Raw genomic sequence first — 57,671 nt, 5'->3', positions numbered from 1 at the left:
CTCAAGCTTCATCAAAAATCCCGCGGTTCCGTAATCCTCAAGAAATTTCCTGCAAAGGATATTCTCAGCCTCTCCTCTGCTTAAGCGTTGGTCAGAATCGATTAGAGCGGAAATGGCGACGCTGCCGATCCTATAATTTAGATCAAAGGCATCTAACTTGTTAATAATGACAGCGCATGGTTTATTGATGATTTCATCAGGCTTTATACCATAATATTTTTCAAGGTTGAGAATTAGGATATCAAAGGCATCAGACAAATCCGTGATGCTGGTGCGAACTTTTTTGTAGTCTTTTTGTTTACGATACTCGGCGGCAACTGCCTTAATGGAGAACGGGTCGATTAAAAAAACAAACCCGTGGCTATACCCGTAGTAGTTATACTGTGCAAGCTTGTCACTGCTCCCGAAGTTTTCACCCGCAATATCATAGATGTTAAGCATTCGATCCACCTTGAATTTCCCATTAGAGATTACCAAATTCATATCGAACAGTTTGGTCCTCTGGGTCTTTGGGGGCAGGATGCCTTTTTTCATGTCATCGCTTAATGTTTTAAATTGTTTTGCAGCTGATGATGAAGCAAATTTGACCTGCAGACTGTTTGGCAATGCCATTTGTTCAATGTAGCTATTCAACGTAGAAGTAACAAAGCAAGTTTTGCCTACCGATGGTCCACCTATCACGGGGATGCAAAGAGGCTTGTTCTCGGCAGCCTCAATGGGTGTCCTGCAACTTGTACAAATACATTTGTTAACAGTCGATCTATGGCTAAGAATACTCACGGGCAGCTTATGGCTACAGTTGCACTTTTTATACAAAATATGCGTGAAAAAGGGGCGTGCATCGTCATGTACCTTATGACAGAAACCACACATATAGGATGGGAAGCTCATCTTAATGTAGCATGACGGACATATGGCAAAAGTCGAAAAAAACAGTTTGTATAAACGTTCATAACTCCAAACGAGTATGAAAGCAGTAAGCGCAAACGGAAAAACGATTATAAACAGGACACTATGAATATAAACAAAGAGGACCATCATCGGGTAGCCTAACGCTTTAAGCCCCGCCTGTTCCCATATATTATGATGCGGAACGACTGTTCTAGCTTCACTCCGGAGTGCGCCGCGTGCACGTGAGAATGAAGTAAATACTCTTCTCACTACGAAAAATTTCCAATAGAAGTAGGGTGTATAGGCAATTGAATATACACACCCAACACAAAAGCACAGGCTTATATAAATGACAAAATATATGGAATAGATAACAGAGTAAATCAACATACCAAACAGATGAATAATATTGCCGAAAGAACCGAAAGAAATATAGCGTCCAAAAAAATTTCCGCCCTCGAAAGCATCTGAAATGATTGCGTCAAAATTTTCATCCGACTTTTCTGATCTTCTAGCACCTGAATAACCCAATTCGTAAATTTCATTTCTCTGTTCGTTAGCATAACGGATCGCGGTATGGAAATGTCTAAAATAAGCAGTAAACCATACATTAAACAGTAGCAAAGAGTGGATCAAACCGTAAACAATACCGCAAACGATGCCAATGGCGCCCAATAAAAGAACTGCGACAATGAGAAAAGCAATCTTAATTGCGTAAATAAGTGCGTAAAAAATAAACCCTATAATTCCGAGCAATATTAGAATACCAATAACTATCAAGATGGCTTCCATTTCCTAAAGCTTCCCCCGTCTTGTAATGCTATGAAAAATATTTTCTAGGATCCCGATAATCCCGTATCGCCGTTTTGTTCTTTTATTAATAAATCTAAAACCATTAGTATTATAACTGAACTGCGGCGATGGTACATATTTGGCCATGATCTTCTTCACCTGTTTATTTTCATTCGGTGGTAAGGAATCCAGAAGTGTGAGAAGAACAGGCTCAGTCGGATACATGCATATTGTTTTGCCAAGCAAAATATAGCTTCTTTTTGAATCCAATTTGTACATAGAACCCCATTCCTGAGCCCATACTGACCACCAATCATCATTCTCCTGCGATGTCATTAAAGAACCGACGGTTGAAGAGACCACAGTAGGGCTCTTGGCGTGTTCAGCATGGATGAAGGCGCTGTAGATTGTTACCAGTTGGTGGACTTCTAGATTAATATATTCAGGGAAGCTTCGATCCTCTAGCTCATGTCTTTGCTCCAACTTAAGCCAATAAGTAGGAACCCCAGAAACCGGCAAGAACAAACTTTTTCTCATTTGCTCCAGAAATTTCATCATGCTGACATATGGTTCAGAAGTTAGCAGCATGAATCGTTCGGCAGAGTTCCCTTGGATGAAGGCTTGCGTATACTCTTTTTCCAATAAGTAAAATAATTCCTTACAAATTTCTGATCCACATAGCTTCTCATCTCGGGTAACGGACATAAGCAATGTATGGAGTTGATCCGGGAACGTAAATAATTTATCTTGAGGCATTCGATAGACATATTCCTTAATGATGTTAAGGTAAAACGTCGTCGAATCGTCCATATTTTGGTTAGAGATCTCCGTGTCATAGAGATTAAACAGTGTTGATAGCTGCTTCATAGACGCGGCTCTATGTTTGAAAAGCTGAATCAAATAATTGCGACCCTGTGCGCTCTTCCATAGGGCTTGCAGCAGAATAGATTGATTAATTCGACTCATAGAAGAGGTCAATTTATTCAAACCGAGTTCCAAAAGCATCGATCTCTCTTCTAGATTACTCTGATCCCAAGTACTAACAATCAATCTCGCCAAGAATGAAGGATGCTCTCCCCAAGGCATTTGAATCAGATTTGAAACAAGAGGAGCTTTAATGTTTATACACTCATAGAATAAGGAGATGAGGTCCAACTGCTCCATAGTTTCAGGCTGGAACGAGATTATAAATTCCAGAAACTTGCGAGTTTGCTTTGCATCAGGGAGAAGGTTCATAAGGATTCGGATGTATTCCGCCTCGTTCACCACTCCTTTGATATCTGGACTCAGCAGACTAAGATCTATGTAGATGTAGTCCGGATGATTCTCCAGTTGGAAGGGAGAAAAGCGCGCACCCTCCAGCGAAACGGCGGAGATCGAATATTGGCTGGAAACTGGTTGCTGAGTATAGGTAGTCCAAGATAGTTTTTTGCTGATAAAAGGAGGCAATACGGTAAGAAGAGCACCCATAAAGAGGGGATTTTCCTCCGAGGTGCTTGTAAAAACACACTTCTTCCCATTCATATATCCTTTTAAGAAGGAGCGTAACAAAGCACAGAAAGGCTTCTCACGACGCGATGCAAAAGAGAGGACGGTGTCCAATGTGAGCTGCTCGCCAGTTTGCAGTTTCTCAATATAGGGAAGGTATGAGGGTAACTCCTCTCTTCCAGCCTCAGTTTCAGTGAGTCTATCCCGAAAAATAGGTGACTCGTAGTAACAAATAGCAGGAGTATTGACTTCAGCACGATCGTATATTAAAGCATGACAAAAGTAGTTTCCGTACCTTCCGGAATAGTCTTGCCCGATATACTTGCTACGGAGGATGACGCTTTTTCCGGTAGATAAGTTAAAGGCTGTAAAGGCAATGGGAAAGTCCCGCTCGATATCTTTCGAAGTCGGTTGTGACGGCAAGTGAGATGGAGGCAGATAAACACAATGCGCCTCAATTTCGCTCAGTTCGAGTGTCGTAAGTCCTTGTGTATATGAAAAAACTTGAAAGCCGTTACCTCCCCCGATACTTTTGCGGCAGGAAGTATAGATTAACTGTTGGATGCTCAGAACAGGTCACCTCATACCTTGTTAATTAATTATTTAAGGATTTTATTTTTACTTAAAAGCCAAAGAAACGGGTCTTCGACCCGGTGAGGGTTAACCACGTCTATTTTATTGGTTCCTTGGGGGCTCTTCCCTAATGCACTTATACCGAAGAAACTATGCTTCTGGAATTTAGATTCCGCCAGGCTTACAAAGTTGCTTCCTCCGAAATTGGTAAGAAACGTTCTTATCTCTTGATAAATTAACGGAAATTCCTTCTCCTGCAGACTCCCTTTTGCGATATGAGGAGAAGGATGCTTCACCACGGAGGACTCGTCGAACATAATGTCTGCGTTGTTTAAGGCATCCAGCTTTGATAGAGTAACGGCAAGCGGGATGTCTATTAGTTTTTGTGCCGGAATATCCTGGCCTTTGTGAATGATATTAATAGTTCTGGTCAAGATCTCGTAAGGGTCTGTGTTCTGCTGGGGAATAGAAGAGCCTCGCTTCAGATATTCCCTCACATCTGTGAACTGGAGCGGATCAAGCAGCAAAATGATCCCGGAAGAATTATAAATGTATTTATTGACGGTGCTCATCGTGTCCTCGTTATTCAGGTCCTCCCCGGCGGTATCGAAAAAAGCCAACGTGATGACGGAACTGATCTTTTTCCTGCCCCAAAAGTCCTTCCCATAGAAGGAGAGATTATACAAAAGCGGCTTCTTCACCATGTCATTGGTACGTCCGGATAGAGTTACATTAAGAGTTTCTTTCCTTTTATAAATCGGGTTGTAAAAATCCTCTCTATATCGATGAATAGTTTCATCATTTAAGGCCTGGAGGGAGCATTTGAAATTGAGACTCATCTGCTTCATGATTTTATCTAGAAGTACCGCAATGTAATGGCTCTTCCCCGACTCTTTCGCCCCGATAATGGAGATTACGTGCTCCTTCTGCTGCCCCCAGGTGTACGGTAGTTCAGCTGAGCATTCAGGACAAATCCTACGTGAAGTTTCTTTATGGCAGGTTGGACAACTCACCCGCAACCTCCCCGTTTTTTTCGTTTTGAACGTATTGCAACACTTAAATCGGACATCATGAACCATTACTTTGGTAAAGCAATAGGGACAAATGGATCGTTTATCGGCCAAGGTGGCACCTCCGTAGTTACCAGAGTTTCAACTGCTTGTGGTCTTCGGGAATAAGCCGCAACGACGGATGTTGCGTACTTTCAGCGTAAAAAAGCTTCGCGTAGGAATGCTCCTCCAATACGTCTCCTGGGAGCTCCAAGTCCAACCGACCCATAAGTCCAAACTGAATATCTTTAATCCGCATAATTGCAATTCCGTCATTGCGGTTAAATGGGACGTTTCCGTTTTTCTTCACAAGGATGAGCTCCGGCATTTCTTTGATCGTGTCTGGTCCGGTCAGAGTTAAGAAGGCTTGCTTTTTCCCCTTCCAAAAACCAATTTTTAAGCGAATGAAGTAATGAATATCCGTTACGGAAAATTCCTTCTCAGTAAGCTGTAGTTGTAGGCCCGAAGAGAACAATAGCTTGTCGTCGTAATGCCCAACAGAGTAAAAAGTCACATAATATATATGCTCTGCTGAAGAAGAGTGGATTTGATGATGTCCCGACACAGAATCATTGTTTCTATTGACGGTATAGCAACGGGCTTGAAGATCCTGCGGTGAATCGACAAACCTGTCATGTCTTACGCAAATACAAACTTCATGCACATCGTTTGGCCACCCCCAGCTCAGAATTAGCATCTTATTACCAAAGTCGGCTGTTGGTTTGATGACTTCCGGCAACTCGATGCTGCTATGAATTTTTCCGATTAGGAAGCAAGACCCAAGCTTGGTAACCGGGACGATTGTGATTGTATTGGAACGGAGGGCACCATCCTCCAGCAAGGCATGGCCATAGCCTATAGACTCCGCTTTCATTAGTCCGAATCTCTCAAACTCTTGGGAATCAATGACTTGACCAAGGGCGAAGTTAATATTCGAAAAAGTATAATAAATATGAGCTTCTCCTATGTTGGGTGAAACAAAGCAGACCGAGGTTCCATCCCTTCCCATAGGAATCTTTAAATTATCAATCAAGAGTTCTTTAACGGGATAAAGAGATAAACCATCCTTGCTTAGAATATTGATATCCCTACGTTTCCCTGCATGAGCCAATATAAAACCATCTCCCAAGTAACACGCTGCCTCATAATTAGGAAAGGCATCCTCAGACACTGTTTCCATCCTGATCGAGGGCTCAAGCAACACATTGGCCTGCTGGTCCATAAGCCCCCATTTGTTGCTCCTGCGGATAAGAAACAATTGGGGAGAAAAACGTCTTATTTCTTGAATATGCATTTCGGGACGATGGCGAAGGCGACTGGTCAAAAAGCCGTATTCCCCGTCCGGGAATTCGGTCGCTTGAGCTTTAATATGCTTGGGTACAATCGTATACTTGCTTCTCTGAAACTTAACATAAAGTAGATCTACGACAGCACAGAGTTCTCCGCCACTTGTCTTGGCGATTTCAAAATGAGCATAACAGGTTTGTTCTAATCCTTGTGTGTATAAGGCATAGGCTTTTTCCTTTGAGATATTGACTAAATGATAGGGTGGGTCCGGTAGGAAGCTCTTAAGCCAAGTTGGCGCACTCAACTCTAGTGGAAACAACCCCTTCTCGATATCGTACTGTTCCTTAAACAAGAAAACTGTACCGACCGGTAGCTTCCCGATTTTCCGGATCCTATCTAGATAGCTCTCATCATTTTCATAAGGTAGTCTACTGAGATCTAGTGAGCTTACTAAACGTTTCTTTTCCCCAATAGTCACCTGAATCCGATCTGAATCAATGAAGATTGCCCCATCAATAACCTTGAAGCCGCATTCGAGCTGGAGCTGTCCTTCCTTGGCTTTCTCAACGAATGCCGTCCAATCGGGGACTCTGGTTCTCACGATCACTGTTTCTGTTAATGGTGAGTAAATCGGAATCCGACTATCCCACTGTGTCCGAAAAAAAAGAAGTCCGTCTTCTTGCGGGTAGGATTCGTCTAGGGATACGGTACCGGCCTCTACCATTAAGTTCTCAATTCTTATTTGATAGTCAGCAGGCGTTTCGAATGCGTCACGCAACCAAAAAGGGTCTGACTCCTTTGGTTTTTGTTCCTTCAATATGTGGGCTGCCAACTCCAATTCAGGATCCTCCGTTGTGATCGAATCGTTTGTCCTCACTAACCGGGGAGACTCATCCTTGAGATCGTAAAGTTCGAATTTGTCTGATACAACCTTAATCTCGAAGCTTTCCGACAGAGCTTTAAGCCGCTGTATGCCATCTGCACTGAAGAGAATTGCGTTCTTGCCTTGCTTTCTTATATAAAGGGCATGAGCAATAATTTTATCGTCGTTTTTGCCCATGTTAAGATATGGCGTTTTTTCATATTCATTAAGGATTAAAACGGAGCTTGAGTTGGCGGTGTCCCTCTTATAAGCTTCAATTTTTCGTCTGACATCACGGGCCGCCACCCCTTCTACCGTTATTCTTTTTTTGAGGCCGTCGAGTTCTTCTAACACAACCCCCGTTACAACCAGGCTAAACCCCTTAGTTACTAATTCATCGACTAAATTGGGATCTTGGATCAGAACACTGGTGTCTGGTATGACATACTGAATAGCAATCCCTCCCCAAAGAATACCATCCTTTTAAATTGCTATAGACAATAATACATCAGTTTTTGAGGATGTGATGTTTTATTATGAGAAATTTATACAAAATGTGCGGAATTACGACTTGTTTGCTTATTATTTAATTTGTCACAAACTCTTTCACGTCGATCAAGTATCATTATGTTGGAATCCTCCCGAAGCTATACTGGATGATGAGTCGTGCTTTATCCCGCTTTTACACTTATTAAAGAGAACGATTTATTTCCGGTCAATAAGCCACATAAACAAATAAGGCGTCCATTAAATGGCCGCCTTATTTGTATCAGGTTGTAGCTTGCCTGGTCGCGCCACCGTGTGTGAAACGCGTGGCCTACACTGAATCTTGCCTTGATCCGACGAACAGGCCAAGTGCCTGATCCCGTGTTATGTATTCGTCCTTTAGATCAACGATAATCAACCGACCCGGCTTCAGGTAATCACCCAAATTTGATTCATCAAAAATGAACTCTTCAGCAAGAAGCAGCCTGTCTAGTGCCAGCTCCTTTTGAGATTTACTCAAGCTAGATTGTGCTTTGTTCAAGCTGGCTTCCCGAACTAAATCCTGTACTCCTAATTCTATAAATGCTTCACAATTTGTCTATTTTTCATCGGCATCTTTTTCCTAGGTTTAAACTTTGATCGAAGTTTTTCCCTTAATGTTGCATATAAAAATACTCGAAAAATGAAATCCTCGATATCTTGACTTGTAATGCTCCTAATTGAAGGAAGATAGCCAAGATCAATACCATCCTCACAGACCCAATCATTTATTGATTCATTCATAAAATCTAGAACAACTTTTTTCTTTATTGCTCCTTTATTGATTGTCATTCTACCATCATGGATAATACGATAGTATCCGCTGTCTGAAGTCTGTTTTATTGAACGATCCAAATTTAATTGTAAGATACTGTGAGCACCATGAAGATGATGATCTACAGTAACAAAGAGTATAGTTGATCCTTTTCTATTACCAAAAACAGGATCATCCTTTGTGGATCCCGTTCCAAATGTAGCAATCCTGTATATTTGTTCGTTCCCGATAGTAACCTGTATTGAGGAAAATATTTCAAGTGGACTATAGACCTACAATATGGTAATTTTCCAATGGAATATTAAATACAATTTGGGAAGAGATGAACAATTTATGAAGAAAATTTTTGTAGGTATTATCATAGGAAGTATACTAACAATCTCCACTACAGCATTTGCTGACACTGGATTGAAAGAAATCTCTGCCTTTCTTAATCCTTCCTTGCCTATTAAGCTTGATGGTAAGCAAATTTCTTTGCAAAATCCACCTATCACCTATGACGGTACAACTTATGTAGCTCTAAGAGAAGTTGGAAGTTTGGTTGGTAAACCAGTAAAATGGAATGACACGGAGAAGTCAGTTGAAATTGGAAATTCAATTAATCGTATAGACGACCATATTGTAAATGTTGATGGGTCTGATTATATCGATCTTCACTTTATTTCTCAAATATACGGTTCTAAGAGAATTTCTTACCTTTGGGATGATGTTAAGAAAGAGTACACAATGGTTAAACAGGATTCCACAGGTGACTCTTCAAAGGATGTTACGTTATTCGAGCACATCCCTGCTAAGGTATTTGATGGGGCATCTTACATTTCATATCAACTGTATATGGAAAAGTTGTTACCCATTTTGACCAATGTGAAACAATAAACTCGTAATACTACACCACTCTCAAATTTCTTAAATGAGATACGAAAAATCAAAGACGCGTCTTCAAGAAGAGAACCCTCTCAATTGTCAAGAGTGGGTTCTCTTGATTATTTGTCACTGTTTCACTAACGTTAGGTGAATAATTTAACCTTTATCATAATGTCTCCATCACTGCCTTCCTTTTTTCCAGCGCTGCTTGTGATAAGAAGCTCTGATGACACAATAAAACACCATCGAATGATGATGATCTTTTGTTTAACTTCAAAACGCACACCTGTAACCTAATTAAGCAAACCAAACCCCAGCCGAAACATAACTAAACCTTTAACAACCAACCAGGGTAAAGCTTTAAGAAATCTGCACCAAATAACAACCATCCAAATATCAGATATTGTATCAAGTGAAAGCTCGAATCTATCATGTGATAATTCCAACAGGCTTTTCTTCTCATGCAGTTCTTTTGTATGAACTACCCCCAGTGTAATAAAAAGAAAGTAAGTATCCAACAGATTATCGCAACAATTCAATTAATAATCACAATACTCTCCTGTTTGAAGGTTATAGTTTTAATAATGATTACTTAGTTTTTTCCCCTAAATATGGTAAGGTACAACACCGATACCGCTAATAGAAGTCAGTCAACAGAATTTCATCAATATTATTATTCAGAAAAAAAGAAAAAAAGGACTGCTGTAATATAACGGTCCCTTCTTAGCGTTGGTGAGTTGAGAAAAGTCTTTTGCCCTCCCTATTGCTCATATCCATCAAATTTGAGAAGCCTTATCCGTGTGCTTAGGGTAGGTGTCAGCGTCCGTTCTTAGCGGCTTGGTAAGCCAAATTTTTTGTTCTGAGTTCTTTTAATTTCATATTCGGTTGACTTATATCCATTTTCAAAACAATGTGGCCATTAAAATATCCAAATCCATAAGTCCTGCATTAACAACTGCTTGGACAAAAATACTAGCCCATGCTGCAACTCCTGTATCAATGTCCTTGATCGTAATACTTGGATCGGTGGATGGAATCGGAAGAGATACTCCGCGAGCCAATATTGTGGCATATTGCTCTCTTGTAACTGAGTTATTTGGAGCAAACATGCCATTTGTTAAACCATCGATAAGTCCATTATTATATGCGGAAGCAATATAGCTGTAATACTCATTATCCATAGGAACGTCTGTAAAATTTGCTTGCGCTTTTTCATCATATATACCTAAAGATAATACTAGGAATTTACTCACCTCGGCTCTAGTAACTGCTTTTTCACCTGGCGTTGGTGTTACTCCAGGAGTTGGTGCTGGTACTGGTACTGGTACTGAAGACGGGCTAGGAGTTGTGAACTTACTTTCAACCGCACTCAAACGTGTCTTAAGCGTCTCATTCTCCTTTTTCAATGTGTCGATGTCTGTTTTGTTTGTAGAAATGTTTGCTTTGGCTTGATTTAACTCGCTTCTGATTTTACTAATCTGTTGCGGGACGCCACCTTGTGATAATATTCGTTCTTGTTGATCAGTTGCGGATTTTGCACCATATTGTTTATTCGAACAAGCTGTAATTGTAATAACCATAAGTGAGAACATAAGGATTAAGTGATTTTTCCACTTCATCAGGTTTCCTCCAAAGGGCTGGTTATTTTAACCATTAACATTCCCTTTAGAAATTTACGTTATTCACACCGAACTTCGCACAAACACATTCAGCTGCTTAACGCAAAATGGCTTTTCTTACACTGTACTTAATAAGTGTATTGACCGTAAAATAGAGGTCTGATATAATCACCATTACCAAACACATGTTCTTATATAAGGTTATGGAATTGTTAACAGTAATCCAAAAAAACATGCTAAGGATTATTGCGAATTATTCAGCTAGAAAAAAGACACCTTCATAAGAAGATGCCTTTGTTGATCTCGAATTTAGTTGTTATATTTTAATGCAAAATAAACAAACATATGTTTGTTTATTTTATTAACGTGTCTTCAATGTCACGTTAATAATGTGTTGTCCGATACTCTCTTAGTATTAAACGATCAAAAGGACAAAGGAACCGCCATTTCCGAGAGGCGGCCCCTTTGTCTATAGATTTATCAATCCAATCCATATATTGTTTTAATTAATAATATTTACATACCTATGCTTATCAATAAAGTACAAAGCCGCTTCCTTCACATGTCCGCCGACTGTGCGTTCCCACTCATCGACATAAGCAAGTACCTGCGGCTTGTAAAACTCAACAAAGTTCACTTCATTTTCGGCTTCATAGCGGTCGGTCTTAAAATCAACAATCACCCAACCGTTAACTTCCTCGAATACGAGATCAATCACACCTCTAAAAATGAGATCCTCCCCATTTTCACCATCAGATAACCTCGCAAGAACAAATGAAAACTCATGGTACCGCTGACGTGCCAGTATACTGCGCTTCCATAGTTCATTCTCCGTTACATGGAGCACCGTTTCTATTGCCTGCTGCACCCAGTTCGGATCAACGTCTTCTTCCTCTGCAGCCATTTGGCAATAATCCTCTAAATCAGATTGTGCTAATCCTTCGCCAAGCGCCTGTAAGCATCGATGCACCAAACTACCGTAGGCCATCCCTTTGCCTCCTGAGGATCTTTCGAGCGTAATATCTCTGGCAGTTTTCGTGAGTCTCGTAACGCTTTCGTTTAGATAACTCGGCTTCGATGAGAGTCCCACTCTTTCCACCCACTTGGTCAGATGAGACTCCATATCGGTCGGCTCATCCAGTTTCTCCCGTTTTACTATGTCAACGGACACTGCCTCTAGCTCAGGCTGGCGCCCAATCGAAACAGTAAGATTACTCCAAGGATCAATAGCCGGCCGCGAAGGATATTGACTAACAATTAAAAGCTGCTTTGCTCGAGTTGTCGCCACATAAAGCAAACGCTCTTGTTCTGCGTTCATGTATTCGCGTTCTTTTTCGGAAATCGCGCCCCAGCCGACGGGCTGAGCTATAATTTCTGTGTGGTACTCGCCCTTTGGCTTTGAGATTGTAAAATACCCGATCGGTGGCTCTACCATTCGATCAATATGCTCGGTTGCATTGTGATCTTTCTCACCGCAAGGGCACGCCAGCATAACAATAGGCGCCTCGAGCCCTTTCGCCTTGTGAAGATTCATAATCCGAACCGCATCAGCCCTACCTGCAAAAATACTGGTAGCTTCCATGCTTTCGGCATCCCTCATTAACGCGCCAAGTCTCTTGGTGAGTATCGGCCACTCGATAGCTGCTTCAGCATCATTTTGGAGCACCTCCAACAATTTCATCAGTGTGCCGCTGCGGATCGCTCCCGATTCACTAACAGCTGCAGCCGGGATCATCCCATGCTCCAAAATAATCTTCGAAAACGCAGACAAAGCCGGCAGCTCCCGCACCCACGTTGCGTATTGACGCAGCTTACACAACGCCTGTTCTATAGTGGCCCCTTTGTCCGAAACATTCCCCAAAGAAGAATAAAGACTAATGCTTCCTCCCTCTCTCCGGTAGTGGTATAGTGCATCGTCACTGACCCCAAAGAGCATACCGCGAAGAACTGCTAAAAGCGGAATCCGATCGGTTGGATTACATAATGCCAACGCCAGCTGATACAAAGCCTTTGTCTCCTCGAATACGGCTAGACTCCCGGATGTGTCAGACGCCACCCCATAACGCTCGAGTAACTCGGCATACAAGTCGATATATTCTTTGTGCTTCAACAAAATCATGAAATCACCGGGTCTTGCTGGCCGTGTGGTAGGCTTCCCCTCTATCATCTCCTGAATGCTTACCTTGCCTCTACAAGCCCAAGCAATGAACTGCGCCGCGCGCTGCGCATCAAACATAGCAATATCATCGTACCGGTCATAATCCTGCTTTGGCACCGTCAAAGTATAAACACCGTGAAGCGCAACCTTTCCGCCCGGATTCGAATGTGTTGTTATCATACGAACAAAGGGTGCTTGAGAGTCTGAAAGCTGCCCAGGTGGGATGAACCTGCTTTCGAAGGCATAGTTGACGAAATCTCCAATCGCTTTCACCGACCTGAAGTTACGAGTTAACTGCAGTACCGCTCCGGACTCCTCTATCCGTTGCTTTACGAAATTATAGGTAGAAATGTCCGCGCGGCGGAATCGGTAGTAGGGTAAGAACCCCGCGCCTTATCACATTCCTGTGACAGGTTTCGAAGAACTCCCCCCCGAACCGTACGTACTTGTCTCCAAGTATACGGCTCTCCACTTGTCATTTTGACTACGATACCTATTCACCATGATGGATTTTGTTGTGGCATTCCTGACAAACAATGAGGGTCTTCCTATTCTTGCCAATCATTACTTTCTCCCATTTTTCTTTGCCTTTGAGGTTCTTGAGCTTGTTGACATGATGTACCTCGTAACTAAGCTTAAAGTCGTTGGTACCGCAAAGCTCACATTGACCTGCTCTAATTCTGTCAAGGAGGCTTGTCGGGTTATTGAAGAAAGGCATGAGGTTAGGGTGAAGGTCAGGGTCAGCCATTTTAAAAGGGATGCTTACCCTTGAAAATCCATCTCTGTAGAAAAAGAGGGTTTTCGTCTGACCTTTTCTATTTTCGTAGGGAATTCCCCAATGCTTTTCTACCTTGAACTTCTGCTTAATCGTGGCAATGCTGGTTTTATATTTGCCTGCTAGTGTAGCAAGACAACTATATTCCATGACATAGCTTAACTGCCACATATATCTGCTAACGTTCGCCGCCATTCTATAGTAATTATAGATTCCGCGCAGACGTGCGTTATACAGTGCGACAATCTCTATGTCGGGGTGGTTAATGATGGACGGGTTATGAAGCATTCTCCATTGCTTGGCATTAATATCCTTTACCATCTTGTATTTTGTGATGAAATTTCTGATTGTGTCGTCTGGCATAAAGAGTTCTACGCGTCCATTGTAGACTCTTCTTCTAACGCCATTCTTATCCTTCTTGAAGTTCCAGTCGTTTCTAATCTTCATAAAGTAACCAAGAAACTTAGAGCCATTTTCTGCATATGAGATGAGAGTCTTTTCTTCAGACAATTCGATCTCAAGCTCTTTGGCCATGAATTCCTTGATATCTTGTTTGATCTGCTCGCATTGTTCCTTACTCCCCCAAACTGCGACGATGAAGTCGTCAGCATAGCGAATGCATTTAATGCGTCTGAAATCCGATTCCTCAAAGGTGTAATATGGCGTATTGTTTCGCAGGTCGGTTTGCTCTTTAATAAATTCATTTAGGCTCTCAATTGTGGTTGAGTCACTTGTAGCCTCAAGTTTTCGTTTAGCCCTTACAATCCGCATATCCAGCGTCTTATACAGTCTAGAAACTGTCTTAGATTTTGGAGAGCCGATGTCGAATTTATTTTTATAGGAGTTAAACCACTTATCAAAATGATCTAGATAGATGTTTGCAAGCATAGGGCTTACAATTCCACCTTGTGGTGTACCACTGTAAGTGCCATAGTGCTTCCAATCTTCAAGGTAACCTGCTCTTAGAAACTTCCATATTAATCGGATAAACTTCGCATCTTTGATTTTCTTTTCCAGGATAGCAATTAGTTTGTGATGGGATATGTTATCAAAGTAGCCCTTGATATCCCCTTCAATGAACCATGTTGCTCCCGTGAAGTTAATCTTTGCTTCGTGGAGAGCTGTGTGACAACTGCGATTAGGTCTGAAGCCGTGACTGAAATTTTCGAAGGTTGGTTCGTAAATCGCATCAAGGATCATCCTGCATATTTCTTGGATAATTCTATCCGAGAAGGAGGGAATTCCTAGGGGGCGCTTCTTTCCATTTTTCTTAGGAATATATACCCGCCGAACCGGTTGTGGTTGATACGATTCGTCCTTCATGAGCTCCATTAACTTTCTGATCTTCTCAAGACTGAAGCCGTCTGCTGTTTCACCATCAACACCAGCTGTACCACTGCCGTTGTTTGCATACAGGTTGTCATAGGCTCGAAGATAGAAGTCTTGGTTGTAGAAAAGACGATAAACCCTTTCGAACACATAATCAGGTTTCTCACTAGATATCTTGGTCAATAGGTATAATGTTTCGCTAGAATTCATAGAGCCTTGCGCTCCTTTCTGCAAAAAATTATACCAACAAGCTGTCTCCCTTCGCCATGTAACAGGTTTTCCCTGTCTCGGACTACTACGGAGACTCCGTTACCATATGAGATATTCATTCCCCTGTGGGAAATAGCCGTAACATGGCGTTCTCACTTAGGTAATCCCCATTTAGTCGCATCAGTCCAAGCATGATAAGTTGTCGGATGGTCCTTTCGTCCTTTAACACCTCTCTGGGTGCGCGTCAGTACTCAAGATATTGGGCATTCCCCTGAATTCTCCATTTATAAATTCATAGGGTTGGTGGAGGCAGTGCTCGATTTATTCACTGTCACCGTACTGAGAACAGGTAGCAGCTAACTTTCCTGTCGGGAAGCATGGCCCCGCTTGGACTAGACTTTAAGCAGTTTAGCTTTCATCCTTATACTTATCTTTATGTCTCGCCGTTCAGTCGTGGTGTGTTAGCTCACCAACTTACGGCTTTTCCAACATGCTACACTCCCCGTTAGGTTTCCCCTTCGGATAAGTTGGCTGACATCGTTCCAATACCCTTGGAACTTCCCTGCTTAATGAGAAAAACTGATGCGCCTTATGGGCGCACGATGGATTGCTTCGGATCGCCAACGACAAACAAGGATCCTGACCGAGGCCGTTGCTTTCGCCAATTGGATTCCTCCGGATTGGCACCAGTGAGCAGCAGCATCATTTCCGCTTGAATTGGGTCCGTATCCTGGAATTCATCGACAAACAAATGACAATAACGCCGGCCAAAATAAGCTCGAACTTCCGGAACACTGCGAAGCAGCTCCGCCGCTTTTATAAGCAAATCCTGGAAATTGAGCTTTCCGGCCCCCAACCTACGTTTACGGTAATAATCAACGGCAGGAAGCACAAAACCGATCAGCTTCGGATGAATGTATTCTCTCCAAGCTTGTAGGAACGGTTGCAGCGTTGTAATTTTCCAATCCGTAAACTGTTGGTCAAATCCTTTCGCCATTCTTTTATCGGTCCACCGGTTTTGTCTCACCGTTAAAGAACGGTTAAAAAGCTTAGCCAGAGATAATACATTCATTTCATCGGACGTATCCCTGCTGAGTAAATAACGGTTGGCCATACGAATCGCTTTCTGCAAGTCATCCCAGTCTTTCTCAGGTTCTACTGAGGGAATGTAGCATGCCGCTTCCTCGATCATGGAAAAAAGAGAATCACGGATAATATTAAAATCAGGCTGTGAGACCGTTTTATCTATAATGATCGTAACATCCTCATACTGGGCTGCTCGAGAATAAGCTCTTTTTACATCTTCAATGTTGACTTCCAAAGCCGCAAGTTCATCAATTCGCGATTCCTCTCCGTTAGCACGAAGTATCTCTAAGTATTCATCCCAGCACTGATCACGAAACTCACGGTTTTCCTGCTCATCCATTTCTTTAAAAGCAGGGTCAAGCTTTGCCTCAATCGGACGCTCCCTTAGGAGTCGTCCGCAAAAGGCATGGATCGTTCCAATATAGCTTTCCGGAACCTGCCTAATCGCCTCTTCTAACCGAGTACGCTCCTGCGAACCTTCCGAAGCTTTGGCTAACTCCGACTCCAGCCGCATTCGAAAACGTCTCATCAGCTCGGAAGCCGCTTTGTTTGTAAATGTAATGGCCGCGATATCCCGTACCTGAGCTTTGCCTGTTTTGATCAAAGCGATCATACGGCTAACAATGGATGTGGTCTTTCCTGATCCAGCACCAGCCTCTACTAATAACGTCGTATCTAGGTCAGTTTCAATCCGTGTTCTTGCCTCCTGATCTTCCTGAATCAGATCTTGTTCTTTAATCAAAGCGTTCCACCTCCAGGATACGAGCTAATCTCTCACCATTGTCTGGTTGCTCGCGTTTCGCTTTAAATTGCTCAGCATGACTGTCACACACATCCTTATAATCACACCAGGTGCAGTTTTTTGGATCCTTTGTCGGGGGATATAGCCCTTGCTTCATGGCATCAAGCATGGCTACGACTAGGGATGTGAGCTCCTTTCGGCGATCCTGCGGCCGACCAACTTCTTCCCCCATTCCTTTTTCTGTCGGAAAGTAATAGGAGGATTCAATTACTTTGGCTTCCGGGTCGAATCCGGTTTGCCGCATCCACTGCTCAACCGCCAAGCCATATAACGATAATTGAAGTTGCTTGCCTCCGGAGAAGCATTCATTTTGTTTATATCTTCGAGGGCTCCCCGTTTTGTAATCGAAGATTTTGTAATGGTGGGGTCTGACCGCATCTACCCGGTCCACAAATCCCCTAATTGGCAAAGTCAATTCATCACTTAGCTCTAAGAGCATTGGTGACTCTTCACTTTCATGAAGCTGCAGCTCCATATATGCCGGGATTGTGGATCTCCGCTGTTCATTGACATAGAAACTGCTAACGTCCTTTCGAATGCTATCGCACTCTTTGCGGAATATATGCTCACTTGGCTCCGGGATTTGCTCTCTGAAATGCTGAATCACTTGCTCGGTCAACTCTTTTAGACGGCTACCATCATGGGTCAAAGGCTCAGCAGCTGACCTTCTTTGTTCCTTCATTTCCGTCAAATACTTATTAAAGATGTCGTGCATAAGGCTCCCACGCTGCAGTGCATTAAGCCACTTCGAACGATCAAGAACAGCAGTATCATTTTTCCGAACACCAAGGATGTCATGGTAATAATACTGTAGCGGACAGCGGGCATACATCTCTAGCTTGCTTGCACTAAACGCTAGATTGAATCCTGCTTCGGGTTTTTCTACTGGGTAAGCACTTGGATCCAGTATTCCGTCATATGGCGAAAGCGAGGTACCTTTTCTGGCTCCAGCGGCAATTACCCCATCTGAGATGTGCAGATAATGTGCATACACCGCTTCAGACCCATCCTTGATTTGAGAACCACTGGAAAGCAATGCGCTCATCCAAACATCAGCTGAATCCATTGCGAGACGGCTGCCAATCCCAGCATATCTGGCTCCATTAGCTAGTTGCTTTAGCATGGTTTCAAAATCTGTACTTGGTTGGCCCGTTTTCATCCGGTACACTTGTAGCAATTCATATGCAGATACTTGCTCATATCCTTCTGTCGGATCATAAGAGCAGAAGCTAAAGAAGCATGTTCCGTGGATCATGCCAAGCCTTCTGCTACGTTGTTCGAGTGTTCGACCTACCCGCCCTATACCTGTGATTAACGCGGGATGGATACGAGCCCGCTCCTCGTCAAGCAGCACCGGATCTTGGCGTGCAGATACCTTCCAGTTCTTTTCGCCCATCCCTAAAATGAACGTATAGGGTCTTCCGGATAGTCCGCCGGCAGCAAGAGGAGCTACATGAATATGCCCTGGGGATGGTGTGCCAGATACTCGAATCCGTAGCTGGCTCAGTCCCTCCCTCACATATTGAAATACTAAAGCCGTTTCCATTTCGAGCTCCCCAGCCGCTGCCAACGATTGCTGTAGAACCTTTATCCCGCTTAATACTTGATGTTCTTCTTCATCCTTTAGCACCGCGTATGTACTAGTAAACTCGATAAGCGCTTCGATTAAGCCTTGTACCGAAGATAGAGCTTTTTCCGTAACCAAGTTAAACAAATGCTGAACGAATGAATTCAACAGCCGCAACTTTAAAATGGTTTCCTCATCGGATGCCTCTGCAATTCGCTTCTCCAGTAGTCGATACCGCTCCTTCCCCCAACCTATCCCCGTGCGCTCTAGCTCCCGAATCAAGCTAAAGGTCGTTACATCTGCTTCATTTTGCTTAGTCTTTAAACGAATGTATCCCTGTTTTAAAGCCAGTAACAAATGCTCTACGTTGTAATTCGACTCCAACCAATCCAAAAATAGCTTTGCTGCCTTGCCTGCATTTGTCAGTCCGATGGACAGGCCACCTGCATAGGTGCAACAAATCCCCGCTCCAGATGAAATGGTATTTACTGCACCAGCATAGTGCTCCTCATTCGAAAGCACCAATTCAATCTGATCCCAAGGGATGGACATTTCCGAAACGCGACGGAAAACTTCACGGACTTCCGCAAGAACGCCTGAGGCATGGAATATCTCTGTTTGTTCGATTGGAAATTCGCTTTCCGGGTCAGTAAATACTGGCTCTTTTGCTAACGTGGTGTATGTCCCGCCAGTAAGAGCTATTAACAGCTGCTGGTCAAGGTCCGTTCGAATAACCTCTTCATTCACGACGATAACGGCATCTATTCCAAGTGAAGGAAGCTGTTTAACCCATCCCAACAACCCCGCGAGATCAACGAGTTGTTTTCGCTGAAGCTCTTGCTCATATCGATACAGCAGTTTTTTTACAAAATGGCCTTTGTCCTCATTTTCGAAGTCTGCGATGTTTAACTGCTCTGCCGCGATACCAGCGCTCCTCAGATCCACGATTGCTTGATGAAATACGTCCGTTACACCCGGCGAGACCGTAATTCCATGTAAGTAGCTCTCGTTCGATGAAGCTTCTAACTGCAGCAGCCGGCAAATAATCCATCTAGCCTCTGCAGGGGTGAGATAACTTAGCTCGTTTTGCGTTAGAAGAAGCTTGACCCGCTCCAGCGTCCACGATTCCAATGTCTTGATCTCTGTATTTAGCACAGGTCCAAATTCTCGGCTCACTCGTTCAAGCAGCATGTGCCCTTGGGCATGACTAGGCATCAGAAGCACTTTGCGCTTCAGCGGATAACTGCGGACGATTTCATATACGTGTTGTCTCTGTCTTACAGCAGTAGTCAGATAAACCCCTCCGTCAGCTTAGAGTTGGTACATTTTACGCCAGCGATCAAGCTTCTCTCGCATAACTTCGCGGTATGACTTTGGCTCCAAAATTTCCGCATCGGGCCCGTACTGGCTTAACCAGTTCAATAGCTCCCGGTCGTGGTTCACGGTGACTTCAAACAGCAAACTGCCATCCTTTTGGTCTGTCATTCGAGGCTTAACAAACAGCTCCTCTTCTTTCACATAACGGGCTACATCTTTATGAAAACTGATTTTAAAATGAATCTGATTCTCGCCGCGCTCAATCGACCATGTATTTTTCAGGTAGGCTTTCAGGTTGAAATCGCTCTTATCAAACGTTTGGTCCAACAGTACAACCTCACGGAATCGGCTAATTCTAAATGTTCGAATATCTTCAGCTAGATGACAGAACCCAATTAAATAAAAGCGGTGATCTCTGGGAACCAGGTAATACGGATCGATGTCCCGATGCGATACTTTATCCCGGCTCTGGGTGTAGTACACCGTCCGAATGGTTTGCTCTGACAAGGTAGCTTGGATGATATCGTATAAAAAGGTACTCCCGTTCTCACTGTAAGCAGGTGTACCCATTTGAATGACTTCTGCAACGTGCTGCACAATGTCGGCCCGTTTTGATTTTTCTTTCCGGTGGGCGGCCATGACCTTCTCATAGGCGGAATAAAAGTCATCCGGCACCAACGATTTGCTTTGCTCCACCACCGAAGTCAGCATGGAAAAAGCGACGGCTTCTTGGTCGGTCCAATCCAGAGGATACATAGAAAAGTTACTGATAAACGCATAGCCTTTCCCATGACCAAAGTTGGAAATCGGGATTTTCATCGCAGATAGCGTATCGAGGTCGCGGTAAACTGTCCGTTCGGTCGTTTCGCATCGCTCGGCTAATTCTCTAGCCAATATTCCCGGCTTAGACTGAATAAGGTTAATGATCCGCATTAAACGTATGAGTCGCTCAGTCATTGCTGTCTCTCCCTATCACAAGTCAAATATGCAATAAATAGTTATTTCGACCTATGAATGGGAGAGTCCTTCTACCCTACTTCTTTCTTTTCATTTGCCGGTACTTTTGCTCATGTAGCGATTTTCTTGTATTACTGGAGTACGTAAAATTTTCGAGATGATCGTAGAGCATTCGGGCTTCTTCCCGCAGTTCGGCATCATCCGATTGAACAGCGGAACATAGCATCGCATCAGCTTGCTGTTGCAGCAGCTGTTTGCCGGTTTCCACGTCTCCGAGGTCAAAAGCAGCAATGGCGTGCTGAATGGTCATGGCTGACTCGGTGATTTGAACTTGTTTTTCAATGTGAGGATTGGAGGAATTGTTGATCAAGTCGATGTCGTTGGTAAAGTTCGCTTCAATCGCATACTGCATCGTGCAAATCTTAACCTCTTCCGTAACATCAACAAAGTCCCATTGGAGCTCGAGGGCTCTTCCCTTCCCGACTGCGTACGGAAATAAAGACAGCTCAATGAGCACAGACTTTGTTTCTTGAGCAAACACATCTCCCAAAGTGAGCATCAGGCCTCGCTCTGACTCTTCCGCATTGTACCCATAGATATGAGTGATGCTTGCTGCTTCCGTTGGTTTTATGGTTAGCTGCACATTTTGGGCTATAACTGACAGTAAACCCGTTAATTCCTTTGAAAAAATTCCTGGAACATCTTCAGGCTTTTCAATAAAGTAAAAGTTGCCGCCGCCGCTATCTGCGATCCCTTCCATGAGTTCTTCATCAAACCCATCTCCAACGCCCATTGTCGTAACTCCAACACCCATACCCTGAAATTCCTTCACAATGGATTGAAGTTTCAACGGATCTGTAATGCCTTGATTTGCGTGGCCATCCGATAGTAAAATAACTCGATTGATGCTGCCCTCCCGTTTGCTCTTCAACACGTATTGAATGCCCTGCAGCAATCCCCCGCTTAAGTTCGTTGAACCACCGGTTTGAATAGATTCGATCCGTTGCTTCATGAGATCCTTATGCATTATGTTCTGAGGCTGAAGAACCGTCGTAACTTCATCATCAAACACCACTATACTTAGCGTATCGTCCGATACCATTTGATCGATAACATACTGACATGCCTTCTTGCTGAATGCCAACGGAGCCCCGCTCATCGATCCACTGCGGTCCAGTACTAATGAGATGTTCATTGACGCGCGTTCTGTCTGCATCGTTGCTGTTCCCTTCAGCTCCAGCAGCAAAAATGCTTTTTCGGTGCCTCCCGTAGGCCAGTAATTTTTGTTCCAGGCATGCGTCAGTTGAATCGATGGGTTCATCTTCAGCTCTCCTCTTATCATGTTCTGATAAGAATGTAACATAGGCTTCTGTCATCATCGTGTCAGCGAACGTATGTTTTGAAAAGAAGATCATATTGTTCAATTCGGTTATAAAAATGAAAAAACCTTGATTGCTCAAGGTTTTCTAGTTAGTAGCCTGATGGGAAATGATCTCTGAATGCCTAAGCTGAATTTCAGAAAACTCAATTATTAAAGTTTGGGTACTAGTCGGTATATTGGGGGCAAGGATGTTCACGTCTACGTCTCTATAGATACTCTACTCTAAATTCCCAACTTATCCGCTACATACCCTATAAACTCGCTGTTTGTCGGCTTCACTTTCGAGATATTAATCGTATATCCGAACAGATGGCTGATGCTGTCGATGTTGCCGCGCGTCCAAGCGACTTCAATCGCATGACGGATGGCGCGTTCGACGCGGCTAGGCATTGTTTTGTGTTTTTTGCGATGGCAGGATACAACGTTTTTAAACCGTAAACTCTTCCCATCTCACTATGTATTTGTAGGTGTTTTCGCCAATGTTTATTGGCTTTCTTCAATTATAAAAGTTACCCTCATACTAAACAAGATCAAAGCCCATAAACTTATTAAAAACTTGCCTTCTGAAGCTCTCCCAAATCCCCTTGAACAACTAAATCCTTGTCCAAGCCGTAGCACAACGACTTTAGCGCAGATAAGCTTTTCCTAGAAGGCCGCTGTTATTTGTTACAGCTTGTATCGACAACCGCTGCTATCCTTTCCCCTTGCAAAATAACTATCAATAGGTCAATAGTACATTGTATTCAAAATAGTATTTAATAGAAAAGTATGTACTATCGTTTCGCTTTTAGCCACTTAGCTGGCTTTTCCGGCGCTAAACGACTCTGTCATCTTACAGTAGTGCGTTGATTTTTGGATCAGCGATAAAGAAGTAATATATACACTTCTTTTTATTGCTCACACCAAGTCTAAAAGCCAGTTGCTACAGAACATCTGAGTAAACGACCGTCCGTTTTCCTTGATATAACAGCATTTTTATTTTTATAAAATAATGAGTTTTATCAAAACTAACACACACTGGCTGCGTTTCTTTCTTTACTAAGTCCCTTACTATTACAAAAGATTAATTCATTCGACAAAAAATTACACACAGTACAGCCTCCCTCTAGTATTATTATACTAATAATACATAAAGGAGTAGGCTAACTTGGCAAAATTAACCCAAAGCGTCATTATGAAATCTTTAGATTGGGCTTATGATAAAGCTATTAATGGTGTCCCTGGCTTGGATTCAGCCGAAGAGATGGCGAGAGATTATCTTGCTAAAGGGACATCTGTAGAAGAAAGTATTAAATCACTAATCAAATGGCAGGTATCAAAATCTGCTACATCAGGCTTCTTATCTGGTTTAGGCGGCATAATTGCAATGCCAGTAACAATCCCAGCTAATATAGCCAGTGTTATGTACGTACAAGTCCGCATGATAGCAGCAATTGCTTACATAGGAGGACATAATATTAGGGATGATAAAGTGAAATCTCTAGTTTACATGTGCTTATGTGGTAACGGAGCCAAAGACATTTTAAAAGAAGCTGGCATTGTTATTGGCACTAAACTTACTCAATCAGCAATTTCTAAAATTTCAGGCACAGTAATAACAAAAATTAATCAAGCTGTAGGTTTTCGTCTACTAACTAAATTTGGCCAAACGGGTGTCGTAAATATCGGAAAGGCAGTACCTTTAATTGGAGGCTTAGTTGGTGCAACATTTGATGGCGCTTCAACTGCAACAATTGGTAAAATTGCGAAGGATATGTTCATTACAAAATAAAAAGAAATCAAAACATTTATAATAGTGTTTGAGTCGTACCATTATTGGGTTAAAACACAAAAGAGACACAGCGAAGAAAGTGCCGCAGTGTCTCTTTTAAGTTGGTGGCGTAAGCCATGTTAAATTAGGTTAAAATCAGAGCTTAGTCTATCGTATACATTAAAGGCCAGAGATCAATTAGTGAAGCCATATAAATAACTTAATAAAAAGCCAAATGGAGCAATCATTAGATCGCCCCATTTGGCTTGCAAATTAATTACTTTTTTTCAATAATTTTTTTTGTTATTGCTGTTGCTGCACTTATCGCAACTTGTGTGGCTACTTTTTTTGCAATTGTCGAAGTTGCTGCTGCAACTAGGAAAGGTAGTGGCATAGAATTATTCACTCCTGTTTTTTATCAATGTAGTCTAATTTTATTAATTTGTTGGTAGGTATACCGAAATTACTTTGCAGTTCTCTACATATTTTTAAATTCTCAATATAAAAAGCTTCCTTAGTAAACGTGGAACTAAAATGCTTCTGATACATGATATTGACTCTACAAACTTCAGGTCGATTTTCATATATCTGGCACTTGTTGTCTTTTAAATACTTACAGACGCCGTCACCTTGATCGTAATCTTGCAGTTCAGAGATGCCATTAATATTTGAACAACATAAACCACATTCATTACATGGAAAATCACTAAGCATACACTAATTTATAGCCTTCTTCATAAATTGCATTTACTTTTTTAACCCAATCTTTACATTCTTGGTATTGCGCTTCCGAAAAATTAAAAGACTCTTGTAATTGTTTAATAGTCAGTTTTTCTTCATCATCATAATTTCCATCAACAAAAACAAGAGAAAGTGCTTCTATAAATACTGCTTTTTTAGTTTGTTCGTCATCAAAAACTGGCACAATTTCATTTAAAGCCAGGTTCTTAAACTGATACTCATTGTTTAGGTACATTTCATTTCTATATTGAACAAGCAACTTTTCTTCTTCAACTGTAATGATGCCGTTAGATAACGCAATTAGGTGAGCCAGCTCTAAAAAAGCTTCTTTCTTTTCATTAGTAGTTAGTCGATTCAGAAACATTTTATAATCTCCTCCAAGATGTGTTCAATCTAATAGAATATTACCTAAATATGTATCAATTAGCAATGTTTTTTTTACAAAGTTAGACATTAACATACATATAAAAACCTAGTATCTTTTTTTCCAATGCCCACAAGAGTTCCATGCTTTTTTAATAAAATGGTTATTATAACAAATATTTTTCTCTTCTGAATCATATTCAAAAAAATTCATCATTCCTGATTTGGGTTTAACTTGTGTTCCCCCTGCCTGTCCATTCCAAAACGAACACATTGCACAAATCTTAGCTGTTGGACTACACGTCTTAAGAATCATTAGAGAATTGCCCCTCTCTGTTTTTCAATTTAGAATAATAAAAATTACATTAATGTAATCACCTAATACGTGCAGGTTAAGTGCAGCTGTTGAATGCCTAAGCAATTATGAATTACAAGAGTCATAAAAAAAGTCCAAGAGGTTCTTCCTCATAGGACTTCATGCCGGATGCTTTCGAGCATTAATTGAACCATCAATGGGTATTTTGAAAAAAACGATTTTTGATTATCGTCGGAATACCTTGGCCATTCATAGGATCATCTTTCCTCTTCAGAAATGCCAGCGTTCAATACCTCAAGTAATCATTTGTTTCTTCAAGTAATTGAAGAGCCGCAATCCAACGACCATTTTGTCTTGCTGAGCCTGTTAAGGCTTTTAATACCTCTCTTCCTAATGTAAATGTATCTTTGGGTTTTCCATTTTTATAATCAGTAGCCACATCCAATTCCAGTTGTTCAATAATATTTTTTAGCATTCCTAAAACATTATCTACTTTACTACCACTCTTATTTTCAACAATTACAATTGCTCTTGACTTTAATCTGTTAATCGAATAAGATTTCCGACTGACAATTACGATTGCTGTCTGTTGAATTTCAGGTTGTATCTTTTTGTCATATAGCGGCAATTCGCCATAACTCATCGTTTTCTTAATATATAAAATAAAATTTTCTAAGGTAGTTTTAACGCATTCAGACATAGAACCATGGTCGATAATATCTTGTAGTATATCAACTATCGAGTGCATTTCAACTGCTCCAGATTCTTCAATCGCTTTTTTTGCTTCATTCGCTTTCATTACTTCACCTGCTTTTTTTACACTGTTAGCAATGCGTTGCATAGTACTAATACTGTCATTCCACCTAATCCATAACTTCTTGTCAGTTCCTAATAAACTATCTTTAAGGGTATTAAACTCTTCTTTCAATTTAGACCCTTTATCCTTTACAGGCGTTAAAAATACCATAACAATTTTTACATCGTTCTGAACATTTCGCTTTATGCCTTCGTACTCTTCTTTAAATTGGTCTTTATCAGCGCTATTAGATTGTATTTTATTTTCAATAGCAATCCTATATTTTTCAATTCCATTTTCTGTAATTCTGATCTCTATATCAACAATCCGCTTAAAGCCGGATATAACATAAGGAACCTCCTTCAGAATCTTAAAAACATATTCACTTTTATTTAATGATTCTCCGATTCTTTTTTCAATTATCTCTATAAAATTAACTAATACACTATCCCCTAAACCATGATCACTACGTTTATCCAAAAGGTAAGCAAACATCGAACTCAAATTCACCTCGCTAAGTGATAACGCGAAAAAAATATTCATAATCCTTCCTCCAATGTGTGAACTATATCACTCTTGTTTTAATTTGAACTCAACAGCAAAGAACTCTTCTTCTTTATCTCAAATAAAACATCTTACCCTTGGCTCCTAAAAAGTCACTTTCCTCCATACTACTCCCTGCTAACTATTAGTTCATAAAAGTTACTTTCTTAGTCCATCCAGCTGATAGCCATGAACGCGAGTGTGAGTGGTTTCCAACTTGTTCATTTGCCCACCATGCGTTTTATTTGTATCCTGATGCAGGAAGTTTGAAACCCAGTATGTCTTCGACTTCTGAAGAGTCCGAATCAAAGGATTAGTACTTTACACCTGACTTTACCATAAGTACGCTAATCATAATCTAAAATTTTCTTATGAATCTGTCCTTAGAAGCGCCTAGCCCTTATTGGAAATAGCAATCCCATAAATCGGTAAGAACTATCCCCGACCCCCTTATTAAAACAATCGTTTGTTTTATCAAACAAAACAGCGCCACCAGAAGGCAGCGCCGGAATCATTTATATGGATTGTATTGCCTTCGTTAGTCATGCTCTGACGGTTCAACCTAGCTCATTGTCGTATTCATTCAGCAACTGCAATCTCTTTTATCTTTGCATATATCGTTGATCGTGGCACTCCTGTCATTTTTGATATGTCATTAACGCTTAAACCATTTGATTCTCTCTCCGCAAACAATCTTAACGCTTGTTTGACTTGCTTATCATCTTGTCCTTTCCGGCCCATATGTTTGCCTTGTGCTTTTGCCCTTTCTCTCCCTTCCGCCGTTCTCTCGTTGATTAGATCACGCTCAAATTCAGCGATAGCCCCCAGCAAAGTAAACATCAGCTTTCCTGCCGGAGTCGTAAAATCAATCTGTTCCTTAATAAAAATCAAGCCAATCCCTCTGGCCTCCAATCCCCTTGCTATTCTGTGCAGATCATATGTAGATCGCGCCAACCTATCCAACTTATAAACCACAAGGTTGTCGCCTTCCCTTATGTATTCCAGAGCATTCTTCAATTCCTGCCTGTCACTTTTGGCGCCGCTTTTCTTCTCCATAAAAATCTTGGTACAGCCGTATTTTTTCAAAGCATCAAGTTGAAAACTTACATGTAAAGGAGTACATCATGACTATTCCCATTACAACTGTTGAACGAATTGAAAAAGCCATGAAGATGTTCGATGATGAATTAAGAGATAAACCAGATTGGCAAGGTTGGATGAATAAGAAATCCCATAAGTTTGCCATTTTGTAGCTGTCAGATATGTGGATTTAGTGGAAAAGAGGAATATGGGGAATCTGTAATTGAAGCGCATCACATTGAAGAATTTTCTTTGACACAAAACAATAAGCCGGATAATATCTTGATTCTTTGTCCTAATCATCATAGGTTGGTACATAAGGCGAATGGTAAATTTGCAGCGATTCAATAACGAACGTAATCTCAATGGCGAAAGAGAGCTTGAAAATAGTCTGCTTGAAATGTCAGAGTATTGGTTCAATGGATAATCTTGTACCACCAACCTCAAACCCTGATGAAATGTGGGCATCCTGTAGAGTTAGTTTGATACCAACTTCATTACTTCAGCACACATTTATATCGAAATTAAGGACTTTGATTCAAGAAGAAAAGCTTTGCTGCGTTATAAAAGAACACGCAATGCTCCTACAGATTAAATATCCAAATGAAAATTGGGATAACACAACTTGTCTAATCGAAAAATTTTTGAAGACCAATACGAAGCCTTCATTATCTGGAACTATGTCTGAATACTTGTAGGTAGTCAAAAATTTCAAATTATCCCTCATTACAATACAATCAATATACCCGTTGCCAACTGGCTGAACTTGATACAACGTATCTTTCCACAAAATGGCAAACTTATGGGATTTCTTATTCATCCAACCTTGCCAATCTGGTTTATCTCTTAATTCATCATCGAACATCTTCATGGCTTTTTCAATTCGTTCAACAGTTGTAATGGGAATAGTCATGATGTACTCCTTTACATGTAAGTCTCATACAACTTGATTATAATATTTATGTCTTAATTAGGATAGCCAAACACACTCTTCAGGCTTCTTATTCGTCAAGAACCCCCTAAATACCGTTGTCCTTAATTGGTGCATATCTGTCCTTTCCAGAAATTCAATCCGGCAACATAAACGCGGCTCAATCCATTGTGTTTTCTGATCCCTAACTGTATGCAACTGCTGTGCGAATGCCAAAAACGCCTGCTTATCTTCCGACTTAAATCCAAACTCAACAACGCCCACTGGCTTGTTCTTGATTGTCTTAAAATTCAAGCCTATGACAAGTCCAAATGGCTCTGTTCTATATCCTAAGACAATAACATCAATGGTTTTGAAATGCTTGATCTTTAACCAATCCGGCGACTTCTTGTCAAAGTAATACTTTGAATCCTTCCGCTTCGCTACGATACCTTCCATATCCCTTTCCTTTGTCAGAGCGAATAACGTCTTACCTTGACCATCTACATACATTGTTTTAGTCAGAGCCGGCGTATCAACCACAATGTCATTAAGACGCTCCTTGCGCTGCATTAACGGCTCTTTTATATGCTCTTTATCAGTATACAGCACATCAAACGCTACGAACGTTGCCGGATGGGTATTGGCCGCCTGCTCGATCCTTGCTGAATTACTTAATCTGCCGCGATAAGAGAAATCATCAAAAACAGGTCTGCCACAACGTAGGCAAATGCCTTCACAATCCAGAATGACCGTATGTGCTTTAATTGCCGCCGCAGCTTCCTTTATCTCTGGAAACTTGCTTGTTACGATATTTCCGTAACGTGTATAAGCTTCAATACGCTCACCTTGCTTATGCAACAGAATACGCCAGCCATCCCACTTAGGCTCATAAATAAAACTTTCATCGTCAAAAGCTTCTTTTCCTATACTTACAATCATTGGCATTAATGGTATAAAGAGCATGTTCTCACCCCGTACTAATTGTCGCCCTAACTGAACCAAACTAAAACAGAGAAAGCCGCATGCAAAACTGCAGCGGCGCGGATCATTAAATCATCTCTTTATTGACTTTATAACCATTTGCTCATGAGCTTCTTAATCCTATTCATTATCCCATCACTACCTATTTCGTTAAAAACATCAAAAAATGGTTCGTAAGCTTTTTCTTCAGTAATCTTTGATGAATAAAGCTACTTCTGCTTTACAATAAATGCTTCTTGAATCAAAGTCCTTAATTTCGATATAAATGTGTGCTGAAGTAATGAAGTTGGTATCAAACTTATTTGCTGTTAGGGTGTTCGAGATAATGTCTTTAAGCGGTCGAACGTAAAATAATAATGGCGATATATTCATTTCATTAGGAGTGATATTTTCATTCATAATGTCTATTACCACTTCATTTATCGCTAAAAGCTTTGCTGCGTTATAAATTCAATCAGCCATATACCCTTTTTTATGATAGCAGAGGGTACTCATATAAGATTGGATTAGGTTGTGTGGCAGACCATTTAACAATCTTGTACTTGGCATGTAGAATACCTACCTTAAAAAATCAATGAAATCCATGTTTTATCTAATTACATTTTCGTTCCAAAACTTTTCAAATTCCTCTTTGCTTATGTATCTTGGCTTAAATTGTGGGTCAGATGCAATCTCATTTAAATCAGGTATTGGTTCAATGGATAATCTTGTACCACCAACCTCAAACCCTGATGAAGCATAACCAACTTTCCCATTTGGAAATACTTCAATTTTTCTTACTTCATTTTGTTGTTGATCCAGTTCGGACAGCAATAATGAAGGCTCATCTGGCAAGTCGTGAATCCATTCCACTAAGATATAATTCATCAATATGCTTCCCTTCAATGAAATTGCTCTTTCATCTTGTTTTAATACCGCTTCCAGTCATCTGGACAACAAGCAACCAAATCCCTGTCATAACACACTTATTCCCTTCGATATAGTCAGTAGGAGTATATCTGAAAGGCTCTTTAAGTGCGTTTTCGATATCTTCTAATGTCTGGAATTGGTTGAGTTTACCAATCGTTTATCAAAAAAATTCATAAGTGAATTTACTTTTTCCTTATCTGCTTCATACAAATCATTCTGCAACTTACTGAACCAACCATCATAATAATCAGACTTTGGACCTCCCATACCATGTGGGCATCCTGTAGAGTTTAATGGCTCAACATAACACCACCAAGAGACATCGCTGATAAGTACCCCTAAAGCAGTTATCTCTTGAATAAACTGCTTCAAATTATCCCTCATTACAATACAATCAATATACCCGTTGCCAACTGGCTGAACTTGATACAACGTAAGAATACGTTCTAACTGTTCGACTAAATTTTTCTTATTAGCTTCGAGGTATTCAAAATATTTCATCACATTTCCCTCTTCCAAATAACATACTTCGTGTGGGGGTAATTGCCAGTTATCTTAATAAAATCGTGCTTTCATTAAAGTCCTCTGCTCTTATTTAGCCATTCTTCGTTATTCCAAAGAACACGCAATGCTCCTACAGATTGAATATCCAAATGTGGGTCATTTGAATGTAAAAAAGCTATTAGCTTTTTTTGACTACCTACAAGTAACCTCCATGAATTACCCTGTATAATGTCTAACAAATGATATGCCATATCCTTGCATCTGGCATTGAACTTATCAAAATTTTTGAAGACCAATACGAAGCCTTCATTATCTGGAACTATGTCTGAAAGGCAATCATTAAAGGCATCCAAATTTCTCCCATAATAGCTTGGAAGTTGCCCTTTTGTCCATTTTTAAACGCCTTGGAATTCGAGTAAATGTAACTGCTAAAACAACGACCGTCACAAAAAAATAATACGCTCTTTGATATTCTTATATTTTGGAAACTTATATTTACATATTACCAATGAGCGATACGTCTTGTATCTAAATATTACTTAACAATGCCTTCCCCATATACATAGCGATTTACCATTATCAGCGCGATGAAAGTTAAAGACCTATGGCCCCTTCGCTTTATTCAATTAAAACACAAGGATGTAAATTATCCCCCCACCAAAAGAAGGTGCCTTTAAATACCAAAACCATCCCCATTAAAGGATGGCTTCGTGTTGACCGTCAGTAATAACATTACCATGCTTGTACTTTCCCTTGTAGATTTCCACACGTTCTAACATATCCTTGATGTGAACCTTACTCCATTTGCCACCTCGCTTAGTGGGCGTATTATTGTAGTTGAGAAAATCTGCGATAGCCTGTAGAGTCTTTCCGTCCTTTCTTTGTGTAAATACCTTTCGCACAACTTCTGCCTCTATGTTTCCGCTAATCCATAAAGTCCTAATGCTGACGCTAATGCCTGTCCGAATACTGACCGATATAATGACCAGATATTCAATTCAAGAAAGGAAAAAGACGCCTCCATTTAGATGTGGTACTGCGGGAACAGTATCACAGGAGACGTCTTCCACCTACACATGGTCATTGTATCAAAGTTTACGCTGGATGAGAAGGAGCAAGAAACCGGCGTTTTTTGTTAGGAGTGCGGAAATTGTTCCATGCCCGTGCTGTGGAGGCGAATTAAATGTTGCAGGGAGCCGCCGACGGGTGTGGTACAAAGGTTGTGGAGAAAGGGCAAAACTCATCATTCGTCGCCTTCACTGCGAGGCGTGTGAGAGAATCCATCATGAATTACCGGATCTTCTCGTTCCATATAAACGCTATGCTGCAGAAAGCATCGAAGGTGTATTATCGGAGCCGGAGCGTACGGACGTTGCAGCAGATGAATCTACCATCTACCGGTGGAAGAGTTGGTTCTTCGCCTGGGTCGTGTATGCAGCAGGCTGTTTGCAATCCATCGCCATTCGTTTCAACTTGCCTGTGAGGAATTCGTCTACTCCTTCCCAGTCCGCACTCCATTACCTTGGACGGTTCGTCGGCAACGCCGTCGGATGGCTGGCCAGAGTTGTCCGCCCCATTGCCAATTCAAATGTTTGGGTAACAGACCCGTTCTGCATTCCTGTCCGCGCCCCTCTGAGCTAGACTCATGTTAACCCTATAAAAATGGAGGCATGAGCATTGAAAGATCAGCGAAAAGCGGAAGAAATTGCAGTGTTGCGAATGCAGTTGTTGTCGCCGCTTTTGGCCGCTGGATTGGATTCAGCTAAGGCCAGTCAAATTAAAGCGGCAATTTGTGAGCAGACGGGCTTGTCCGAGCGAACCTTGCGACGGTATTTGGCACAGTATCGGCAAGATGGATTCAGCGGGCTCAGACCGAAGGCCAAAGCTAAAAAATCTACGACAGATGCTATCCCGGTGGAGCTGCTGGAAGAGGCGGTCCTCCTACGACGTGAAGTTCCTAGTCGCAGTGTGAGCCAAATTATACAGATCCTTGAATGGGAAGGAAAAGCCCGGCGTGGGCAACTCAAACGTAGCACTCTACAAGAAAAACTTGCAGCGCGTGGGTATAGCTCCAGGCAGATGCGGATGTATGCAAGTAGCGGCGTGGCTGCCCGACGCTTTCAAAAACGTCACCGTAATGGTATGTGGCAGAGCGACATCAAATATGGCCCCTTTCTACCCATTGGACCGGATGGTGTGAGCAAGCAGGTTTATCTAGTACTATTCGTGGATGACGCAACGCGTTTCGTGCTTCACGGGGCGTTCTACGAGTCACTCGAGCAGGCCATCGTCGAAGATTGTTTCCGCAAAGCTATCGAAAAATACGGGGTTCCGGAAGCCGTTTACTTCGACAATGGGAAACAGTATCGAACAAAATGGATGAATCGAGCATGCTCCAAGCTGGGCATCCGTCTTCTTTTTGCCAAGCCCTATTCGCCCGAATCTAAAGGCAAAGTAGAGCGATTAAACGGTATCGTGCAAGGATTTCTGAATGAGGTTCAACTCGAGAAGCCGCAATCACTGGATCAACTGAACGCATGGTTTCAGGTATGGCTTTCGGAATGCCATCAGAACAAACCACACTCTGCTTTAGAGGAGAAGAGCCCGGAGACGGTATTTCGGAGCGATACGAAAATTCTACGCTTCGTGAAGCCGGAGATTCTCGCAAACGCGTTTCTCCACTGTGAAAATCGGAAGGTTGACAAGGCCGGCTGCATTAGCTTCATGGGCAAGAAATACGAGGTTGGAATCCTGTTTATCGGACGAACGGTTCAAGTGGTCTATGATCCCGCCGACATTATAGAGGTGACGATCGAATACGAGGGACATTCCCCCTGGAAGGCCCGAGAGCTAGTCATTGGCGAACGATCCGGGAAGCGTCCGACGTTGCCGGAACATATACAAAAAGAACCGGTGGACACCTCACGTCTTCTGAGGGGAGCCAATCAGAAACATCAAGAACGCCAAGAACTGCAAGCCCCTGCCGTCTCCTACCGGTCAGTCCCGAAAGAGGTGAATGCAGATGTTTGAATCGTTCTATGAGCTTGGTCGCACACCGTTTTCACGGGATATCCCTACTGAAGAACTCTACGAATCCGTTATGTTGGAAGAAACACTGGGCAGGCTGGAATATGCCGCGGAGCGTCAACTCTTTGCCGTTATCACCGGTGATTGTGGAACAGGAAAAACGACAACGATTCGCCGGTTTACAACGGCGCTAGATGCAGCAAAGTATAAGATTCTGTACCTGTCAGACTCCAAACTCACACCTCGCCACTTCTATAAAGGAATGCTCGAGCAACTCGGTTGCGAGTCGAAGTTCTACCGTGGGGACGCCAAGCGACAGTTGCACCGAGAGATTGAGCTTATGCGTGGAATTTATCAGCTTCAACCGGTTGTGGTCGTGGACGAGGCCCATCTGCTAGATCGAGAAATGCTCGAAGAAGTACGGTTCCTGCTGAACTTCAAGATGGACGCGCAAAGTCCCATGGCACTTATCCTGGTTGGACAAAGCGAACTCTGGGACAGACTTCGTCTGCAAGCTTACGCCGCTATTCGCCAACGAATCGACCTGCAGTGCAAGTTGCCACATCTTGACCGGGCACAGTCCGGAGCATACATAAAGCGTCATCTCGCATATGCCGGCGTCCAGCACGATATCTTCTCTGATGGAGCTGTCGATGAAATTTACCGCTTCTCCAGCGGGTCCGCTCGGCTCATCAACAAAGTGTGTACCCACAGCCTTATTTATGGTGCACAGAACAGACGTCGTATTATTGACGATCATATGGTGAAACACGTCATACAAGGTGAGTTGCTATGAAACGCCAGTGGAGAACAATGATGTATAGTCGTGCGTCGGGACGCTGGGAGGTCCATATAAATGGATGGTTATACGAGCTCAATTGCGGTGAGTGGTTAGAAATACGCATAGGTGACAAAGGGATACCGTGTAGGATCGAGTTAGATCGGGACTGGTACGTGATAATGCGAGAAGCTCGGTTTAATTTAAGAAAGAAGGACACCTATCAAGTAGAGATCTGAAATGTTCGGGAAGTAGAGATATTACATCTCTGTCTTCCCGTTGCTATATCCCTAACGGTCAGATCAACGGTCAACCATCTGACAGTAGTCTTCGTCAATTTCGGGTCAAGATAACGAATCAGTAACATTCGATCCCGAATCATTGGAGAATTTTCGTTTCAATATCAGATACACACCGATGATAACAAAAATAAGTGTAATAATTCCCAGGAAATAGTTCATTGCATGCCTCCACTTTTATATTAAAATTTGCACATTGCAATTCTAATTCGACTCAGCTCTTATACCAAGTGATCCCTTATCTTGGTTCCACTCTAACTGAAATTCAATAATTAAAGCATAAAAAAGACGCGTATTAATGCCCCTTTACAGAACATTAACGCGTCCTTCATTTAGAATATGGCGGAAATCGAAGTTAACACTTTTTGTCCTTGGATCTGAGGTGTAATATTATTTTTCTACAAAAATACCAGAATCCCTCTTTTATGGACAATATTAAATTAAATTTAGAGTTGCTCCTTTAGTCCTCTTTACTTCGCGTAATAAATCCCTTTGGGCTAAACATTACAGTAATAACATTCACGTATCTTGAACATCAATCAAGAAGATTCTTTCCTTAAACCCTCCCCGCTTCACCGCTTTAGTTGAGCGAATCAGTTCAAGTTGCTCGACTGTCGAGCCATGTATAGCTGTCAATGCATGAAGTAATTCGAGTATGTCGGATAATTCCTCCATTGCACTGGTGTTATCGACAGCCTCAAGATATTCATTTAGCTCTTCAGCTAATTTAGTACGAAGTTCGAGGCGATATTCGAACTCATCTAGGATCCGAGTGTTATAGGTTTTTCCTTCCCGTGCAATTATTTCCGGGATTAGATCTCGAACTAATTTGTTGTAAGTAGGCATGAGTACGCTCCGCTCTATTATATTAAGTTGTAGATCTCAATATTAAATTCTGGATTAGCTAAAACAGGGTAATATAAATGAGCACTGTTAATGGGAACCCAGTGCTCTGATATGTTCGAGTTAACCCACCTCTGGATCTTCCTCATACACTACGGCAAAATTGTAAAACAAATCAGCTAGTTGATCATGAAATCCCCAACCAACCCCTCTCGTATTTCGAACAATTGCCCTTAGCCTATCCTGAAATACATGATATAAACCGCTGCCGCTATCATTAATTTTATTTAAAACATTTTGATACATGGAAGCCATACTATAATAATATGATTCATACATATCACCATAATCGTTAGTAAACTCCACCCCCAACTCTACGTAATAAATCATTAATTCTATCGTTCTGGCTAGATTATTGCTAAGCTTGGTGAACTCGGAAATTGCCTTCTTAGCTTCCGCCAATTTAATCTTGGGTTCACCGCGATTAGGATAAAACTGGTTCAATATTTTCTTCTTTGCTTCATCAAACAACTGATTTTCCGTACTTTCAGGCTCCAGCATCATGTGAATGTATTTCTTTACTTCCGCACTAGATTTATAACAATCGATAATAATGGAGACTAGCTCTTCAGCTTTATACGTTTTTAATTGCTTTTTAAGCTCTGGAAGTGAAAGCTTGGTCATATTGAATCTCTTCCCTTTCATATATGAAAATTATTCTGCCCCTTTACAATTCCATACCGCTATATCCCATGCCACGATAGCCCTTTACTCTCTTCCTATACATGCTCATGAGAAGTGGCACCTGGATATCGACATAATCATAAATCTGCACATCTTGTTTGTTTACATGTGATCGGTGTAATCTCCCTGCGTATTGCTGCAAGCTCCCTTTCCAAGAGATCGGATGAACTAAAAATAACGTATCTAGCCTAGCATCGTCGAAACCCTCTCCAATCAATTTGCCGGTAGCTATAAAGACTCGCTCTTCCGTATCAGGTATGCTTGCTATCCGCTGCCGGAGTGCCTCTCGCTGCTTTTTACCCATCCCCCCACGTAATACAATCACGTTTTTCGCGAACTTTTCCAGTTTCTTTTCGAAATATTCAACATGAGCTGTTCGCTCTGCCAATAAAATTGGAGATCTTCCTTGATCTAAACACTTTAACAAATCATCAAATATTAGCTCATTCCTTTTCTCATCATCTACCAGTAACTGATAGACAGTCTGTATTGAGGCGTTCGCCATTTGAGAAGGTAGTTGAAAAGATGTATACCTTGGCAATACTTTATGTTCAAATCCTCTTGCAAAAGCTTGAGACTTCGCATCAATTCTAGTTCGAATAGGACCGCACTGCATAAGTACAATAGGTTGCTGCCCATCCTGCCGTGTTGGAGTAGCCGTCAGACCAACGACATATTTGGCATTGGCCTTTTTCAGTACTTGTTCAAAACTAAATGCCGAAACATGATGACACTCGTCCACAATGATCTGTCCGTAGTCCGTTAAGTAATCCTTAATTTGACCTTTATTGTTTAAGCTTTGAATGACAGCTATATCGATAATACCCGTCCGTTTTTCCTTTCCGCCCCCAATAGCACCAATATTTTTTGTACCTATATCTAGAAAAGTACTTAATCTTTCCTTCCACTGGTCCATTAACTCACGGCGATGCACCAAAACTAACGTGTTCACTTTTCTAGAAGCGATTATGGAAGCTCCCACCACCGTTTTCCCAAAAGCAGTTGTAGCGGAAAGAATCCCCGTGTCATGAGCTAGGATCGACCTAGCCGCGGCATCCTGTAGAATTGAAAGTTGACCAGTAAAATTCACGTCCACTTCTATTCCTTTGTTTCTCTCATCAGCAATTGATAATTCCACACCATATTTCTCAAACAAATTTGAAACCATTTGGAGACAACCTCTAGGCAGCGCAATATGTTTAGAAAAATCCTCAGCACAGCCAATTACACGGGGTTTTCCAAACGTAGGTAAACGCATAGCTTGAGTTTTATAAAAGTCTGGATTTTGAAAAGATGCAAGCCGCCCGATTTGGTTAATCATCCATGCTGACAAGCCATTCTTCTCAATATATATCATATTTGAAAGGATGAGATGCACCTTCGACGGTAGTAAGATATCAACTCGTACTTCCTCAAAGTCAAGCTGCTGTTTTTCCCATGGTTTGTCCTCATCCATTACCTCATCCCAAATACCGACGTTAAGAACTTTTCCATCCCTTGTAACTTCATGTACTTTGCCCTCAACCTGAGATAAGGTCATTTTCCTTAAACCAGATAAAAAACTCCACTGATCTTCATAAGGGGTAAAATTCTCGTCTACGAAAACACTATTCCCTTCTTTCCGAGGGCCTCCTTGCATAGGTAGAGCTATCAAGTTGCCGAAGCCCCCTTTCGGCAGCGTATCTTGATTAGGGAATAATCGGTCGTAGGAATCCAGACCAAGCTCGTATCTGTTTTCCATCGTCTTGGTTAAAAGAACAGATCCAAATTTCCGAGCCAAACTTGCCTCAAGTGGCCGGTCAAAAAATATCCATATATGCCCCCCATTTCCTGAACGGGAGCGTTCCAATGCAGCAGGCACCTGTAGTTTTCTGCATGTATCCATAACAGCAGCAGCATCCTGCTTCCAATTATTTTTATCAAAATCAATGGCTAGAAACCAGCACGTTTCGTCTTCGAGCATCGGGTAAACTCCGATAGTCCGATTTATCTTTGCATCGAGATGATTAGATATAATGTCGTCAGTTATAGGAAGAAACTCTCTATGAGAGCAATCTGAACATTTGACTTGAGGCTTCTTACATACAAATGACCATTCGTTCTTACACGCCGGTGAGTACCCCGATTTCCCTGTTTTGCTCTCCCACCTATTTGGATATACGTCTTCACGACCACGAAATAGACTCCGAAATAAAGCAATCTTTTCTCTCGGAGTAGAGTAATTATGGACGGTGCCCTCTTCAGGTTCTATCTTGGCGATATCATCCTTTATCATAAAAGTATCATTAGATACAGGAGGATATATTGAACTAGTTGATTCAAACTTATCTTTTGAAAAATTAGCAAGCTTATGCTTCAATTGATGATTCTCTTGTTTCAATCGTTCTATTTCTCTCAAAGCAAGCTCAAGCTTTCTTTCAAGATCCTTCATATTTCCTCCGGTATACAATCGTTCTAAGATTAGTTTATCATATGAAGAACTGAGACTTGAACATGAAAAAAGTAAGCGTCTAATAAGTTAGTGTATAGTAACCTCCCTTAGTCTTTGAGACAATTCCCTTAATTGGAGTTTGTAGAGTTTTTCGACTTCGATCGAAAAACTCCAAAGGGAGGTCTAGAGTTGAATACCAGGGAAGTTACTAACCAGTATCGATTAAACAAATGGACTGAGATTGTCCGAGAATGTCGTAGTAGTGATCAAACATCTGCGTGGTGTGCTGATCATGACATTAATCCTAAAAACGCATTATTATTGGTTGAGGCGCGTGCGCGCTGCCGCTTGTGAGCCCTCCCGTCACTTTATTCTCAAAGCAACCCATTGCCAATCCAATAATAAATTTGTAATCAATGTTAGTGAAAAATCTATTACTATGCAGATGAATTCAAACGGTTGTTCATTGATTAGATGAACTTATTAATACTATTAATCTTACTAATTTTATTAAGATTAATAGTATTCACAACCTGTCAACCTACTCCTCTATATCGCATGATTTTGTTTTTTTTCAACACGCTGAAACTGGTTTGTATGGCTGTTTTTTAACTTTGAAGTGAGGAAATTTAAGAATATGGCAAATAGGACACCACGATCATGATCTGCCCGGCTAGATTTCTCGAATTCTTCTCGGCAAGCGAGAATTATTAGCAAAGAGTGGTTTTCTCGACCTAGAAACGTCATCAGAAGTCAAGCACTTTCTTTATGGCGCTGAGCCTAGTTCCTATATCGCTTTTTCTGCCTTTCATTCCGAGGTGATTCTTCAGTAACTCGATAAGCTTGTCCACTTGCATTACCCACCTTTCTGGGTACACCAATGAGGCGGCCAGTTTGTCTGAATTTCGCGCTCCAACTGCCGCTCTGAACGAATCCCGTAAAAGTAACCAAGAAAAATCATTTTGAAAAGAACAAGAGGATCAATAGCGGGGCGACCATTGTCCTGGGAATAAAGATGACGAACTTTCTCATCAATGAAAGTGAAGTCAATGTGCTTATCAATCTTTCGAAGTAAGTGATCGGCAGGGACCAACTCCTCGATGGAGACCAACTCGTAATTTTGTTGTTTATCGCGGCTAGAGCGAAGCATAACAAGCACCATCCGTTCGTAAGTAGTAACTCAATTATATCATATTAACGCGGTGTCGTATTAAATTTATGGTTATAAAAAAGGCTATCGAGAGACTTTTTCGACAGCCTGACAAACCTCAGTTTTCTGATGTCTTCTCAAAAAGATAGTGGATTGGATAAGATCTCTGCACCCCCAACTAATTTCGATCAGTGAGGGGGATTCTTTTTTTAATGTACAAGTCGAATTAATAAAATAATTGGTGCTTCGTGCTCTACCGGCACTATTCGAAATTCGACCCTCTGCAGATGATCCATCATTTAGTATTGCATCAATAACTGCATCAATAATTAGTGCTAATACCATCGGTTATTCCGTCATTTGGCCACTACGTTTTAGTGTAGGCTTGGTGAAGGAGCGAGGTACGGTACTATGTTACTGGATAGCTCCGGCCGCCTGCTCCTGAGTGAAACCGACACGATTACGTCCATATCTGGTTTTGTGGACGTCATATCTCTTTTCTGCCTTCAGGTCCCCAAAAGGGTAGTTAATTTAACAACACTTAGCATTAAAATAACATTAGTTCGTGTTCATATCGTATTGACAATGTAGACACGAACTAATGTAATGTTGCCTTAATACTCTCCTTAATCAATTAAACAAGGCAGTACAATTTCCACAACAGCCCCACCCTCCGGAGCGTTCATAAACGTGATTCGAGCTTGGTCCTTATATAATAGATAAAGTCTTCGCTTTACATTCCAAATGCCGACGTGTTCACCGTTCTCCTTAATCAGATCCTGATCAGACTGCAGCAGGTGCAGAACGTCATCGGGAAACCCCTTTCCCGTATCACTGATCCGGATTCTTATGCCATCTCCGCCGTTTACTGTTACTGATTGAATCATGATCCGTATCTGTATGGGGTCGTCTGTAGTAACCGAATGCTTAATCGTATTCTCAACAAACGTTTGTACGACAAGCGGCGGAACCTTCGTATTCTCGAATGCTTCCACTTCTTCAATCTCGTAGGTGAGATGCCTCGGAAAACGCAAAAGCTGGATATTGAGATAGTTTTGAGTATGCTTGATTTCATCCTTTAGGGAAACGAACGTTAGGTTACTACGAAACATGAACCGGAAATATTCTACTAAGCTCAGCGACATCTCTTGAATTAATTCGTATTTTTTGGCCTGAGCGAGATGATAAACTATATTGAGTGAGTTCAAGAAAAAATGAGGATTGATTTGTAGCTGCAAATGCTTGAGTTCCGCCCTTTGGTTGTTCAGTTGTTCCTCGTACACGTCAATCTTCAGCTTTTGAATTTGGGAAACCATTTCATTAAACGTAGTGTGCATCACTTCAAACTCAGTGGATGCCGGATAGGTCGGAATTTGCGCATCCCAGTTCCCTTCCTTGATTCTTCGCATCGCCTTTACCATGCGGTTAACCGGGCGAAGAATCAATCCCCGCAAAATGAGCAGGAAAACAAGCAAGAGCATCACGAACCCGATCGGGACAAGCGATACAATTCTCTGAATGAGCGGCAAGTTCTCAACTACTCGATTATCCGGCATCAATACCATCAGACTAAAATCTCCCTTATGGGAGTGATCTCCAACCACTAAAAACTTAATCCTTGTACCGGTTATTTTGTATAGAGCATCACTATCAAGTGCAAGATCAATGCCATTTTCCTTTATAAACCGAGTATGATTCGTAGGCTCGGTGCTCCCCGAGCGTAAAACTGATATGCCTGTTTCCCCGAGATCGATCAGATTCATTGGAACCATCAGTCGCTCGACGTTTACCCAAGCACCTAAATACACACCGTTCATCTTAACAATATGGCAAAGAAAATAAGCCTCATCTATTTTCCGGACGCACCAGCTACTCAAGCAAACCGAGTCTACTGCGCCCTGAAGCATATTCGAAAGCAGCTTCCTTGCTTCAGTCCGCTCATCAAAGCTCATGGAAACATTAGGCCCCATTAGAAAATCATCATTGGATGAGGAATAAATGAAAAATGTATCCATCTGCTTGAAATTGTTAATATCGGCGGAGATTTTGTTGGACAATCGAAGTCTGGCCAGCTGATAACGAGACGTTTCGAAAGTATTGGGCTGATCCAACACGATCAGATCCGTCTCTTGCGCTGCCATTTTGTATAAATAATCGTCGGCTTCTTCCAAGGAGCGGTCGATTTGCCCCAAATACAGGGAAACCAAATTTTTATTGGACTGAGCGACCTGTTCACGAACAACCTTCCCTGCATAGACACTGTTATATATCATTAAAGCCATCAAGGGCAAAAAAATGAGAAGAAAAGTCAATCCGATTCGAAACCGCAGCGACTTGAGAAGCTCCTTACTAACGATGCGCATATTGCTGACCCCCATGATCAAGACTAGCTGCTATGATTCGGAATTATATCACGGATCCTGCTGACAAAAAACAGCATTAGTTGTTAAAATAACCCGCATCCCATATAGGGAGCGGGCCCTTGATCATCCAGCTCTTGTTTGCACCTTAACCCAAACGCCCTTTTCGTTACTTTCCAAAATAGCCTCGGTGATACACATGGATAAATGCCCGTCCTCAAAGGTTGCAAATTCCGATTCATCCTGCAATGGTTTTTTACCTGCCCGGATGTAGGAATAGAAATGCAGCATCATATTTTTCAAGCCGTCTGGCCAGCCTTCGTTATGTCCTCCCGGGTGATGAATCGATGAACGCGCTTCCGGAATAAATAATGACGGATCTGCCAATAGAACTTCATTGGCTTTATCTTGATAGCCTATCCATAGCTTCTCCGGCTCTTCTTGATTCCAAAAGGCCGATTTGCGGCTGCCGTTCAATTCGAAGCTAAGCCTGTTTTTTCGGCCGGCGCTAACTTGGGAAACCGTAAAAACCCCCTTTGACCCATCCTCAAATCGAAGCAAAACCGATGCGTAATCCTCCGTTTGTATCGGAATCTCTTCATATTGTGTATCCGTTTGACTTTGGTGGCTCTCATCAGTAGGAGCTTGATGCATGGCTTTTTTCCTGACAGGGATCACGGTTGACAAATCAGCGAATACCTCCGTAATCTTTTTTCCGGTCACGTATTGAACCGTATCGCACCAATGGGACCCGATATCTGCAACCGCTCTTGATTTTCCGCCGGTCTCAGGAGCTAACCGCCAGTTATAGTCCGTTTCATAGAGCAGCCAATCCTGTAGATAACTGCCATGAAGCAAATTCACTTTACCCATTTCATCATATTGAACCATCGATTTCAGCTGTCTTATGATAGGGAACTGTCTGTAGTTGAAGTTGACTCCATGCACCACACCGCGATCTTGGACTAGTCTGAGAAGCTCCGCCGACTCCTCGTTTGAAACAGCCAACGGTTTTTCAGATAAGACATGCTTTCCGGCCAAAATAATGTCTTTGTTAATCTGAAAATGAAGATGATTAGGTGTACAATTATGAACTACCTGTATTTCAGGGTCCTGTAGCATCTCCCGATAGTCACCGTAAGCCTTGGGAATCCCAAGCTCGGCAGCTTTTTTGTCCGCTTTGGCCTGATTGGATTCGACCAAGGCCACGACCTCTACAAAGCCTAATCTTCGAATCGCCTCTAGGTGAGTCGGACCGATGAATCCGGTACCAATAATGGCTGCTTTAATCTTATCCATGAATCCATGAGTTCTCCTTTCATGAAGCTGCCAGCCTGCCGCTTGAATGGCTACACCTCTACCGATACTCGTTTTGTTGATGGGGGATTCCTTTCCGGTGGAATAAGAGAAACGTACCTTTCGCCGCCCAATCGCTCCTGGTGTTCCGCTTTTGCTTGTTTGATTAGTTCAGGGTTTTGCAGTAATTCTATCGCGGATGATGCCATGACTTTTCCGGCAAGCAAGAGCCCTTTGTGTGCAATAGATGATTTTCCTTGAGCCACCATCTGCCAGGTATGAAGCATAGTTCCTGTCGCACAGGTTGCCGCATAAATTTGTCCGGTAGGAACAATCCAGCTTACATCTCCAACATCCGTTGAGGCCGGGACAAAGCCCGTTTCTACGGAAAAGGGGGTAACCTTATCCGCAAGGGGGGCTGCATGTCTCGATTGAATCACTTTTTTCTCGCCTTCTGAGAACGTAGCCTGAATAGCCTTGGCAAAATCGATCTCATCTTGCGTATACGTTTCCGCACCGACTTGCATAAATTGATTATTCAGCAATGAGCCCAAGGTGATGTTCGGAATCAGGTCTGCAGAAGCGGAAAAAAATTGAGACTCCATGCTTGTTCCTGTCATCAATGCGGCTCCTCGGGCAATATCGGATACCCGATCAAGTAATTCTTTAACCTGATGCATCTTAGGTGCTCGTATTTTATATAAAACTTCAGCTTCGGCCTGAACAACGTTTGGCGCAAATCCGCCGGCATTCGTTATCGCATAATGCAGCCTTGCTTCAGGAATCATGTGTTCTCTTAAAAAATTAGCCCCCACATTCATTAATTCCACTGCATCCAAAGCGCTTCGTCCTAAATGCGGGGAGAAGGCAGCATGGGAGCTCACCCCTTTGAATTTAAAATAAACCTCACATGTAGCCAGCATCCTGCAGTTATAAGCAAGGTTCTCGTCCCATGGATGCCAGGTTAATGCGATGTCAACGTCGCCAAAGAGCCCGGCTCTGACCATATACGCTTTACCGCCGCCTCCCTCTTCCGCTGGGCAGCCATAATAACGCACCGTACCCTCCAGCCCGCTGCGTTCCATGTAATGCCGAACAGCAATGGCAGCTGCGAGTGATCCTGCCCCCAATAAGTTGTGTCCACAGCCGTGGCCGTTTCCATCTGTTGTTATGGCTTTTTTCTCGGTAGCTCCCGCTTCTTGGCTCATTCCATTTAAGGCGTCAAATTCCCCTAAAATGGCAATGACAGGCTTCCCACTTCCGTAGCTGCCTACTACAGCGGTCTCCATTCCGCCGGCCTGCCGTTCAACATGAAAGCCCTCAGCTTCGAGCACGCTACCTAAAGCATCCGCAGACTGAAATTCCTTATATCGGGTTTCAGCAAGCTCCCAAATCTTATCGCTTATTTCAGTTACTGAAATTTTTTTTTGCTCCATAATATCGGAAATCATTTGATAATTGATCATTAGAGTAAGCCCACCTATCCTTATAAGTTTGATTTAACGATTCAGTCCATGAACGATTGTTCACGGACTGAATGGATTCGTTTTATTTACGTGTTTTTTTCCATTCGTCCAGCTGCTTCTGCTTCTCTGCAATGACCTTATCCATTCCGGCGTCTTTCAGTTTTTTAATATAATCCGGAAGCTCCTTTTGGGGATCCAATGTACCTGTTTCCAAACCAATTTGATATTGATTGATAACATTCGTCACCGTTGCAACCTCCGTTTTAACCGGTGTGACATCGAAAGTAAAGCCAAGCGCTTTAGACTTTGCCGCTTCTTTGTTGAATTTCCCCATCCGATCCCAAAGATCTGCCGGGTCCGGTTTAAAGACGTAAGATATGAAGGAGTTTCCGAAAAGCCAGTTCAGATTTAATCCGTATTCGACGCTTGTGGCATTAACTCCGCTCGGATAGTCGATCATATTGTCTCCTGCTTTTACATAATCTTTTCCTTCAATGCCCCAATCCAGTAAATTAATAATTTCTTTATCCGAGTACAGTAAGTCTAGGAACATCATGGCCCTGCTTGGATCCTTGGAGTTTTTTGCAATGGACCACATAAACTTTGTAATGTTGTTTGTCAGCGTCGTTGCAGGTGCAATTTCGACGGAAACCATTTCCTTACCGATCGAACGGCTTGCTTGCGATTCATAGCCCGGCTTCATGCTGGTAAAGAACGAGAATGCGCGGTTCGCCTTGACTAAATCGTTGGCATTGTCTTTCGTTGTCGCGACATCCTTGGCCATAAACCCGGCGTTATACCATCTTCTAACAGTATCCAGGTAACCGGCATATTCCTTGGTTTCATACAGATTTACTACTTTTAAATTATCATCCTTGAGATTAATAACACCCATGTTGTTATCCAAATTATCGAAATCTTTATAGACAAAGCTGGCCGCTGGTGGATTTTTAGGCGTATAACCGACCAGAGGCGTCATACCAGGCTCATTATCTTTAATGGTCTGGAAAACCAAGTCCAAGTCGTTATAAGTCTTAATCTTGGTTAAATCGATTTTATATTTATCCACAAGATCCTTCCGCATGACTAGTCCCCGATTGGCAGCAAGATCCCGGATACTGGTAATCCCGTAAATTTTCCCATTCACCCGGGCGGCTTCTAAATACATGGGATCAACAGCCTTTTTAATATTAGGGGCCTGTTTATCGATCAAATCATCCAGAGGTAGCAGCCTTCCTTGCCCCACCTGCGTTCCATAGTTTTTCGCCTCGGTCACAAATAAATCAAGCTTCTCATTGCCGGCCATCATCAAGTTCATTTGCTGATCGTAGGACCCATAGCTGATCGGCACTAGTTTAACAGTCGTATTGATTTTTGCTTTAGTTAATTTATTCAGCTGTTCTTCAACGGCCGGTATGCCCTTATTTTGTGAGCTTACAGTAAAGAAGGCCACCGTTAATTCATAAGGCGGTAATTCTGCTTTGGCTTCTACTCCTTGAGTCTTACCTGAAGAGTTGGAATTGTTTGCTTGCGGTTTGTTCGAGGAACATCCTGTAAGTGCTACGGATAAGGCCAAAGATCCGATTAAAGCCGTAGATACATGTTTCTTGTTCAGTCTCATTTAATTACCCCTCCTGTGTTCTTTTATGGTACCCGACATCGACCGAAGCTACCTACCCTTTGACTGCCCCAATCGTAAGTCCTTTGACAAAATATTTCTGAAAAAACGGGTATGCCACCAACAGAGGAATGATCCCGATGACGGCCATCGCCATACGAACACCTTCTTTGGGAAGTGAGGCGATCATTTCCGCTTGATTCCCTCCTAAATCAGAGGAGTTTAAAAACTGAATGTCCAGCAAAATCTTGTTAAGTAGAAACTGCAAACTGTACAGCTTGCTATCGGTAATAAAGATCAACCCGTTAAACCAATCATTCCAGTAATGAATGACCTGAAACAATCCGATCGTCGCCATAATAGGTAGTGACAGGGGCATGACAATCTGGAAGAAGGTTCTGAATTCTCCTGCACCATCCATATAAGCGGATTCAATGACCGGCACAGGGATCGAGTTGGTGAAAAAGGTTTTCGTTACCAGGACGTAAAATCCGTTTAATAACAAGTACGGTAGCAATAAAGCAAAGATCGTGTTCTTCAGATCAAATAATTGAGTATACACTAAGTAGGTGGGGACGAGCCCTCCATTAAAAAGAAGAGTAAAAAACACATAGAATGATAAGCTGTTTCGGAAAGGCATATCTCTTCGAGAAATGGGATAGGCGAAAAGTATGGTCATGGCCAGGCCAACGATCGTCCCGGACACTGTAACTAAGATTGAGATTCCATAAGCCCGTACAATCGCTTCAGCTTCATTGAAGAGATAGAGATACGACGCGAAGCTAATATGTTTTGGAAAAAAGGAATACCCGCTTCGAATAATTTCATTTTCGTCAGTAATGGATGCTGTAACTAACAACAAAAATGGAAGCAAGCTTGCTGCCGTCAAGATGATAAAGATAATATGAAGGGCCCACTGAGAAGCATTTTGTTTTCTGGCCATAGGCAACCACTCCCGGTTAAAATAAGGCGTTTTCTTTACTAATTCTTCGTACAATAAAGTTTGAAATCAACACCAGTAAAAATCCGACAACCGATTGGTACATCCCTGCTGCAGAGGACATTCCAATATCTCCAAGCGTCAGCAATGAACGATAAACGTAAGTATCTATCACATTGGTCGTCGGAAGCAGTGCACCTGCGTCAAGCGGAACTTGATAAAACAATCCGAAGTCGGAATGAAATATTTTGCCTACAGCAATCAATGTCATGATGATGATTACCGGTTTAATCAAGGGAATCGTGATTTGGCTGATTTGCTGCCATTTGTTAGCTCCATCGATTTTAGCCGCCTCGTAGTATTCATGATCAATGCCGATAATCGCTGCTAGAAAGATGACACAAAAATATCCTGCACCCTTCCAAGCGCTGACAAGAACTAAAATGTAAGGCCAATATTTCGGATCGCTATACCATGGGATCGCCTCGTGCCCAAGCATTGGGAGAATCGTTTTGTTCACAAAACCATTTTCCATACTGAGCAATGAAAACACTAGATAGCCCACAATAACGGTGGAAATTAAGTAAGGAAGAAGAACAACACTTTGATAAAACCGTGAAGCAAACTTCGATTTTAATTCATTTAGCAAAATCGCAATCGCAATCGCCGCCGAGAAATTGACGAAAATAAAGGCCAAATTATATAACAGCGTATTTCTGGTAATAATTAATGCGTCGCTGGTTTTGAAAAGGAATTCAAAGTTTTTGAAGCCGATCCAATCGCTGTCTAAGATCCCTTTAGTATAGTTGATATCTTTGAAAGCAATTAAAACTCCCAGCATAGGCAAATAGTTATTGATGAGTAAATAAAGAAATCCTGGCAGTACCATGATGAATAATGGGAGGTAGCGTCTGAACATTTTAACACGGTTTATCTTCTTGGCTACTTTGAACTCAACAGCACTCTTCGCTTCAACTGCCAATTCATTCATACTGGATCTTCCTTCCTGAAAGTCCTGCCTCACTAGTTGTCGCTTAATAGCCGTTTTAGATTTTTATAGCTGATTGCGATACTTTCGAGTTCATTCCTTGCCGAATGATCCTGCTCGAGAATTAAATATTTAGCGGCTCCGATGCTTTTCATCTCGGTAATAATTGACTTAATGTCAATGGTCCCTTCTCCGACCTCAGTAAAATATTCTACCTTGGAGAATTCGCGCATTTTAGCCGGCCCAATCTCGCAGTCTTCCCCTATCGTTTCGAATATATTCGCAGGCACGGCTTCCGGTGTCAAGTCTTTCTGATGGACGAGGTCACACCGGTCTCCAAGCTTTCGCAAATATTCGATCGGATTGATTCCGCCCCGAATGGCCCAATACGTATCAAGCTCGATTTTAACCAGCTCTTTTTCCGTATGCTCAAGAATGGTATCCATGACATATTGACCATCGAACTTCTGGAATTCCATAAAGTGATTGTGATAATAAAAATCCATATCTCTTTTTCTGCAAATTTCACCGATTTTATTTAAATACTTGCTAAATTCAAGCACCTCGTCTCTGTTTTTCCAGAAGCCGATGCCGCATACGATCGATTTATTGCCGATCGCTTGATGGTAATCAATCACATTTTCCATGATGTCGACGCTCATCGGATGTACGTGGGCCGCCACCGTCTTTAACCCAAGTTCGTCCATCCGCTTCTTTAACACGTCCGCAGCGATGTTAAAGCCTACGCCAGGGTCCTTATCTGCGGCATGATTAGCGAATTCAATATTTTCATACCCGATTACCGCGACCTTTTCCAATGTACCCCAAAAATCCTTTGCCAGCTCTTTTCTTACGGAGAACACCTGCAAGCCAATGGATATGCTCATAATTAACCTCTCCCTTATGCATTTCAGAAGCTCTTACTACTGTAATTGTAGGGCAAATCATCATGCCTCTCCACTCGAAACCCGACCTGAAATACCGTTTTCACGACATCGGATGATCGTCCTCCAATATTCTCAAAGTGCAAAAAAAGAGACGCAGCGCGTCTCTTTGTACCTATCCTTCCAAAAGCCTGGACAAGTTTTTGTAGCTGATTGCGATCCCTTCCAGTTCATCCCTCGCGGTAACATCCTGCTCCACGAACATATACTTCGCGGAGCCAATGCTGCGTGCCGCTTGAATGATTGCGGGAATGTTCAGTGTCCCTTCCCCTACTTCGGTAAAGTGTGCCGCATCCTGCGTCTTATACAACTCATCAATCGTAATACGGCTATCAGCGCCAAAAACATCGAACCAATTGACCGGCTGAGCCGCTGCCGGTAAATCCTTCTGATGAAGCATTTCACAACGGCTGCCCAATTTCTGCAGCCAAGCGATGGGATCGACGCCCCCTCTTACCGCCCAGTAGGTATCAAATTCGAATTTGACGAAATCACGCTCAGTGTTCTCAAGCATAATGTCCATGACCGTCTGTCCCTCAAATACCTGAAACTCTTGAAAGTGATTGTGATAATAGAGGTCAATGCCGTTTCGATTGCAAATTTCTCCGTATTTGTTGAACCTAGCACTAAAATCAAGGACATCCTGTTTATTGGAAAAGAAGGCAATCGAGCAGCCAATAGCCGTGCTACCGATCTCATGATTGGCCTCGATCATCCGATCCCAATCCGTCTCCTCGTTTACTCGTGTATGACAGCCGACAGCCCTCATTCCGAGCTGATCCAGCAATCGTTTCATTTCCGCAGGAGAAATGTCTCCACCAAGACTTAATCCCTCTTCTGTCTTGCGAATAACCACCTCCAAATTTTTATAGCCGATCTCTGCAACTCTCTCCAAAGTGCCTTTAAAATCTTGTTTGAGTGCATTTTTAACGGAAAACAACTGTAATCCCATAGATAGAGCCATAGTTACTCCTCCAACTGTATAAGAATTTGATGAATGCCTATGGCCATTGTATAACGAATCCCACAGACGCTCTACCCAAAACCTGACCTTTAATGCCGTTTAAACGGGATACGAAAACAGCGTTCATCCAACGTGCTTACGCAGAAAAAGACGCCATAAATCTGCTTCTCAGCAGCATTATGGCGTCTCATCCATTCTTACATTTTTTCCGAAACTCTAATGGATTCATGTTCGTAACGCGTTTAAACATTTTAGAGAAGTGCGAGAAGTTGGTGTAGCCGATGGCAGCGGCGATACTGCTAATGGGCATATCCGTGCTGATCAGCAGCTCTTTAGCGTATTTGAATCGTTCCTCAATCATATAATCGTTCAGCGATATCCCCGTCTCTTTCTTAAACAGCCTCGATAAATAATCCGGACTTAAGAAGACATGCTCTGAGATATCGTCCCTGGACAAATCCTGTTTAATATTTTCCTTAATAAACCTTCTTACACGATCGATTACACTCTGAGATTCCTCAACCGATCGAATGAATTGGGCGGCCCTGTCAATAATCTGGCTGGACCATTCTTTCAGGGCAGAGATGGAACGCGTAGCATTCGCCACTTGAACGGGGGACATGCTTTCCGTAAAAATACGGTGAGCTTGCAGTCCCTTCAGCTGAAGAACATGATAGACCATTTGCATGAAGTCATGGAAAAATTCCTGAAGTTGGATAGCACTGCTTTCTCCTTGCTTCAAGTCCTCCAGATAATGGTGGATCTCAGAAATCAAAGGCAACTTCGCACCTTGCTTGAGCAGTTCCAACCAATGGCTGACATTTGGCAATGCAACCGCTTTCGGCAGTATGGCAGGCTCATCTATACGGTAGACTTGCTTTGATTTGGCAACATTATCCGTATCCAGCCGGATTAAATCCTCAACAGCATGGTGAATCTCCCGCATATCCGTACGTATACCAACATAACAGGACAGTTTCGAATAAAAATAGGTTTCACAATTTGAAATATATGTCGATAGCTCTTGGATCAAGCTCGTACTGGGGTGGTCAAGAAGCGGATGTCCTGCCGGAAATAAGGCAATGAAATGCCGTTCGGACAGTTGAAGTGTAAGCCCCTGTACCCCATCCAATTGAAAGCTGTGCTCAGCAGCATTGCGAAGTGCATACTCCAAAATTTTTCGTTCACGATTCGTAATCTCTTTACTCCATTCATGGATGGCAATCAGAATAGGAACAAATTGAGAATTGGGATGATATGGAATATTCCGTGTTTGGATCATTTCCAAAATTTGCTCCGGATGCAAGGAAACCGCATGATGAATCAAATCAAACCAGAAACGCTCCACAAGCAGCGGATGATGCTTGGACCACAGCTCGTAATAATGCTTTAAGGTCTCGGTAAACTTGTCCGCTTCCCGTTCTGCCTTCACTTTCTCGATGGCCTTCATGACAACGCTCTCTAGTTCCTTGTATCGAACAGGCTTTAGCAAATAGTCGAAGCTTCCGAGCTGCAACGCTTGTTTTGCATAATCGAAATCCGCATGACATGTCAAAAACAAAGTCTCGGTCGAGGCGTAATGCTCTTTGACCCAAGCGAGCAATTCCAGACCGTTCCCCTGCGGCATTTCAATATCACATATCATGAGATCGATCGCGTGATTGAAGAAAATCTCCATAGCTTGTCGGATGTTATAGGCGACATACACATTCGAAATCCCCAAATTCGCCCAATTGATCCCTATTTCAATGCCGTGAGCTGCATGGATTTCGTCATCCACAATAAGCAACCGGTACATATCCTTCACCTCATGTAGCAAACTAGCCATTAAATTATACCATAGCAAGCTAACCTAAATAACTTACTATTCAAACTCAAAAAATGGAAAAAGCCCCCGGGAATTAAAAATTAGGAGGCTGTTTTCGGTTGAAACGAAGACTTACAGCTGTTTTCGACGAAGCCCGTTATCCTTAAAACGCTGGGATGGGCATAGCGGGCGGCCGTTCGCATGTTCCTTGCATGATATAATGCTTGTTCTCGCTGGATGCAATATGGAATCCGTGCAATGCCTCGAGCACCTGATAGCCAATTTCGCCATTGGCGCGGTGCGGCTCTCCCGTCCGAATCGCGCGAGCCATGTCAAGGATCCCGAGTCCGCGTGAGTTTTCCGTATGTCCATGCACAATCGGAACTTCTTTCCATTCCGCGTCGTTGCCGGCTAACCTGATCCTAACCGGACCGCCAAATGTATTCGGATCGGGCACTGAAAGAGTACCTTTGCTGCCGTAAATTTCTATGCGTGGCAAATTAGACCCGCCTTTAATATCAAAGCTGGTGATTAGCGTTGCAATCGGACCGCTGACAAAATCAAGCACACCCGCGATATGGGTCGGCGTCTGCACCTTGATCTTTTGTCCATACCGCGCCTCGCTTGTAATCGTCCGTTCCGGAAAGGAAATGGCTGCGGAGGCGGTAACCCGGTGAATCGGCCCAAGCAGCGTTATGAATGCAGACAAGTAGTAAGGCCCCATATCGAACATCGGACCGGCACCGATTTCATAAAGAAACTCCGGGTTCGGATGCCATCTTTCTGGGCCGCCGGACATCATGAAGGCGGTTGCGGCTACCGGCGTACCGATCCACCCGTCATCGATCAGCTTGCGGCTTGTTTGGATGCCGCCGCCCAGTACGGTATCGGGCGCTACGCCAACACGAAGCGCCTTGCGGTTGGCTAGCTCGAGGATTCGCTTACCATCCTCCATGTTCACCGCCAGCGGCTTTTCCGTATACACATGCTTCCCCGCTTCAAGTGCCGCGAGGCAAATCTCAGCGTGCGCCGCCGGAATGGTTAGATTAATAACAATCTCAATTTCCGGATCTTGGAGCAGTTCCTCGACCGAGCATGCTTTTGGCACTCCGAACTCCTGTGCTTTTGCTTGTGCGCGTTCCAAATCAATATCTGCAACTGCCGCTATTTCCAGCAAATCGAATGAGCTGCAGTTTTTTAAGTAAATCCCACTGATTACGCCACAACCGACTATACCTGCTTTTACTTTTTTCACTATGAATCCCTCCATTGATTATAATCCCACAAGCAGCTTCTACTGTCTGACTTGTAGTCGCTTTACGTTATCCGGGGTGACGCTACTAAAGCCAACGCTTACTCCGTAAATGAGAGCTGTGGCGCCAAATAATACAAACGTAGAATTGGTCATATAAAACATAGCTCCAGCCAGGGGTCCTAATGCCATTCCTATATTACGGCAAACATTGTACACAGCGACTGCAGTAGCGCGATCCTCCGGAAAGAGTCCGGTTAAAATCGTGATTGCAGGCGGCATGGCCAAAGCGTAGGTTACGCCATAGAAACAAAACAGCATAATTGCAATCGACGGCGACGACGCCACAAGCAATGAGAAAAGAATAAGCGAGACAACGTTCATCCAACAGCCGAAAATAAATGATTTTGCAATTCCCCATCTCTGTTCAAGAAACTCAGCCATTTTGACGCTAATCATGAAAGACAAAGACATGAGAAAGAACGATAACCCGGTTATTGCAGGACTTAGAGCGAAATGATCATGGAAAATATTCGGGATAAAGACCATTACAATGCTGGACGAAAAGGCTTGAGCCCCCCCAATCAGCATCACTGCTGTACTTTTACGTTCTTGGAGAACCGCCTTGAATCTTTTTACCGGAGAACCTTGGGACTTTTGATTAGTGGACTTGCTCTCTTTAAGCCAAACAAAATTAGCCGATAGCATCAAAAGTCCTGCCATGGCAATGAATAAGAAAATGCCCCAATATCCAAAGCTGGCGCCTATGATTCCGCCGATCAGCGGACCTATTGCCGGTGATAAAGCCATGATTAGCTGGTAATTCCCCATAGCTTTTGTCCGTTGATCCCCTTCAAACAGGTCCCCGATTACTGCTGCGGTGACTACCGGGATCGCGGCGGCGCCCACACCTTGAAGCATGCGATAAAGGATCAGAGTCATAACGGAGTGAGCGATGGCTGCCCCAAACGAGGCCAAGACAAATACGCACATCCCTACTAACAGGACAGACCGTCTCCCTTTCCGATCGGCAATTACGCCAAAAACCAGCTGCATCATCGCCATGGCCACAGTGAAGACCGTTACGGTCATGTTGACCCAATAGAGTGAAGTCTGTAGCTCTTGCTGCACTTGGGGCAGGATCGGATTATAGGAAAATTGGGCAAATCCGCTTAGCAAAGAACTACTGCTGACCAGATATAATGCGACCCTGGGATTCATGTCTCGATCAACATGCAGTCTGTTGATGATTGTCATACCCCTGTCTCCTCCCCAAGCATAACGCATCCACCGGTTTTGCCCTACCCGAAAGACGACTATTTATGACGTTATGACGACTATGATGATGTTTTCTCACTTTCATCGAAAATCGGTAGGAACACGTCGAGCGGCACCAGTAATAATAGCCGCTTCGATAACCGCGTGTCTTACTTTGGCAACGACCAGCTCATTAAAGATGCTTGGAATAATATATTGCTCATTTAACTCAGACGGGGTTACCACAGAAGCGATAGCTCGTGCCGCCGCCAGTTTCATCGGTTCGTTAATAGATCGAGCCTGACAATCCAGGGCACCTCGAAAAATTCCCGGGAATACCAGGACATTATTAATTTGATTCGGGTAGTCACTCCGTCCAGTTGCAAATACGCGCACATGTGGTAGAGCCTCATCTGGCGCGATCTCCGGACTAGGATTGGCCATGGCGAATACTATACTGTCCGGCGCCATTTTTTTAATGTCAGACGTCGTTAGCAGCCCTCCCCTCGAGACCCCGATAAATACATCAGCGTCCGGAAGAACCTCCTTCAAGCTACCTTGCTTGGTCTCCACTTCGGGTTGTCTGGCAAGCCATTGCCACATCGGATGCGAGTAGGTTCCCCCCCGAACGATGGCTCCTTCCTTATCCACCGGAACAAGCCGTTTAACCCCTGCGTTCAGCAGCATTTTGCATATGGATACCCCGGCGGCACCAATGCCGTTCACAACCACACGAACCTGATCCATCCGTTTGCCAACAACCTTTAGGGCATTGAGAAGCCCTGCGATGACCACAACGGCGGTACCATGTTGATCATCGTGAAAAACAGGGATGTCCAGTTCCTCCGTCAATCGCGTTTCAATCTCAAAACATCGTGGAGAGCTTATGTCCTCCAGATTAATCCCGCCAAAAATGGGACTGATAGCCTTGACCGTTCGAATGATCTCTTCGGTATCGGTCGTATCGAGACAAATCGGAAATGCATCTACCTCACCTAATTGTTTAAACAACATCGCCTTACCTTCCATAACAGGCGCCGCCGCATAAGGACCAATATCTCCAAGACCCAAAACTGATGTACCGTCCGTAACTACGGCCACCGTATTTCGTTTAATGGACAAAGAATAAGCCTTTTGTTGATCCTCATGAATAGCGGAGCAAACACGGGCCACTCCAGGCGTATAAACTCTGGACAAATCATCCCTGTTTTTCACCGGAATTTTAGACTCAACCGATATTTTCCCTCCAATATGAGCAAGGAACGTCCGGTCAGAAACATTGATGATTCGAGTGCCTTCTATTGCTTTAAGGGACGCGATCATTTGCGTTTCCTGTGCATCTCGCACATCGATTGTGATGTCGCGGACTGATGATTCCGGTCCTGAGCGAATAACATCAATCGATAGGATATCTCCACCAGCTCTTCCTATAGCTGACGCTACTTCAGTAAAATACACCCTGATTAACTCCAATCGGACAACCATACTATTATAAGCCATTCTTTATACTCCTTTTATCTGCTATGACCATTCATATAAGCGATCTGGGTTTGTAATTGACCCTATCTAACGGAACCCCCTTTCTGCTTTCATCATAAATAAATGAAACTGCCCCTACTACCCGAAGAACGACACATTCTGCCCTTTATACGACATTCCATCGTGCCGCGCTCCTACCCGCAGAGTGAGGCGGCTCTAAGTTACCTCGAAGGCAGAAAAACCAAAAAGGCCTGCCATACAGAAAGCCACTTTTCATATTTCGTTTCACCTACGCTTCTGGTTATAAAACTCATGATACAGCTTCATCAGCGTCCGCTCCTCGCCGCCGGCTTCGGAGACCGAAACGGCCAACCACTACTTCCTTCTCCCGGTCATCGAGGATATCCAAGTTATTATATATTTTTGACTTCTCAATCTTGAGCTGGACCTTATCTACCATAAACAATTGAGATCCAATTACTAAACATATCCTCACATTTATCGTTTGAGCCCTCAATTTTTTACAACGTTCACAGGAGCTTCTGTCCTCATAGAAAAACACAAAAATAGGCGCGGGGAAGTTAAACTGGTACCCATACACTGGACACTTCAAAAAAAGTGTTTAGTGTATGGGTACCAGTTTACAGTGAGGGGAATTCTTTTTTTTCTACAGCGGAATAACTATACGACTAAAGGTTTTCGCCCCCTGTTTATCGAAGTAATTAGGTAACCATTACTTTAATAACAGGGGTTTCTAATGCGTCCAAAAGATCGAATTGTGCCTGAAAAAACTATATATTTTCGACCTGAAATTACGAACTGCCC

General features: G+C 42.6%; 44 protein-coding genes and 5 pseudogenes (1 of these 49 running past the window's edge). 8 read left to right on the top strand and 41 right to left on the bottom strand.

Going from position 1 to position 57,671, the window contains the following annotated elements; all coding sequences use genetic code 11:
• The 5 genes from FPZ49_RS19110 to FPZ49_RS19090 form a co-directional block, all read right to left on the bottom strand.
• Positions 1-1,683, bottom strand: the 5' portion of a protein-coding gene (locus tag FPZ49_RS19110) for a TRAFAC clade GTPase domain-containing protein (protein WP_144849877.1). Its footprint begins 138 nt before the window's first position; only the first 1,683 of its 1,821 coding nucleotides appear in the window; its start codon is at positions 1,681-1,683; the stop codon falls past the left edge of the window.
• Between the two features lie 3 nt (positions 1,684-1,686).
• Positions 1,687-3,735, bottom strand: coding sequence for a GAP1-N2 domain-containing protein (locus tag FPZ49_RS19105; RefSeq protein WP_261381494.1), 2,049 nt, complete (start codon positions 3,733-3,735; stop codon positions 1,687-1,689).
• A gap of 35 nt (positions 3,736-3,770) precedes the next feature.
• Entirely contained in the window at positions 3,771-4,757 is a 987-nt protein-coding gene (locus FPZ49_RS19100; protein ID WP_222429928.1) for a hypothetical protein, read from the bottom strand.
• 127 nt (positions 4,758-4,884) lie between these two features.
• Positions 4,885-7,383: a PIN domain-containing protein gene (locus FPZ49_RS19095; RefSeq protein ID WP_261381493.1), complete on the bottom strand. Its 2,499-nt coding sequence runs from the start codon at positions 7,381-7,383 to the stop codon at positions 4,885-4,887.
• A 376-nt stretch (positions 7,384-7,759) separates the two neighbouring features.
• The gene (locus FPZ49_RS19090) at positions 7,760-7,969 is read right to left on the bottom strand and encodes a hypothetical protein (RefSeq protein WP_144849871.1); all 210 of its coding nucleotides are present in this window, start codon (positions 7,967-7,969) and stop codon (positions 7,760-7,762) included.
• 606 nt (positions 7,970-8,575) lie between these two features.
• Between FPZ49_RS19090 and FPZ49_RS19085 the strand changes: the two genes are divergently transcribed.
• Positions 8,576-9,118 (top strand): stalk domain-containing protein, encoded by a 543-nt coding sequence (locus tag FPZ49_RS19085; RefSeq protein ID WP_186445916.1) that lies wholly within the window; start codon positions 8,576-8,578, stop codon positions 9,116-9,118.
• A gap of 890 nt (positions 9,119-10,008) precedes the next feature.
• Here the strand turns inward: FPZ49_RS19085 and FPZ49_RS19080 are convergent.
• The 8 genes and pseudogenes from FPZ49_RS19080 to FPZ49_RS19040 all read right to left on the bottom strand — a co-directional run.
• A complete protein-coding gene (locus FPZ49_RS19080; protein ID WP_144849867.1) occupies positions 10,009-10,725 on the bottom strand; it encodes an S-layer homology domain-containing protein in 717 nt (238 codons plus the stop codon).
• Between the two features lie 502 nt (positions 10,726-11,227).
• Positions 11,228-13,156 carry a UvrD-helicase domain-containing protein gene (locus FPZ49_RS19075; RefSeq protein ID WP_144849865.1) on the bottom strand — a complete coding sequence of 643 codons (1,929 nt, stop codon included), beginning with the start codon at positions 13,154-13,156 and terminating at the stop codon, positions 11,228-11,230.
• 220 nt (positions 13,157-13,376) lie between these two features.
• On the bottom strand, positions 13,377-15,197 hold the full coding sequence (locus FPZ49_RS19065) for a reverse transcriptase domain-containing protein (protein ID WP_144849863.1): 1,821 nt from the start codon (positions 15,195-15,197) through the stop codon (positions 13,377-13,379).
• Between the two features lie 589 nt (positions 15,198-15,786).
• The gene (locus FPZ49_RS19060; protein ID WP_144849861.1) at positions 15,787-17,025 is read right to left on the bottom strand and encodes a UvrD-helicase domain-containing protein; all 1,239 of its coding nucleotides are present in this window, start codon (positions 17,023-17,025) and stop codon (positions 15,787-15,789) included.
• On the bottom strand, positions 17,018-19,783 hold the full coding sequence (locus FPZ49_RS19055; protein WP_222429927.1) for a PD-(D/E)XK nuclease family protein: 2,766 nt from the start codon (positions 19,781-19,783) through the stop codon (positions 17,018-17,020). Before FPZ49_RS19055 ends, FPZ49_RS19060 begins: the two co-directional genes overlap by 8 nt.
• A 180-nt stretch (positions 19,784-19,963) precedes the next feature.
• Complete coding sequence (locus FPZ49_RS19050) at positions 19,964-20,926, bottom strand: helix-turn-helix transcriptional regulator (protein ID WP_144849857.1); 963 nt, start codon at positions 20,924-20,926, stop codon at positions 19,964-19,966.
• A 76-nt stretch (positions 20,927-21,002) separates the two neighbouring features.
• On the bottom strand, positions 21,003-22,247 hold the full coding sequence (locus FPZ49_RS19045) for a vWA domain-containing protein (RefSeq protein WP_186445914.1): 1,245 nt from the start codon (positions 22,245-22,247) through the stop codon (positions 21,003-21,005).
• A 282-nt stretch (positions 22,248-22,529) separates the two neighbouring features.
• Positions 22,530-22,735: pseudogene (locus FPZ49_RS19040) on the bottom strand (sporulation initiation factor Spo0A C-terminal domain-containing protein); the annotation flags it as partial.
• A gap of 719 nt (positions 22,736-23,454) precedes the next feature.
• Between FPZ49_RS19040 and FPZ49_RS19035 the strand changes: the two are divergent.
• Positions 23,455-24,078 carry an EcsC family protein gene (locus FPZ49_RS19035; RefSeq protein WP_261381489.1) on the top strand — a complete coding sequence of 208 codons (624 nt, stop codon included), beginning with the start codon at positions 23,455-23,457 and terminating at the stop codon, positions 24,076-24,078.
• A gap of 381 nt (positions 24,079-24,459) precedes the next feature.
• Here the strand turns inward: FPZ49_RS19035 and FPZ49_RS37510 are convergent, their stop codons facing one another.
• The 5 genes and pseudogenes from FPZ49_RS37510 to FPZ49_RS19010 form a co-directional block, all read right to left on the bottom strand.
• The gene (locus FPZ49_RS37510) at positions 24,460-24,771 is read right to left on the bottom strand and encodes a YkgJ family cysteine cluster protein (RefSeq protein WP_144849853.1); all 312 of its coding nucleotides are present in this window, start codon (positions 24,769-24,771) and stop codon (positions 24,460-24,462) included.
• The gene (locus tag FPZ49_RS19025) at positions 24,764-25,162 is read right to left on the bottom strand and encodes a hypothetical protein (protein WP_144849851.1); all 399 of its coding nucleotides are present in this window, start codon (positions 25,160-25,162) and stop codon (positions 24,764-24,766) included. Before FPZ49_RS19025 ends, FPZ49_RS37510 begins: the two co-directional genes overlap by 8 nt.
• Positions 25,163-25,270: 108 nt before the next feature.
• Positions 25,271-25,477 carry a hypothetical protein gene (locus tag FPZ49_RS19020; RefSeq protein ID WP_144849849.1) on the bottom strand — a complete coding sequence of 69 codons (207 nt, stop codon included), beginning with the start codon at positions 25,475-25,477 and terminating at the stop codon, positions 25,271-25,273.
• Between the two features lie 286 nt (positions 25,478-25,763).
• Positions 25,764-26,816, bottom strand: a complete 1,053-nt coding sequence (locus FPZ49_RS19015) for a PD-(D/E)XK nuclease family protein (RefSeq protein WP_144849847.1) — start codon at positions 26,814-26,816, stop codon at positions 25,764-25,766.
• A gap of 579 nt (positions 26,817-27,395) precedes the next feature.
• Positions 27,396-27,902 (bottom strand): annotated as a pseudogene (locus FPZ49_RS19010) (recombinase family protein); the annotation flags it as partial.
• Between the two features lie 38 nt (positions 27,903-27,940).
• On the opposite strand from FPZ49_RS19010, the gene FPZ49_RS36875 reads away from it, so the two are divergent.
• Positions 27,941-28,069 carry a hypothetical protein gene (locus FPZ49_RS36875; RefSeq protein ID WP_261381488.1) on the top strand — a complete coding sequence of 43 codons (129 nt, stop codon included), beginning with the start codon at positions 27,941-27,943 and terminating at the stop codon, positions 28,067-28,069.
• Positions 28,056-28,247, top strand: coding sequence for an HNH endonuclease (locus tag FPZ49_RS37505; protein ID WP_186445913.1), 192 nt, complete (start codon positions 28,056-28,058; stop codon positions 28,245-28,247). The genes FPZ49_RS36875 and FPZ49_RS37505 overlap by 14 nt, the downstream gene beginning before the upstream one ends.
• Before the next feature lie 187 nt (positions 28,248-28,434).
• On the opposite strand, the gene FPZ49_RS19000 is transcribed toward FPZ49_RS37505, so the two are convergent.
• The 6 genes and pseudogenes from FPZ49_RS19000 to FPZ49_RS37500 all read right to left on the bottom strand — a co-directional run bounded on the left by FPZ49_RS19000 (position 28,435) and on the right by FPZ49_RS37500 (position 32,120).
• Entirely contained in the window at positions 28,435-28,809 is a 375-nt protein-coding gene (locus FPZ49_RS19000) for a hypothetical protein (protein ID WP_144849843.1), read from the bottom strand.
• Positions 28,810-28,866: 57 nt separating this feature from the next.
• Positions 28,867-29,772, bottom strand: coding sequence for an ATP-dependent DNA ligase (locus FPZ49_RS18995; RefSeq protein WP_144849841.1), 906 nt, complete (start codon positions 29,770-29,772; stop codon positions 28,867-28,869).
• Between the two features lie 606 nt (positions 29,773-30,378).
• Positions 30,379-30,657, bottom strand: coding sequence for a DUF6881 domain-containing protein (locus tag FPZ49_RS18990; protein ID WP_144849839.1), 279 nt, complete (start codon positions 30,655-30,657; stop codon positions 30,379-30,381).
• Positions 30,658-30,822: 165 nt separating this feature from the next.
• Positions 30,823-31,200, bottom strand: a complete 378-nt coding sequence (locus tag FPZ49_RS18985; RefSeq protein WP_144849837.1) for a hypothetical protein — start codon at positions 31,198-31,200, stop codon at positions 30,823-30,825.
• A gap of 74 nt (positions 31,201-31,274) precedes the next feature.
• Positions 31,275-31,571 (bottom strand): annotated as a pseudogene (locus tag FPZ49_RS18980) (barstar family protein); the annotation flags it as partial.
• Positions 31,572-31,898: 327 nt separating this feature from the next.
• Entirely contained in the window at positions 31,899-32,120 is a 222-nt protein-coding gene (locus FPZ49_RS37500) for a recombinase family protein (protein ID WP_391563841.1), read from the bottom strand.
• A gap of 289 nt (positions 32,121-32,409) precedes the next feature.
• Here FPZ49_RS37500 and FPZ49_RS18970 point away from each other — a divergent pair, with 289 nt between their 5' ends.
• From FPZ49_RS18970 to FPZ49_RS18955, 4 genes are read left to right on the top strand one after another with little or no spacing between them, the layout of a single operon-like run.
• Complete coding sequence (locus FPZ49_RS18970) at positions 32,410-32,844, top strand: DUF6431 domain-containing protein (RefSeq protein ID WP_261381487.1); 435 nt, start codon at positions 32,410-32,412, stop codon at positions 32,842-32,844.
• A gap of 36 nt (positions 32,845-32,880) precedes the next feature.
• Positions 32,881-34,233 carry a DDE-type integrase/transposase/recombinase gene (locus tag FPZ49_RS18965; protein ID WP_144849833.1) on the top strand — a complete coding sequence of 451 codons (1,353 nt, stop codon included), beginning with the start codon at positions 32,881-32,883 and terminating at the stop codon, positions 34,231-34,233.
• Positions 34,226-35,026, top strand: coding sequence for an ExeA family protein (locus tag FPZ49_RS18960; RefSeq protein ID WP_144849831.1), 801 nt, complete (start codon positions 34,226-34,228; stop codon positions 35,024-35,026). Before FPZ49_RS18965 ends, FPZ49_RS18960 begins: the two co-directional genes overlap by 8 nt.
• Complete coding sequence (locus FPZ49_RS18955; protein ID WP_144849829.1) at positions 35,023-35,247, top strand: DUF5348 domain-containing protein; 225 nt, start codon at positions 35,023-35,025, stop codon at positions 35,245-35,247. Before FPZ49_RS18960 ends, FPZ49_RS18955 begins: the two co-directional genes overlap by 4 nt.
• A 579-nt stretch (positions 35,248-35,826) precedes the next feature.
• Here the strand turns inward: FPZ49_RS18955 and FPZ49_RS18950 are convergent.
• From FPZ49_RS18950 to FPZ49_RS36870, 17 genes and pseudogenes are all read right to left on the bottom strand, one after another.
• Positions 35,827-36,153, bottom strand: coding sequence for a nucleoside triphosphate pyrophosphohydrolase (locus FPZ49_RS18950; RefSeq protein WP_144849827.1), 327 nt, complete (start codon positions 36,151-36,153; stop codon positions 35,827-35,829).
• A 120-nt stretch (positions 36,154-36,273) separates the two neighbouring features.
• Entirely contained in the window at positions 36,274-36,834 is a 561-nt protein-coding gene (locus tag FPZ49_RS18945) for a DUF6155 family protein (protein ID WP_144849825.1), read from the bottom strand.
• Positions 36,835-36,877: 43 nt separating this feature from the next.
• Positions 36,878-39,325: a TOTE conflict system archaeo-eukaryotic primase domain-containing protein gene (locus tag FPZ49_RS18940; RefSeq protein WP_144849821.1), complete on the bottom strand. Its 2,448-nt coding sequence runs from the start codon at positions 39,323-39,325 to the stop codon at positions 36,878-36,880.
• A gap of 877 nt (positions 39,326-40,202) precedes the next feature.
• Positions 40,203-40,475, bottom strand: a pseudogene (locus FPZ49_RS18930) (transposase); the annotation flags it as partial.
• A 626-nt stretch (positions 40,476-41,101) separates the two neighbouring features.
• The gene (locus FPZ49_RS18925; protein ID WP_186445910.1) at positions 41,102-42,838 is read right to left on the bottom strand and encodes a sensor histidine kinase; all 1,737 of its coding nucleotides are present in this window, start codon (positions 42,836-42,838) and stop codon (positions 41,102-41,104) included.
• 123 nt (positions 42,839-42,961) lie between these two features.
• Complete coding sequence (locus FPZ49_RS18920) at positions 42,962-44,134, bottom strand: Gfo/Idh/MocA family protein (protein ID WP_144849815.1); 1,173 nt, start codon at positions 44,132-44,134, stop codon at positions 42,962-42,964.
• 50 nt (positions 44,135-44,184) lie between these two features.
• Positions 44,185-45,597 carry a M20 family metallopeptidase gene (locus FPZ49_RS18915; protein WP_144849813.1) on the bottom strand — a complete coding sequence of 471 codons (1,413 nt, stop codon included), beginning with the start codon at positions 45,595-45,597 and terminating at the stop codon, positions 44,185-44,187.
• A gap of 82 nt (positions 45,598-45,679) precedes the next feature.
• Positions 45,680-47,218 carry an ABC transporter substrate-binding protein gene (locus FPZ49_RS18910; RefSeq protein ID WP_144849811.1) on the bottom strand — a complete coding sequence of 513 codons (1,539 nt, stop codon included), beginning with the start codon at positions 47,216-47,218 and terminating at the stop codon, positions 45,680-45,682.
• 52 nt (positions 47,219-47,270) lie between these two features.
• On the bottom strand, positions 47,271-48,158 hold the full coding sequence (locus tag FPZ49_RS18905) for a carbohydrate ABC transporter permease (protein WP_144849809.1): 888 nt from the start codon (positions 48,156-48,158) through the stop codon (positions 47,271-47,273).
• 16 nt (positions 48,159-48,174) lie between these two features.
• Entirely contained in the window at positions 48,175-49,074 is a 900-nt protein-coding gene (locus FPZ49_RS18900) for an ABC transporter permease (RefSeq protein ID WP_261381491.1), read from the bottom strand.
• Between the two features lie 104 nt (positions 49,075-49,178).
• Positions 49,179-50,030 (bottom strand): sugar phosphate isomerase/epimerase family protein, encoded by an 852-nt coding sequence (locus tag FPZ49_RS18895; RefSeq protein ID WP_144849807.1) that lies wholly within the window; start codon positions 50,028-50,030, stop codon positions 49,179-49,181.
• 172 nt (positions 50,031-50,202) lie between these two features.
• On the bottom strand, positions 50,203-51,051 hold the full coding sequence (locus tag FPZ49_RS18890) for a sugar phosphate isomerase/epimerase family protein (protein ID WP_144849805.1): 849 nt from the start codon (positions 51,049-51,051) through the stop codon (positions 50,203-50,205).
• A gap of 187 nt (positions 51,052-51,238) precedes the next feature.
• Positions 51,239-52,849: a helix-turn-helix domain-containing protein gene (locus tag FPZ49_RS18885; protein ID WP_222429926.1), complete on the bottom strand. Its 1,611-nt coding sequence runs from the start codon at positions 52,847-52,849 to the stop codon at positions 51,239-51,241.
• A gap of 172 nt (positions 52,850-53,021) precedes the next feature.
• The gene (locus tag FPZ49_RS18880) at positions 53,022-54,113 is read right to left on the bottom strand and encodes a Gfo/Idh/MocA family protein (RefSeq protein WP_186445909.1); all 1,092 of its coding nucleotides are present in this window, start codon (positions 54,111-54,113) and stop codon (positions 53,022-53,024) included.
• A 39-nt stretch (positions 54,114-54,152) separates the two neighbouring features.
• The gene (locus FPZ49_RS18875) at positions 54,153-55,367 is read right to left on the bottom strand and encodes an MFS transporter (protein WP_186445908.1); all 1,215 of its coding nucleotides are present in this window, start codon (positions 55,365-55,367) and stop codon (positions 54,153-54,155) included.
• 102 nt (positions 55,368-55,469) lie between these two features.
• The gene (locus FPZ49_RS18870) at positions 55,470-56,867 is read right to left on the bottom strand and encodes an NAD-dependent malic enzyme (RefSeq protein WP_144849800.1); all 1,398 of its coding nucleotides are present in this window, start codon (positions 56,865-56,867) and stop codon (positions 55,470-55,472) included.
• A gap of 264 nt (positions 56,868-57,131) precedes the next feature.
• Positions 57,132-57,306 (bottom strand): annotated as a pseudogene (locus FPZ49_RS36870) (RNA polymerase subunit sigma-70); the annotation flags it as partial.
• Positions 57,307-57,671: the final 365 nt, after the last annotated feature.

The organism is Paenibacillus cremeus (assembly GCF_007786445.1).
Classification (GTDB): Bacteria; Bacillota; Bacilli; order Paenibacillales; family NBRC-103111; genus Paenibacillus_G; species Paenibacillus_G cremeus.
This window is presented reverse-complemented; position numbering and strand designations above follow the sequence as displayed.

Bases quoted from the DNA above. Each gene is read 5' to 3' on its own strand.
- FPZ49_RS19085 (WP_186445916.1), top strand. From the start codon at position 8,576: ATGAAGAAAATTTTTGTAGGTATTATCATAGGAAGTATACTAACAATC.
- FPZ49_RS19080 (WP_144849867.1), bottom strand. From the start codon at position 10,725: ATGAAGTGGAAAAATCACTTAATCCTTATGTTCTCACTTATGGTTATT.
- FPZ49_RS19065 (WP_144849863.1), bottom strand. From the start codon at position 15,197: ATGAATTCTAGCGAAACATTATACCTATTGACCAAGATATCTAGTGAG.
- FPZ49_RS19050 (WP_144849857.1), bottom strand. From the start codon at position 20,926: ATGACTGAGCGACTCATACGTTTAATGCGGATCATTAACCTTATTCAG.
- FPZ49_RS19045 (WP_186445914.1), bottom strand. From the start codon at position 22,247: ATGAACCCATCGATTCAACTGACGCATGCCTGGAACAAAAATTACTGG.
- FPZ49_RS37510 (WP_144849853.1), bottom strand. From the start codon at position 24,771: ATGCTTAGTGATTTTCCATGTAATGAATGTGGTTTATGTTGTTCAAAT.
- FPZ49_RS19025 (WP_144849851.1), bottom strand. From the start codon at position 25,162: ATGTTTCTGAATCGACTAACTACTAATGAAAAGAAAGAAGCTTTTTTA.
- FPZ49_RS19020 (WP_144849849.1), bottom strand. From the start codon at position 25,477: ATGATTCTTAAGACGTGTAGTCCAACAGCTAAGATTTGTGCAATGTGT.
- FPZ49_RS19015 (WP_144849847.1), bottom strand. From the start codon at position 26,816: ATGAATATTTTTTTCGCGTTATCACTTAGCGAGGTGAATTTGAGTTCG.
- FPZ49_RS36875 (WP_261381488.1), top strand. From the start codon at position 27,941: ATGACTATTCCCATTACAACTGTTGAACGAATTGAAAAAGCCATGAAG.
- FPZ49_RS19000 (WP_144849843.1), bottom strand. From the start codon at position 28,809: ATGACTATTCCCATTACAACTGTTGAACGAATTGAAAAAGCCATGAAG.
- FPZ49_RS18995 (WP_144849841.1), bottom strand. From the start codon at position 29,772: ATGCTCTTTATACCATTAATGCCAATGATTGTAAGTATAGGAAAAGAA.
- FPZ49_RS18990 (WP_144849839.1), bottom strand. From the start codon at position 30,657: ATGAATTATATCTTAGTGGAATGGATTCACGACTTGCCAGATGAGCCT.
- FPZ49_RS18985 (WP_144849837.1), bottom strand. From the start codon at position 31,200: ATGAAATATTTTGAATACCTCGAAGCTAATAAGAAAAATTTAGTCGAA.
- FPZ49_RS18960 (WP_144849831.1), top strand. From the start codon at position 34,226: ATGTTTGAATCGTTCTATGAGCTTGGTCGCACACCGTTTTCACGGGAT.
- FPZ49_RS18955 (WP_144849829.1), top strand. From the start codon at position 35,023: ATGAAACGCCAGTGGAGAACAATGATGTATAGTCGTGCGTCGGGACGC.
- FPZ49_RS18950 (WP_144849827.1), bottom strand. From the start codon at position 36,153: ATGCCTACTTACAACAAATTAGTTCGAGATCTAATCCCGGAAATAATT.
- FPZ49_RS18945 (WP_144849825.1), bottom strand. From the start codon at position 36,834: ATGACCAAGCTTTCACTTCCAGAGCTTAAAAAGCAATTAAAAACGTAT.
- FPZ49_RS18940 (WP_144849821.1), bottom strand. From the start codon at position 39,325: ATGAAGGATCTTGAAAGAAAGCTTGAGCTTGCTTTGAGAGAAATAGAA.
- FPZ49_RS18925 (WP_186445910.1), bottom strand. From the start codon at position 42,838: ATGCGCATCGTTAGTAAGGAGCTTCTCAAGTCGCTGCGGTTTCGAATC.
- FPZ49_RS18920 (WP_144849815.1), bottom strand. From the start codon at position 44,134: ATGGATAAGATTAAAGCAGCCATTATTGGTACCGGATTCATCGGTCCG.
- FPZ49_RS18915 (WP_144849813.1), bottom strand. From the start codon at position 45,597: ATGATCAATTATCAAATGATTTCCGATATTATGGAGCAAAAAAAAATT.
- FPZ49_RS18910 (WP_144849811.1), bottom strand. From the start codon at position 47,218: ATGAGACTGAACAAGAAACATGTATCTACGGCTTTAATCGGATCTTTG.
- FPZ49_RS18905 (WP_144849809.1), bottom strand. From the start codon at position 48,158: ATGGCCAGAAAACAAAATGCTTCTCAGTGGGCCCTTCATATTATCTTT.
- FPZ49_RS18900 (WP_261381491.1), bottom strand. From the start codon at position 49,074: ATGTTCAGACGCTACCTCCCATTATTCATCATGGTACTGCCAGGATTT.
- FPZ49_RS18895 (WP_144849807.1), bottom strand. From the start codon at position 50,030: ATGAGCATATCCATTGGCTTGCAGGTGTTCTCCGTAAGAAAAGAGCTG.
- FPZ49_RS18890 (WP_144849805.1), bottom strand. From the start codon at position 51,051: ATGGCTCTATCTATGGGATTACAGTTGTTTTCCGTTAAAAATGCACTC.
- FPZ49_RS18885 (WP_222429926.1), bottom strand. From the start codon at position 52,849: ATGTACCGGTTGCTTATTGTGGATGACGAAATCCATGCAGCTCACGGC.
- FPZ49_RS18875 (WP_186445908.1), bottom strand. From the start codon at position 55,367: ATGACAATCATCAACAGACTGCATGTTGATCGAGACATGAATCCCAGG.
- FPZ49_RS18870 (WP_144849800.1), bottom strand. From the start codon at position 56,867: ATGGCTTATAATAGTATGGTTGTCCGATTGGAGTTAATCAGGGTGTAT.